At 62.8% G+C, this 56,374-nt stretch carries 52 protein-coding genes (2 of these 52 running past the window's edge); 26 read left to right on the top strand and 26 right to left on the bottom strand.

Annotation, left to right across the window (positions count from 1 at the left end; genetic code table 11):
- Positions 1-39 carry the end of a GntR family transcriptional regulator gene (locus tag ACQ3C8_RS07295; RefSeq protein ID WP_428852988.1) on the top strand. Its footprint begins 744 nt before the window's first position, so only the last 39 of its 783 coding nucleotides appear in the window; its start codon lies beyond the left edge, outside the window; it ends in the stop codon at positions 37-39.
- A gap of 37 nt (positions 40-76) precedes the next feature.
- On the opposite strand, the gene ACQ3C8_RS07290 is transcribed toward ACQ3C8_RS07295, so the two are convergent.
- A complete protein-coding gene (locus tag ACQ3C8_RS07290; protein ID WP_428852987.1) occupies positions 77-2,212 on the bottom strand; it encodes a hypothetical protein in 2,136 nt (711 codons plus the stop codon).
- 519 nt (positions 2,213-2,731) lie between these two features.
- On the opposite strand from ACQ3C8_RS07290, the gene ACQ3C8_RS07285 reads away from it, so the two are divergent.
- On the top strand, positions 2,732-3,226 hold the full coding sequence (locus tag ACQ3C8_RS07285) for a disulfide bond formation protein B (RefSeq protein WP_009522696.1): 495 nt from the start codon (positions 2,732-2,734) through the stop codon (positions 3,224-3,226).
- Between the two features lie 28 nt (positions 3,227-3,254).
- Here ACQ3C8_RS07285 and ACQ3C8_RS07280 read toward each other — a convergent pair whose 3' ends face one another.
- The 8 genes from ACQ3C8_RS07280 to dapC all read right to left on the bottom strand — a co-directional run bounded on the left by ACQ3C8_RS07280 (position 3,255) and on the right by dapC (position 10,886).
- Positions 3,255-3,494, bottom strand: coding sequence for a hypothetical protein (locus tag ACQ3C8_RS07280; RefSeq protein WP_428852986.1), 240 nt, complete (start codon positions 3,492-3,494; stop codon positions 3,255-3,257).
- 14 nt (positions 3,495-3,508) lie between these two features.
- Positions 3,509-5,446 (bottom strand): ATP-binding cassette domain-containing protein, encoded by a 1,938-nt coding sequence (locus ACQ3C8_RS07275; RefSeq protein ID WP_428852985.1) that lies wholly within the window; start codon positions 5,444-5,446, stop codon positions 3,509-3,511.
- Positions 5,447-5,702: 256 nt separating this feature from the next.
- A complete protein-coding gene (prmB, locus tag ACQ3C8_RS07270) occupies positions 5,703-6,626 on the bottom strand; it encodes a 50S ribosomal protein L3 N(5)-glutamine methyltransferase (RefSeq protein WP_428852984.1) in 924 nt (307 codons plus the stop codon).
- The gene (gene dapE / locus ACQ3C8_RS07265) at positions 6,623-7,774 is read right to left on the bottom strand and encodes a succinyl-diaminopimelate desuccinylase (RefSeq protein WP_009522692.1); all 1,152 of its coding nucleotides are present in this window, start codon (positions 7,772-7,774) and stop codon (positions 6,623-6,625) included. Before dapE ends, prmB begins: the two co-directional genes overlap by 4 nt.
- Positions 7,775-7,860: 86 nt before the next feature.
- The gene (locus ACQ3C8_RS07260) at positions 7,861-8,217 is read right to left on the bottom strand and encodes an arsenate reductase (RefSeq protein ID WP_009522691.1); all 357 of its coding nucleotides are present in this window, start codon (positions 8,215-8,217) and stop codon (positions 7,861-7,863) included.
- A 78-nt stretch (positions 8,218-8,295) separates the two neighbouring features.
- Positions 8,296-8,646, bottom strand: coding sequence for a membrane protein (locus ACQ3C8_RS07255; protein WP_009522690.1), 351 nt, complete (start codon positions 8,644-8,646; stop codon positions 8,296-8,298).
- 92 nt (positions 8,647-8,738) lie between these two features.
- Positions 8,739-9,566, bottom strand: a complete 828-nt coding sequence (gene dapD, locus ACQ3C8_RS07250; RefSeq protein ID WP_428852983.1) for a 2,3,4,5-tetrahydropyridine-2,6-dicarboxylate N-succinyltransferase — start codon at positions 9,564-9,566, stop codon at positions 8,739-8,741.
- A gap of 72 nt (positions 9,567-9,638) precedes the next feature.
- Positions 9,639-10,886: a succinyldiaminopimelate transaminase gene (dapC, locus tag ACQ3C8_RS07245; RefSeq protein WP_428852982.1), complete on the bottom strand. Its 1,248-nt coding sequence runs from the start codon at positions 10,884-10,886 to the stop codon at positions 9,639-9,641.
- Between the two features lie 128 nt (positions 10,887-11,014).
- Here dapC and ACQ3C8_RS07240 point away from each other — a divergent pair, with 128 nt between their 5' ends.
- The 9 genes from ACQ3C8_RS07240 (at position 11,015) to ACQ3C8_RS07200 (ending at position 27,386) form a co-directional block, all read left to right on the top strand.
- On the top strand, positions 11,015-11,971 hold the full coding sequence (locus tag ACQ3C8_RS07240) for a DMT family transporter (RefSeq protein WP_428852981.1): 957 nt from the start codon (positions 11,015-11,017) through the stop codon (positions 11,969-11,971).
- Positions 11,972-12,312: 341 nt separating this feature from the next.
- On the top strand, positions 12,313-15,828 hold the full coding sequence (smc, locus tag ACQ3C8_RS07235) for a chromosome segregation protein SMC (RefSeq protein ID WP_428852980.1): 3,516 nt from the start codon (positions 12,313-12,315) through the stop codon (positions 15,826-15,828).
- The gene (locus ACQ3C8_RS07230; protein WP_428852979.1) at positions 15,828-17,147 is read left to right on the top strand and encodes a cell division protein ZipA C-terminal FtsZ-binding domain-containing protein; all 1,320 of its coding nucleotides are present in this window, start codon (positions 15,828-15,830) and stop codon (positions 17,145-17,147) included. The genes smc and ACQ3C8_RS07230 overlap by 1 nt, the downstream gene beginning before the upstream one ends.
- A 222-nt stretch (positions 17,148-17,369) precedes the next feature.
- On the top strand, positions 17,370-19,511 hold the full coding sequence (gene ligA, locus ACQ3C8_RS07225; protein WP_428852978.1) for an NAD-dependent DNA ligase LigA: 2,142 nt from the start codon (positions 17,370-17,372) through the stop codon (positions 19,509-19,511).
- A gap of 20 nt (positions 19,512-19,531) precedes the next feature.
- Complete coding sequence (def, locus tag ACQ3C8_RS07220) at positions 19,532-20,062, top strand: peptide deformylase (protein ID WP_428852977.1); 531 nt, start codon at positions 19,532-19,534, stop codon at positions 20,060-20,062.
- Between the two features lie 228 nt (positions 20,063-20,290).
- The gene (locus tag ACQ3C8_RS07215) at positions 20,291-23,626 is read left to right on the top strand and encodes a hypothetical protein (protein WP_428852976.1); all 3,336 of its coding nucleotides are present in this window, start codon (positions 20,291-20,293) and stop codon (positions 23,624-23,626) included.
- A 201-nt stretch (positions 23,627-23,827) separates the two neighbouring features.
- Positions 23,828-25,213: a 30S ribosomal protein S12 methylthiotransferase RimO gene (gene rimO / locus ACQ3C8_RS07210; protein WP_428852975.1), complete on the top strand. Its 1,386-nt coding sequence runs from the start codon at positions 23,828-23,830 to the stop codon at positions 25,211-25,213.
- Positions 25,214-25,464: 251 nt separating this feature from the next.
- The gene (locus ACQ3C8_RS07205) at positions 25,465-26,148 is read left to right on the top strand and encodes a hypothetical protein (RefSeq protein WP_428852974.1); all 684 of its coding nucleotides are present in this window, start codon (positions 25,465-25,467) and stop codon (positions 26,146-26,148) included.
- A 23-nt stretch (positions 26,149-26,171) separates the two neighbouring features.
- Positions 26,172-27,386: a cystathionine beta-lyase gene (locus ACQ3C8_RS07200; protein ID WP_428852973.1), complete on the top strand. Its 1,215-nt coding sequence runs from the start codon at positions 26,172-26,174 to the stop codon at positions 27,384-27,386.
- 149 nt (positions 27,387-27,535) lie between these two features.
- Here ACQ3C8_RS07200 and serB read toward each other — a convergent pair whose 3' ends face one another.
- The 6 genes from serB to ACQ3C8_RS07170 all read right to left on the bottom strand — a co-directional run bounded on the left by serB (position 27,536) and on the right by ACQ3C8_RS07170 (position 32,235).
- Entirely contained in the window at positions 27,536-28,399 is an 864-nt protein-coding gene (gene serB, locus ACQ3C8_RS07195) for a phosphoserine phosphatase SerB (protein ID WP_428852972.1), read from the bottom strand.
- 90 nt (positions 28,400-28,489) lie between these two features.
- Entirely contained in the window at positions 28,490-29,281 is a 792-nt protein-coding gene (locus ACQ3C8_RS07190; protein WP_428852971.1) for a peptidylprolyl isomerase, read from the bottom strand.
- The gene (locus ACQ3C8_RS07185) at positions 29,278-29,574 is read right to left on the bottom strand and encodes a BolA family protein (protein WP_009522676.1); all 297 of its coding nucleotides are present in this window, start codon (positions 29,572-29,574) and stop codon (positions 29,278-29,280) included. Before ACQ3C8_RS07185 ends, ACQ3C8_RS07190 begins: the two co-directional genes overlap by 4 nt.
- On the bottom strand, positions 29,574-30,128 hold the full coding sequence (locus tag ACQ3C8_RS07180) for a septation protein A (protein WP_428852970.1): 555 nt from the start codon (positions 30,126-30,128) through the stop codon (positions 29,574-29,576). The genes ACQ3C8_RS07185 and ACQ3C8_RS07180 overlap by 1 nt, the downstream gene beginning before the upstream one ends.
- 41 nt (positions 30,129-30,169) lie before the next feature.
- Positions 30,170-30,604: a peptide-methionine (R)-S-oxide reductase MsrB gene (gene msrB / locus ACQ3C8_RS07175; protein ID WP_428852969.1), complete on the bottom strand. Its 435-nt coding sequence runs from the start codon at positions 30,602-30,604 to the stop codon at positions 30,170-30,172.
- Between the two features lie 59 nt (positions 30,605-30,663).
- Positions 30,664-32,235, bottom strand: a complete 1,572-nt coding sequence (locus ACQ3C8_RS07170; RefSeq protein WP_428852968.1) for a protein adenylyltransferase SelO — start codon at positions 32,233-32,235, stop codon at positions 30,664-30,666.
- Between the two features lie 471 nt (positions 32,236-32,706).
- On the opposite strand from ACQ3C8_RS07170, the gene ACQ3C8_RS07165 reads away from it, so the two are divergent.
- The 5 genes from ACQ3C8_RS07165 to ACQ3C8_RS07145 all read left to right on the top strand — a co-directional run bounded on the left by ACQ3C8_RS07165 (position 32,707) and on the right by ACQ3C8_RS07145 (position 37,408).
- Positions 32,707-34,803, top strand: coding sequence for a 3-hydroxyacyl-CoA dehydrogenase NAD-binding domain-containing protein (locus ACQ3C8_RS07165; protein WP_428852967.1), 2,097 nt, complete (start codon positions 32,707-32,709; stop codon positions 34,801-34,803).
- Positions 34,804-34,868: 65 nt separating this feature from the next.
- On the top strand, positions 34,869-35,306 hold the full coding sequence (locus ACQ3C8_RS07160; protein WP_428852966.1) for a PaaI family thioesterase: 438 nt from the start codon (positions 34,869-34,871) through the stop codon (positions 35,304-35,306).
- A gap of 165 nt (positions 35,307-35,471) precedes the next feature.
- The gene (locus tag ACQ3C8_RS07155; protein WP_428852965.1) at positions 35,472-36,515 is read left to right on the top strand and encodes an alpha/beta hydrolase; all 1,044 of its coding nucleotides are present in this window, start codon (positions 35,472-35,474) and stop codon (positions 36,513-36,515) included.
- A complete protein-coding gene (locus tag ACQ3C8_RS07150; protein WP_009522669.1) occupies positions 36,502-36,981 on the top strand; it encodes an acyl-CoA thioesterase in 480 nt (159 codons plus the stop codon). Before ACQ3C8_RS07155 ends, ACQ3C8_RS07150 begins: the two co-directional genes overlap by 14 nt.
- Complete coding sequence (locus tag ACQ3C8_RS07145; protein ID WP_428852964.1) at positions 36,974-37,408, top strand: GNAT family N-acetyltransferase; 435 nt, start codon at positions 36,974-36,976, stop codon at positions 37,406-37,408. Before ACQ3C8_RS07150 ends, ACQ3C8_RS07145 begins: the two co-directional genes overlap by 8 nt.
- 6 nt (positions 37,409-37,414) lie before the next feature.
- Here the strand turns inward: ACQ3C8_RS07145 and ACQ3C8_RS07140 are convergent, their stop codons facing one another.
- From ACQ3C8_RS07140 to ACQ3C8_RS07130, 3 genes are read right to left on the bottom strand one after another with little or no spacing between them, the layout of a single operon-like run.
- Positions 37,415-38,224 (bottom strand): NRDE family protein, encoded by an 810-nt coding sequence (locus tag ACQ3C8_RS07140; protein WP_428852963.1) that lies wholly within the window; start codon positions 38,222-38,224, stop codon positions 37,415-37,417.
- A 3-nt stretch (positions 38,225-38,227) separates the two neighbouring features.
- Positions 38,228-38,533: a DUF4936 family protein gene (locus ACQ3C8_RS07135; RefSeq protein ID WP_009522666.1), complete on the bottom strand. Its 306-nt coding sequence runs from the start codon at positions 38,531-38,533 to the stop codon at positions 38,228-38,230.
- A gap of 30 nt (positions 38,534-38,563) precedes the next feature.
- Positions 38,564-39,565, bottom strand: a complete 1,002-nt coding sequence (locus tag ACQ3C8_RS07130) for a YgfZ/GcvT domain-containing protein (RefSeq protein WP_009522665.1) — start codon at positions 39,563-39,565, stop codon at positions 38,564-38,566.
- 234 nt (positions 39,566-39,799) lie between these two features.
- On the opposite strand from ACQ3C8_RS07130, the gene mltG reads away from it, so the two are divergent.
- The 6 genes from mltG to ACQ3C8_RS07100 all read left to right on the top strand — a co-directional run bounded on the left by mltG (position 39,800) and on the right by ACQ3C8_RS07100 (position 44,649).
- On the top strand, positions 39,800-40,795 hold the full coding sequence (mltG, locus tag ACQ3C8_RS07125; RefSeq protein WP_428852962.1) for an endolytic transglycosylase MltG: 996 nt from the start codon (positions 39,800-39,802) through the stop codon (positions 40,793-40,795).
- Between the two features lies 1 nt (position 40,796).
- Positions 40,797-41,435: a dTMP kinase gene (gene tmk, locus ACQ3C8_RS07120; RefSeq protein WP_428852961.1), complete on the top strand. Its 639-nt coding sequence runs from the start codon at positions 40,797-40,799 to the stop codon at positions 41,433-41,435.
- 72 nt (positions 41,436-41,507) lie between these two features.
- Positions 41,508-42,551: a DNA polymerase III subunit delta' gene (locus ACQ3C8_RS07115; protein ID WP_428852960.1), complete on the top strand. Its 1,044-nt coding sequence runs from the start codon at positions 41,508-41,510 to the stop codon at positions 42,549-42,551.
- Positions 42,548-42,964, top strand: coding sequence for a PilZ domain-containing protein (locus tag ACQ3C8_RS07110; RefSeq protein ID WP_009522660.1), 417 nt, complete (start codon positions 42,548-42,550; stop codon positions 42,962-42,964). The genes ACQ3C8_RS07115 and ACQ3C8_RS07110 overlap by 4 nt, the downstream gene beginning before the upstream one ends.
- A 217-nt stretch (positions 42,965-43,181) precedes the next feature.
- Positions 43,182-43,964 carry a TatD family hydrolase gene (locus ACQ3C8_RS07105; protein ID WP_428852959.1) on the top strand — a complete coding sequence of 261 codons (783 nt, stop codon included), beginning with the start codon at positions 43,182-43,184 and terminating at the stop codon, positions 43,962-43,964.
- 4 nt (positions 43,965-43,968) lie between these two features.
- The gene (locus ACQ3C8_RS07100; protein WP_428852958.1) at positions 43,969-44,649 is read left to right on the top strand and encodes an ankyrin repeat domain-containing protein; all 681 of its coding nucleotides are present in this window, start codon (positions 43,969-43,971) and stop codon (positions 44,647-44,649) included.
- Between the two features lie 39 nt (positions 44,650-44,688).
- On the opposite strand, the gene ACQ3C8_RS07095 is transcribed toward ACQ3C8_RS07100, so the two are convergent.
- From ACQ3C8_RS07095 to egtB, 3 genes are all read right to left on the bottom strand, one after another.
- Complete coding sequence (locus ACQ3C8_RS07095) at positions 44,689-44,970, bottom strand: helix-turn-helix domain-containing protein (RefSeq protein ID WP_428852957.1); 282 nt, start codon at positions 44,968-44,970, stop codon at positions 44,689-44,691.
- Positions 44,967-45,305 carry a type II toxin-antitoxin system RelE/ParE family toxin gene (locus ACQ3C8_RS07090; RefSeq protein WP_428852956.1) on the bottom strand — a complete coding sequence of 113 codons (339 nt, stop codon included), beginning with the start codon at positions 45,303-45,305 and terminating at the stop codon, positions 44,967-44,969. Before ACQ3C8_RS07090 ends, ACQ3C8_RS07095 begins: the two co-directional genes overlap by 4 nt.
- Before the next feature lie 92 nt (positions 45,306-45,397).
- Positions 45,398-46,687 (bottom strand): ergothioneine biosynthesis protein EgtB, encoded by a 1,290-nt coding sequence (egtB, locus tag ACQ3C8_RS07085; RefSeq protein ID WP_428852955.1) that lies wholly within the window; start codon positions 46,685-46,687, stop codon positions 45,398-45,400.
- Between the two features lie 375 nt (positions 46,688-47,062).
- Here egtB and ACQ3C8_RS07080 point away from each other — a divergent pair, with 375 nt between their 5' ends.
- Positions 47,063-47,584, top strand: coding sequence for an MgtC/SapB family protein (locus ACQ3C8_RS07080; protein ID WP_009522656.1), 522 nt, complete (start codon positions 47,063-47,065; stop codon positions 47,582-47,584).
- Positions 47,585-47,623: 39 nt separating this feature from the next.
- Entirely contained in the window at positions 47,624-48,736 is a 1,113-nt protein-coding gene (locus ACQ3C8_RS07075; protein ID WP_428852954.1) for a mechanosensitive ion channel family protein, read from the top strand.
- Positions 48,737-48,751: 15 nt separating this feature from the next.
- On the opposite strand, the gene ACQ3C8_RS07070 is transcribed toward ACQ3C8_RS07075, so the two are convergent.
- On the bottom strand, positions 48,752-50,017 hold the full coding sequence (locus ACQ3C8_RS07070) for a hypothetical protein (protein ID WP_428852953.1): 1,266 nt from the start codon (positions 50,015-50,017) through the stop codon (positions 48,752-48,754).
- Between the two features lie 975 nt (positions 50,018-50,992).
- Between ACQ3C8_RS07070 and ACQ3C8_RS07065 the strand changes: the two genes are divergently transcribed.
- Positions 50,993-52,156 carry a diguanylate cyclase gene (locus ACQ3C8_RS07065; RefSeq protein ID WP_428852952.1) on the top strand — a complete coding sequence of 388 codons (1,164 nt, stop codon included), beginning with the start codon at positions 50,993-50,995 and terminating at the stop codon, positions 52,154-52,156.
- Between the two features lie 89 nt (positions 52,157-52,245).
- On the opposite strand, the gene ACQ3C8_RS07060 is transcribed toward ACQ3C8_RS07065, so the two are convergent.
- From ACQ3C8_RS07060 to ACQ3C8_RS07050, 3 genes are read right to left on the bottom strand one after another with little or no spacing between them, the layout of a single operon-like run.
- A complete protein-coding gene (locus ACQ3C8_RS07060; protein ID WP_428852951.1) occupies positions 52,246-52,761 on the bottom strand; it encodes an OmpA family protein in 516 nt (171 codons plus the stop codon).
- A 10-nt stretch (positions 52,762-52,771) separates the two neighbouring features.
- A complete protein-coding gene (locus tag ACQ3C8_RS07055) occupies positions 52,772-54,004 on the bottom strand; it encodes a diguanylate cyclase domain-containing protein (RefSeq protein ID WP_428852950.1) in 1,233 nt (410 codons plus the stop codon).
- A gap of 59 nt (positions 54,005-54,063) precedes the next feature.
- The gene (locus tag ACQ3C8_RS07050; protein WP_428852949.1) at positions 54,064-54,615 is read right to left on the bottom strand and encodes a YfiR family protein; all 552 of its coding nucleotides are present in this window, start codon (positions 54,613-54,615) and stop codon (positions 54,064-54,066) included.
- 305 nt (positions 54,616-54,920) lie between these two features.
- On the opposite strand from ACQ3C8_RS07050, the gene ACQ3C8_RS07045 reads away from it, so the two are divergent.
- Positions 54,921-55,136: a DUF1289 domain-containing protein gene (locus ACQ3C8_RS07045; RefSeq protein WP_009522643.1), complete on the top strand. Its 216-nt coding sequence runs from the start codon at positions 54,921-54,923 to the stop codon at positions 55,134-55,136.
- A gap of 66 nt (positions 55,137-55,202) precedes the next feature.
- Here the strand turns inward: ACQ3C8_RS07045 and ACQ3C8_RS07040 are convergent, their stop codons facing one another.
- Positions 55,203-56,374 carry the 3' portion of an ABC-F family ATPase gene (locus ACQ3C8_RS07040; protein WP_009522642.1) on the bottom strand. Its footprint extends 439 nt past the window's final position, so 1,172 of the gene's 1,611 nt are visible here — the last part of the coding sequence; its start codon lies beyond the right edge, outside the window; its stop codon occupies positions 55,203-55,205.

Here is a 56,374-nt window from a genome sequence, read left to right as displayed (position 1 = left end):
AACTATCACTACCGGCTGGAGGAGGGCGACCAGGTCTGACTCGCCGGCTACACGACGATCAGTCCTTTGGCTGCAATCATGTTCGATCTCTGGTGTTGATCAGTTCATAGCCGAGGCTCAGGATCGTTTCTGCGGACCAATGGTCCGTCAGTGGCGATTTCTTCAGAATGGCGAGGGCATCCGCATTCAGTTTGCTGTCCTTGAGCAAGATGGACAAGGCGCCGATTTTGCCCGCCACCGGCATGACTTCTTCCAGCGAAGTCCGCGCACATCGCCTCAGGCGCTTCAGCAGGCCCGGCGCATCGATGTGCCCGCCCTTCTGGCGCAGCAGCCGGGCGATGCGGTCGGATTTCCACGCTCCTTTGATCTGGAGAATCCGTGCTGCAAACGGTGTACGTCCCAGTGCGTCGCGACCATTGATGCCGGCGCCCCGTTGGAGCATGATTTCGATGAGCGCGCACTGCTGCTTCCGGACTGCCTGTGGCTCACCATCGTGCAAGGACAGCGTCACGACTTCATGCAATACGGAGGGTTGACCTTCGTCGTATCCCCCAAGATTGGCGCCGTGCTCGACGAGTTGCTTCGCCATTTGCAGCATGGCAAGCCGCGTCGGATCCGGCTTGCCCCGCGGACGCACCCAGTCGGCGTGCAAGCTATCTTCCAGCATGGCGTGCAAGGCTTGAGTCAAACCGGTGACTGTATGGCGATCGCGCCCGAGAAGAAACGCCAAGCATTCTGGCTTGCGGGCGCGGGCGACATCGACCAGCAGGTTGCTCAGATCCCTGGTGGCACTCATGGCCTGCAATTCACCCAGTGCTTGGGTATCGGAACAGTAACGCAACATGAATGCGATACGCTGAGGTGATCCGGCAGGGTAACGGTCCAGGCCGGCGGCCCCTGCGGCGGCGGGCATCACCAAGCCTGCCGCTTCGCTGGTATGCAGCCGGTGATGCTCGAAATTCTCGCGGGCGTCCGCATCGGCCGATTGAGACAGCTGCCAGAGCGCTTCATGCCATGCTGCGAAGTCAGCGTCGCGGCGTTGTGCAACTTGCGGAGCGATTGATGGCGGGAGCTCGCACAGCGCCCGCAGGACAAGATATACGTCTGCATACTGTACGGCATACTCCGGGCCATTCTTCACGGGGCGCCATGCTTTGCCGGTATTCATGTAAGCCAGCAGCGTCTGGATATCCGGGAGCAGGCCGCATGTGTAGAAATCGGCGGTGACCGTTATCTTGGTAGCCCATGGAAGATCACGCCTCTTGGCGATCTCCAGCCAGTGTTCAAATTGCACAGGCATGTATTCGGCGAGCTTGCCGAACAAGACCAGATTGTCGTTATCGCTCCTGGCAAGGGTGAGCGCCAGCGCGCTGGGTGTGAGCTGGTAATAGGTGCGATTCTCGCGGGCATGGGGCTGGCTGAAACTGGGCGTGCCAGCGGCGCCGAAGCCGGTTCTGGCGCGGTGGATGTCTTCAAATTTCCGGCTATGGATGCGAGCAATCGGGATCAATTGCTTGTTTTTTAACCAATTGGCTGTCAGCGTAATGTAGTCCCGGCTGTTTGCAGCCGCCGGCAAGAGTGTCTGTGGGAGCGCTCCCAGCACATGCGGATTCGCGACCAGTGCTGTGTGAGTCCCGCGCGTGAGAAGAAAGAACGACTTGACCGCCTCCAACGCTTCGCGATGCTGCAGTGCTGCAAGTGCGCGTGTGAGTTGCCGGACAGCGTGCTGATCGTTCACTTTGTGAAAGTGTTCGAGGTCGTAGAAGGTTTCGAGAATTTCTGGAGCGCCTGGCGCAATTCTCGCAAGGTTGTGGCGATAGGCTTTAACGGCCTTGTGCAAGGCTTGGGCTTCGTTCAGCTCAGTGCCCATGCCGGACGGCTGCTCCTGGCCAAGACTGGCGCTCAGCTGCTTCAGCAAATTCGCCATCAGGTCGCGGTTGACGAATGGCGCATGTCGGACTGCGACGTTACTGAGCATGTTGGCCGATTCGTTCCCCTGGCTGCAGAAGGTCACCCCTTCACGGCTACGGTACGGAAGCGTCGCAAGATACGCCGAGGGCATTCCGGCATTTTTCGCCAGTATCTTCATGTCACGGTAGCGCGCCTCATACCGTTCGGCACCCGGGTCCTCACTTTGCGATATGGGATCGGGAGAGGCGCCGTTCACATCGATTGGCGTGGATGCGCGCAAGTTGCGCAGGGTCTTGAGCATGAACATATCGAGGGCCCTCAGTGGTCAATGACGGCATGGTATCGGCGTGCACCACCATCGGCATGTAAATAACCGTGAAGCCTCGAATGTTTTGAAATCATTTACAAATAATCCGGAACCGTAAAGCAGGCATGACTGCATGGACGCGCTGCCTTCGCCGTCATGCTGCTGGAGGTTGGCGCCGATTATTCAAAGTAAGATAGGCCGGACCAGTCTGCATGGCATGCGGCCGGGCATGCTGCGCATGTGGAAGTTGTGCTGGCACTGATCGCCAACAGTATTCCTGCGGAGGATGAGAGCAGTATGAAGTGGCTATCGCGCTCGAGGCTGCTGCCATATCTCGCGAAGGCAGCAGCATGGTGCCGCCAGCAGCGGAACAATGCGGGGATGGCTTGGCTCGCCCTCAAGCCGCCGCTGGCACGCGGCGCAGTACGGTGAACTGGCGGAAAACGCGTGACGGCTCAGGGCGGGCGGACGATGCGGTAATATGTGCTCCCAGACCTTATCCTGCCGCTTTCCATGACCGTGCAACCAACCTCCATGCCTTCGCGCCCGTTCTTCCTGCTGATTGCCATCGCCAGCTTCGGCCTGCTGGGCTACGCGCTGTATCTGCAGCATGTGGAAATGCTCAAGCCATGTCCGCTGTGTATCCTGCAGCGCTACGCCTTCCTCGGCATCGGCCTGTTCGCCTTGCTGGCCTCGCTGGGCCGCGCCACGCGCGGCCTCTGGCACGGACTGGCGATGCTGTCGGGCATCGGCGGCATTGCGGTGGCGGGTTATCACGTGTGGACGCTGTTGCATCCCACGGAATCGTGCGGCATCGACCCGATGCAGAACTGGATCAACGCGTTGCCCAGCGCGCGGGTGCTGCCAGAGGTATTCCGTTCCAGTGGCCTGTGCAGCCTGCCGCTGCCGCCGATCTTTGGTATCTCCATTCCGGTATGGTCGCTGATCTGGCTGATTGTCCTGACCCTGCTGCTGATCGGGGCGATGGTGCGGCGTGAGCGGCGTTGATCCATCGACCCCGAATGACGCGCTTTGATCAGATATGCGGGACGACGGAGGTGCGCTCCGTTTCCTGCAGCTGGATCAGTGCCTGCATCAGCAGATGATGGCTCTCGGCAACCTCCGAGGGGGCGACCTGATTCTGCGACAACGTTTCCATCACGATTTCCAGCTGCCGAATGCCTTCATCAAGCGTAGCGCCACATGCGCGAAGGGTGTTGTAGACAGGATCAGCGAGCGCTGGCGATTGCGCCTCCACCAGGCGCGCTACGCGCAAGGCAGCTGGCTGGTCTAGCCGATTTGCTCCAGTTGCTCCTGCAACTCGAGCCAACGCATTTCCAGCGCATCCAGCGCTTCCGTGACCTCGGCCTGGCGCCTGAGCATCTCCAGCAGGTGGGCTTTGTTGGCCTCGGCGTAGCTGCTTTCGTCAGCCATGAAGGCATCGATTTTCGCCTTGTCGGCCTGCAGCGCGGCCATATTCTTCTCGACGGTAGCCAGATCCTTTTCGAGCGGCTTGCGCAGCTGGGCAAGCCGCTGACGCTCCTCGGCTTCGGCGCGGCGCGCTTCCTTGCGGCTCGGGCCGGCGTCGGTGGCAGGGCTTGTGCTGTCCGGGGTGCGCAACCCTGCGAGCGCCGCACGCTTGGCCGCGGCTTGCTGCAGCAGGTAGTCGCGATAGTCGTCGAGGTCGCCGTCGAACGCTTGCAGCTTGCCGTCACCCACCAGCAGGAACTGGTCGGTGGTGGCACGCAGCAAGTGGCGATCGTGCGAGACCAGCATCAACGTGCCATCGAACTGCGCGAGCGCCATGGTAAGTGCTTCACGCGTGTCGAGATCGAGGTGGTTAGTCGGTTCGTCGAGCAACAGCAGGTTAGGCTTTTGCCAGACGATCAACGCCAGCGCCAGGCGTGCTTTCTCCCCGCCGGAGAATGGACGGATCGGCGCGGTGGCCATGTCCCCGCGAAAGTTGAAGCTGCCGAGGAAGTCGCGCAGTTCCTGCTCGCGTGTATCCGGGGCGAGGCGGGCCAGATGCTGCAGTGGTGTGTCGTCCTCGCGCAGCGTCTCGAGCTGGTGCTGCGCGAAGTAGCCGATCTGCAGGCCTTTGCCGTGCCGCACGGTGCCTGCCAGCGGCGCGAGCGTACCGGCAAGGGTCTTGATGAAGGTGGACTTGCCCTGACCATTGGCACCGAGCAGGCCGATACGCTGGCCGTTCTGTAGCGATAGGGTTACATGTGGCAGGATCGGCAGCGGACCGGCATCGGTGGCATAACCGCATGCCACACCGTCCAGCACCATCATGGGATTGGGCGCAGCATCCGCTTCGCGGAACTCGAAGGAAAAGCCGGCGGCGGCATGCACGGGCGCGAGCCGTTCCATCTTCTCGAGTGCCTTGACACGGCTTTGTGCCTGGCGGGCTTTGGTGGCCTTGGCCTTGAAGCGCGTGATGAACGATTCGAGATGCGCGATCTGCTTCTGCTGGCGTGTAAACGCGGCCTGCTGCTGCTCCATCTGCAGCAGCCGTTGCGTCTCGAAGAACGTGTAGTTTCCACCATAGCGTTTGATCTGCTGATGTTCGATATGTAGCGTGACCGTGCACGTGGCATCGAGAAACTCGCGGTCGTGCGAAATCATCACCAGGGTGCCGGGGTAGCGCGCCAGCCAGTCTTCAAGCCAGACGATGGCGTCGAGGTCGAGATGGTTGGTTGGTTCATCGAGCAGCAGCAGATCGGACGGACACATCAGCGCCTGCGCCAGGTTCAGGCGCATGCGCCAACCGCCCGAGAAGCTGTTGACCGGTGCGCCAGTCTGCGCGGCCGTAAAGCCGAGTCCAAGCAGCAGCGTCTCGGCGCGGGCCGGTGCGGTGTAGCCATCGGCATCGGCAAACGCGGCATGCGCCTCGGCTTCGGCATGGCCGTCGCCGGCGGCGCTGGCGGCAGCCATGCGCGCTTCAATGGCACGCAGGCGGCGGTCGCCATCGAGCACGTAGTCGAGCGCTGTGCGGTCGACGGCCGGCGTGTGTTGCGCGACGTGCGCGGTTTCCCACGTGGGCGGAAAGGCAATGTCGCCGCCATCAGGGCTCAATTCACCCAGCAGCAGGGCAAACAGCGAAGTCTTGCCGCTGCCATTGACACCGACCAGCCCGACGCGTTCGCCTGGATTGAGCGTGGCGGAGGCATGGTCGAACAGCACCTTGGTGCCGCGTTGCAGGGTGAGGTTGTCGATGCGGATCACAGCGTGAGAGTCGAAATCAGGATGAACGAGGTGCAGGCTGGCTTGCCAGGGCGAGTCATGTAGCAGTTATCAATGTGGCCGTCGGTGTGTCGCAGAGGCGCTTGCACATGCGGCTGGTACGGTCGGCGAGGCAGTGACCAGGCAACGCCAGGCCCACGTAGCAATGCGCGAAGCCGGCGCCGCTTGCCTGCCGTCCACGGCATGGTCAGTGCCGGCTCAGGCCATAGCGACGGCGATCCGGGCGCATCGCGTTATTTTACGCGGGCAGGGCATCATACTCGATCAGGAACACCTGATCGTCGCCGGCGCTGGTCGGCAGCCAGACGATATCAAGATCGGCAAAGGCCGCTTCGACATTGGCGCGCTCGTTGCCGATTTCCACGATCAGCACGCCGCCGGGATTGAGATGCGCGCGCGCATCGGCGATGATGCGCCGTACGACATCCATGCCGTCGTCACCCCCGGCCAGCGCCATGCGCGGCTCGGCGAGATACTCGGGCGGCAGCGCCTGCATCGATGCCTCGTTGACATACGGCGGATTGGTGAAGATGGCGTCGTAGCGCTGTCCGGCCGGAAGCGCGGCATACAGGTCGCCTTCATGCAGGGCGATACGGTCCGCCAGCCCATGCTCGGTGACATTACGGCGAGCGACTTCGAGTGCGTCGTGCGACAGGTCCACGGCATCGATCCGGGCGTTGGGATAGGCGTGGGCCATTAGCACCGCCAGGCAGCCGGAGCCGGTGCACAACTCCAGCAGGTTGGCCGTGCCTTCAGGGTCGGGCAGCCAGGGCTCCAGTCCTTCCTGCAGCAGTTCGCCGATGAAGCTGCGCGGCACGATGGTGCGCTGGTCGACGTAGAAGCGCAGGCCATGCATCCAGGCTTCGTTGGTCAGGTAGGCCACCGGCACGCGCTCGCGTACGCGACGTTCGATCATGTGCAGCACAGCCTCGGTCTCGGCGGGCAGCAGGCGCGCATCGAGAAAGGGCTCCAGCAGGTCGAGCGGCAGGTGCAGGCCGTGTAGTACCAGGTACACCGCTTCGTCATAAGCGTTATCGCTGCCGTGGCCGAACACCAGGTGGTTGGCATTGAAGCGTGATACCGCATAGCGCACAAGGTCGCGCACCGTCAGGAACGGATGGCCGCGCAGCTCGGGCGGCAGGGTCAGCACGGTACCGCTCATGCCACCAGCCTTTCAAGCACGCCACGATAGATGTTCTTGAGCGGCTCGATGTCGGCGATCGCGATATGTTCGTCGATCTTGTGGATGCTGGCGTTGGGCGGGCCGCACTCGATCACTTGTGGGCAGATCCTGGCGATGAAACGGCCGTCCGAGGTGCCGCCAGTGGTCGATAGTTCCGTATCCAGCCCGGTTTCGGCGGCAATCGCGGCACTCAATGCTTCCGACAGCTCGCCGCGCGGCGTAAGGAACGGCTGGCCGCTGATCGTCCAGTCGAGCGTGTAGTCCAGCTGATGTGCGTCGAGAAGTGCGTGGACGCGCTGCTGAAGGCCATCGGACGTGCTGGCGGTGGAAAAGCGGAAATTGAAATCGATTACCACTTCGCCGGGAATGATGTTGGTTGCGCCGGTGCCGCCGTGGATGTTGGATACCTGCCAGGTGGTTGGCGGGAAGTATTCATTGCCTTCGTCCCAGCGCACGGCCACGAGCTCGGCGAGTGCTGGCGCCACGAGGTGAATCGGGTTCTTTGCCAGATGCGGGTAGGCAATATGGCCTTGCACGCCGCGCACGGTAAGGCGGCCCGACATCGAGCCACGCCGGCCATTCTTGACCATGTCGCCTACCTGCGTCACGGAAGTTGGCTCGCCGATCAAGCAATAGTCGAGTCGTTCGCCACGCGCGCTCAGCAGCTCGCAGACCTTGACGGTGCCATCGTGCGCCGGGCCTTCCTCGTCGCTGGTGATCAGAAAGGCAATCGACCCCGCATGATCGGGATGCGCGGCGATGAACTCCTCGCAGGCGACCACGAAGCCAGCAATGGAGGTTTTCATGTCTGCCGCGCCGCGCCCATACAGCTTGCCATCACGATACGACGGCTCGAACGGATCGGACGACCATTGCTCGAGCGGGCCGGTTGGGACCACATCGGTATGCCCGGCGAACGCCAGCAGCTTGCCATCCGTGCCGGCCCGGCCACGGCGCACTGCCCACAGGTTGGTCACGCGGAAGTCGTCCGGGCCGCTCTCGATGGTTTCACAGGCAAAGCCGAGCGCGGTCAGGCGTCGCGTCAGGATGGCCTGGCAGCCTTCGTCAGCAGGCGTGACGGAGCGGCGGCGGATCAGGTCTTCGGTCAGGGCGAGGGTGGCGGACATGGTCAAAAACAGAATGGGTGGAGCGGGCGGTGGGGTGGCCGGTGGGGCGCGGGATGACAGCCGCCGCTAAAGTCATCAAGAGTACATCAGGCCGTCAGCGCGGCATAGGTATCGGCGGAAAACCCCGCATGCACGGTGTTGCCGCGCTCGAACACCGGGCGCTTGATCAGGGAGGTGTTCTCGCGCATCAGCGCAATGGCGCCATCGGTCTGTTCGGCCCGGGCCTTGTCGGCGTCGGTCAGTTTGCGCCAGGTCGTGCCCTTGCGGTTCAGCAGGGTCTCGAGCGGCACATGCTTCAGCCAGCGGCGCAGGTCGTCTTCGCTGACGCCCTGTTTCTTGAAATCATGGAAGACGTAACCGATCTGCTGTTCATCGAGCCAGGTGCGCGCTTTTTTGACGGTGTCGCAGTTCGGGATGCCATACAGGGTGATGGACTTGGACATGACGGATTCCTTGAATGCAGGATGGAGGCAGCGGTGATGACCGCACGTCGCGCGGATCGCGGGGGCAGTCGCGGGTATTCAGCGCAAGAGGTTGAACACGACGATCAGGCTGCTTGCCGCCAGCACGCCGGCGCCGATGGCCAGCCCGACGGCAATCTTCAGATGCTTGCGCAACTGCCGCGATTCGGCCTGGATGGCCGCAATGGTTTCGGCGTGCTGCTCAGCCAGCAGCTTGAGGCTTTGCGCCTGCTGCATCACCGTGGTTTCCAGTTCAGCGAGGCGCGCCTCAGGCGTCGTGCCGCTACCAGCGTCCCCGCCAGCCTCCTTGCGGCGGCTGGCCTTGTACTTTTCGATGGTCTTGTTGGCCTGCTCGAAAATCGTCGGCAGGACGGACAGCACCGTACTGACAGTCGCGGGATCAATGGCCATGAGACGTTTCTTTCCGGATTTCAACCAGCTCATTGCAGTGGGACCGTCGAAGCGGCGCGCGGTTCAGCGCGCCGCCTCAACAGATACCCGGTTCAGTCGCCGCGCAGCAGGTCGTTCAGGCTGGTCTTGGCGCGCGTCTGCGCATCGACCTTCTTGACGATCACGGCGCAGTACAGGCTGTGCGAGCCATCCTTGGCCGGCAGGTTGCCCGACACGACCACCGAGCCGGCCGGAATGCGACCATAGCTGACTTCGCCTGTGGCGCGGTCGTAGATCTTGGTCGACTGGCCGATATATACGCCCATCGAGATCACCGAGTTTTCCTCGACGATCACGCCTTCCACGATTTCCGAGCGCGCACCGATGAAGCAGTTGTCCTCGATGATCACCGGGTTGGCCTGCAGCGGCTCCAGCACGCCACCGATGCCGACGCCGCCCGAGAGGTGCACGTTTTTGCCGATCTGCGCGCACGAACCGACGGTAGCCCAGGTATCGACCATCGTGCCTTCATCCACATAGGCGCCGATATTCACGTACGACGGCATCAGCACGGCATTCTTGGCAATAAACGAACCACGGCGCGCCACGGCCGGCGGCACCACGCGGAAGCCGCCCTTGGCGAAGTCTTCGGCGGTGTAGTTGGCGAACTTGCTCGGCACTTTGTCGTAGAACTGGGTAAAGCCGCCAGCTGCCATCGGTTGGTTGTCTTCGAGACGGAACGACAGCAGCACGGCCTTTTTCACCCACTGGTTGACGATCCAGTCGCCATCGCGCTTTTCAGCGACGCGCAGCGTGCCGGCATCGAGCTGCGACAGCACCGCAGCCACGGCGTCGCGGATATCGGCGGGAGCGGCCTTGGGGGAGAGGCTGGCACGGTCTTCCCATGCCTGGTCGATCAGGGATTGCAATTCTTGCGACATAGCGTCCATCGTGAAGTTAGGGGTAAATCTGTTGAATCCGGCAAGCGCCGGATCCGCTCGGGGCGCCAGGCGTTATTTCCGCCGGCGGCAAAATTCCACAATGCGGCGTGCACCTTCCAGGCATTCTTCCACATTCGCCACCAGGGCGATACGCACATAGTTGCGGCCCGGGTTAACGACCGTGCCATTGACCTCGACATCGCGCGCGACATAGCTGCCGGGCAGCATGGCCACGTTCTGCTCGGCGAGCAGTTCGCGTGTGAAGGTGGCGTCGTCCAGCCCCGTGCGCGCCACATTGGCCCACAGGTAGAAGCCGGCATCCGGCAACGCCACGTCGATTACCTCGGCCAGCATCGGCGTGACCTGGGCGAACTTGGTGCGGTACAGCGCGCGGTTTTCCAGCACGTGGGTTTCGTCGTTCCACGCCGCGATGCTGGCGCCCTGCACCACGGGGCTCATCGCGCTGCCGTGATAGGTACGGTACAGCAGAAAGGTCTTGAGTAGTTCCGCATCGCCGGCCACAAAGCCAGAGCGCATGCCCGGCACGTTGGAGCGTTTGGACAGGCTGGAGAACATCACCAGCCGCTCGAATCCGCGTCCGAGACGGTGCGCTGCTTCCAGTCCGCCCAGGGGCGGGCGGGCTTCGTCGAAATAGATCTCGGAGTAGCACTCGTCGGAGGCGATGACGAAACCGTAACGGTCTGACAGCTCGAACAACTTCTGCCAGTCCTCGAGCGTCAGTACCGATCCGGACGGATTGCCCGGTGTGCACAGGTAGACGAGCTGCACGCGCGCCCAAACGTCATCGGGCACGCTGTCGAAATCGGGAGCGAAGTTGCGGGCTGGATCGCTGTTGGCGAAATAGGGCCGGGCGCCGCCGAGCAGAGCCGCGCCTTCATAGATCTGATAGAACGGGTTGGGGCACAGCACCAGCGGATCGGGCCGGGTGCTGTCGATTACCACCTGGCCAAAGGCGAACAGCGCCTCACGCGTGCCGGTCACCGGCAGCACCTCAGTGGCCGGATCGATCTTCGGCAGGCCGTAGCGGCGCTGGATCCACTCCGCGATGCTGGTGCGCAGCGCCAGCGAACCGGCGGTTGTGGGATAATTCGCCAGACCCGCGAGGGCATCCGCCATGGCGCGCTGGATCAGCGCAGGCGTGGCATGCTTGGGCTCGCCAATGCCGAAACTGATGGGCGCAAGCGCCGGGTTCGGCGTGACATCCTTGACCAGCTCTTTCAGTTTTTCGAACGGATAGGGCTGCAGTGAGGCGAGACGCGGGTTCACGAAGTTTTTCCAGGCCGGTTTAAAACGAAGCATTATAGAGGAAGCATTCTGAACTGTCGGCGTTGCTAGGGATTTGCACAGGTCCCTGCAAAGTGGGTAGATAGGGCTTCCATGCGGCTCCCGGTATCGTCAAATTGATTTGCTGATAGATTCCTGCCGCCATGTCGAGTGCTGTTAACGCCACATCAACCACCCATTCCCATTCGCTTGCTCCCGTCCTCGCCATTCTCGTTGGCGCCTCCGTCTGGGGCTTTGCGTGGTACCCGTACCGGCTGATGGCCGGGCTCGGTCTTGGCGGACTGCTGGCCGCCGCGTCGACCGGGACTATCGCCATGCTGATCGGCATTGTCGCCCTGCGGCGCAGCCTGCATACCTTCCGCTGGTCGTGGATCATCATCGGCATTGGCCTGGCCTCGGGGGTGACCAATACCGGCTTTGTCTGGGGCTCGGTCAACGGCCATGTGATGCGCGTGCTGCTGCTGTTCTACCTGACCCCCGTGTGGACGGCCCTGATTGCCCGCTGGATCCTCGGCGAAAAGCTCGACTGGGCCGGTATCGGCCTGATCGTCCTGGCGCTGTTCGGTGCAGGCCTGATGCTGTGGACGCCCGAAGCCGGCATTCCGCTGCCCGCCACGGCGGCCGAGTGGTCAGGCCTTGCCGGCGGCATCGGTTTTGCCTTCAACAACGTGCTGTCGCGCCTCGCCGCGCACCGCCATCCGGAAATGCGCGCCGAGTTGCGGGTGATTGTCGTATTCGCCGGTTGTGCTGCCGTGGCCGCCTTGACAGCCCTCGTCACGCAGCCACGCCTGCCGGAAGTTGCGCCGGGCGATCTGTGGCCGCTCCTGGCACTGGTGTTGGGGCTTGCGACGATCCTTGTCAGCTGCAATGCCGTCACCCAATACGGCCTGCAACGCCTGCCGGCCAACCGCGTATCGCTGCTGATGCTGTTCGAGATCGTGGTCGCGGCCGTGTCCTCCTGGTGGCTGGCGACGGAAACCCTGACGCTGAAGGAAACTGCGGGTGGCCTGTGCATCATTGCCGCCGGGGCGCTGTCAGGGATTGTGCACCGGCCGCGGCCAGCAGCTGCAGTCGGATCGGAGGCGGCGGCCCAGACGTAACGTGGCATCGGGGCGGGTAGCCGGGTTCCCTTAGTCGGGGTGGTTCCCGCAAGCCCTTCGGGGAACCGAGCCGCCTGCCGCTCGAAAATGCGGAAAAGGGGAAAGCGGCGATGGTATGATTGCCGACAATTGTGCGGGGACAGTCGAATCCAGCGCAGATAGTGCCGTTGCCTGCACGGGGCGGCATCTTTTGACTGAGAAACGCCATCGGAATGATTCTGGCGCAGTTGCACGGCGTCGCTGTACGGTGTGGATGGCCCGGAATGACCGGGCGGCCCACCGGGCCAGAACAGGATGCTCATTCCGATGGTGTTTCTTGAAGACGAGAAGACGACACCAACGTGCGCCTGACCCAACTCAAACTTGCAGGTTTCAAGTCCTTTGTCGACCCGACCACCTTCCAGGTGCCGGGACAGCTGGTGGGCATCGTTGGCCCCAACGGCTGTGGCAAATCCAACATCATCGACGCCGTACGCTGGGTGCTCGGCGAATCCCGCGCCTCCGAGCTGCGCGGCGAGTCGATGCAGGACGTCATTTTCAACGGTTCCACGGCCCGCAAGCAGGCCGGCCGCGCGAGCGTCGAACTGGTGTTCGACAATAGCGAAGGCCGTGCCGCCGGACAGTGGAGCCAGTACGCCGAAATCGCCGTCAAGCGCACGCTGACGCGCGACGGTACATCTTCCTACTACATCAACAACCAGCCGGTGCGCCGGCGCGACATCCAGGACATCTTTCTCGGTACTGGCCTGGGGCCGCGCGCCTACGCCATCATCGGGCAGGGCATGATCTCGCGCATCATCGAGGCCAAGCCGGATGACATGCGCATCTTCCTGGAAGAAGCGGCTGGCGTGTCGCGCTACAAGGAGCGGCGCCGCGAGACCGAGAATCGGCTCTCGGATACGCGCGAGAACCTGACCCGCGTCGAAGATATCCTGCGCGAACTCGGCACCAATCTCGAGAAACTCGAGGGGCAGGCCGAAGTCGCCAAACGCTACCAGGAGCTGCAGGCCGAAGGCGTGGAGAAGCAGCATCTGCTGTGGCTGCTGCGCAAGCGCGAGGCGCTGGCCGAGCAGGAGCGTCATGCGCGCGCCATCGAACAGGCACAGATCGACCTGGAAGCGCAGACCGCACAGTTGCGCCATGTCGAGGCCGAACTCGAAACCATGCGCGCGGCGCACTACACCGCCTCTGATGCCATGCATGTGGCACAGGGCGCGCTGTACGAAGCCAATACCGAAGTCAGCAAGCTGGAAGCCGAAATCCGCTACGTGGTGGAGTCGCGCAACCGCATCCAGGCGCAGATCGCCGCCCTGACTGCGCAAGCCGAACAGTGGCGTGCGCAAGGCCAACAGGCGAATGACGACCTGGCCCGCGCCGAGGAAGAACTGGCGATGGCCGAGGAACGAACCGTCGCCGCCCAGGAAGCCGTCGCCACGCAGCATGAAGCGCTGCCGGGGCTCGAAGCCCAGTGGCGCGATGCCCAGGCGAGCCTGACCGAGCAGCGCTCGGCCATTATGCAAGCCGAGCAAGGCCTCAAGCTGGAAGCCGCACAGCAACGCAATGCCGACCAGCTGTTGCAGCAGCTCGAGCAGCGCCGCGAGCGCCTGTCGTCGGAAGAGCAGGGGCTCGACCGCCCCGACGAAGTCCTGCTGGAATCGCAGCGCGCCGAACTGGCTGAGCAGGAAGAAATCCTCGCCGAGGCGCAGGCTGTACTGGAGGACGCGCAAGAAGCCGTGCCGCGTCTCGATGAAGCGCGCCGCGCCGCACAGGAGCGCGTGCAGACCGAAGCCGCCGCCATCGCCTCCCTGGAAGCGCGCCTCACCGCGCTGCGCCAACTACAGGAAAGCGTGCAGACCGATGGCAAGATCCAGCCCTGGCTCGACAAGCATGGCCTGGGCGAACTGCCGCGGCTGTGGAAGAAACTGCAGATCGAAGCGGGCTGGGAAAGCGCGCTCGAGGCCGTGCTGCGCGAACGTCTGGCTGCGCTCGAAGTCTCGAATCTCGACTGGATCAAGGCGTTTGCCGCCGATGCGCCACCAGCCAAGCTAGCGTTCTACTCGCCGCCGCCGGCCGCGCGCCAGAGCGATGCGCCAGCCGGATTGCGCCCGCTGCTGTCGCTGGTGCAGATCTCCGACCCGGGCCTGCGCGCATTGCTGCAGGACTGGCTGGCGAACGTCTTTATCGCCAACGATATGCCGAGCGCCCTGAGCGCGCGCAGCAACCTGCCGGAAGGCGGCATGTTCGTGGTGGCGCAGGGTCACCTCATCGGCCGCGCCTCGGTGCAGCTGTACGCAGCCGATTCCGAGCAGGCTGGCATGCTCGCCCGCGCCCAGGAAATCGATAACCTGCAGAAGCAGGTGCGCGCCCAGTTGCTGCTGTCCGACGAAGCCAAGGCTGCCGCAGTACGCGCTGAAGCTGCCTATACCCAGGCCAGCCAGTCGCTCAGCGAGGCGCGGGTGCGCGCCGAGCAAGCCACGCGCCGCGTACATGCGCTGCAGATGGAGGTGCTCAAGCTGTCGCAGGCCATGGAGCGCTATGCCGCACGCAGCGGCCAGATCCGTGGCGAACTCGAGGAAATTGCCTTCCAGATCGAAGAGCAGCGCGCCATCCGCGCCGAATCGGAGGCCAGCTTCGAGCAGCATGATGCGGCGCTGGCTGAAAAGCAGGCCGTGTTCGAAGACCAGCAATTGGCCTTCGAAGCGCTCGACAGCGAACTGAACGGCGCGCGCAACCGCTTGCGTGAACTGGAGCGTACCGCACAGGAAGCGCTGTTTGCCGAGCGCAACCTGCAGAGCCGCATCGACGAATTCCGCCGTACCATCCAGACCGCTGCCGATCAGGCCGAGCGCGTGCAGGGCACGCTTGAGGAATCGCGCATCGAGCTGGAGACCATCAACGAGCAGACCGCGCATACCGGCCTGCAGGAAGCCCTCGAACGGCGCGCCGAGAAAGAAGAGAAACTTGCCGCGGCGCGCATCGAACTCGATACGCTCTCAGCCCAGCTGCGCCAGTTCGACGAACAGCGGCTTGTGGCCGAACGCAGCCTGCAGCCTATCCGCGATCGCATGTCGGAACTGCAGCTCAAGGAGCAGGCCGCACGCCTCAACCAGGAACAGTACGCCACGCAGCTGACCGAAGCCGAAGTCGATGAAGCCGCACTGGCCGAGAAACTGACTGGCGACCTGAAGCCATCGTACCTGCAAGGCGAGGTCACGCGCCTCAACAACGCCATCAATGCGCTGGGACCGGTCAACATGGCCGCGCTCGACGAACTGAGCGCGGCACGCGAACGCAAGACCTTCCTCGATGCGCAGTCAGCCGACCTGAATGATGCGATCAATACCCTGGAAGACGCCATCAACAAGATCGACCAGGAAACCCGGGCCTTGCTGCAGGGTACCTTCGACAAGGTCAACCAGCATTTTGGCGAACTGTTCCCGATGCTGTTCGGCGGTGGACAGGCCAAGCTCATCATGACGGGCGAGGAAATCCTCGATGCCGGCGTGCAGGTCATGGCACAGCCGCCCGGCAAGAAGAACTCTACGATCCATCTGCTGTCTGGTGGAGAGAAAGCGCTCACGGCCATTGCGCTGGTGTTCGCCATGTTCCAGCTCAATCCCGCGCCGTTCTGCCTGCTGGACGAGGTCGACGCGCCGCTGGACGACGCCAATACCGAGCGCTATGCCAATATGGTGAAGCGCATGTCCGACAACACCCAGTTCGTGTTTATTTCACATAACAAGATCGCGATGGAAATGGCTCAACAATTGATTGGCGTAACGATGCAGGAGCAGGGCGTGTCGCGGATCGTGGCAGTGGACATGGATGTCGCCGTCAATATGGCGGAGGCCGCCTGATGCAGCAGAATTCCCTGGTTCCGTTCCTCACCGATCTGCAGCTCGGCCTGATCGCCATTGGCGCCCTCGTGGTCGTTGGCGTGATCCTGTACAACCAGTGGCAGGCGCACAAGGCACGCAGGCCGCGCGCCATGCAACCGGGCGATGACCTGTCCACTGGACCGGACGACCTGCCGGACGACAGCGCGGATGTGTTTCCGTCGGTGTCAAAGCCGATCTCCCAGCCTTCCCAGACTGCACCGGTGTCGCCTCACACCTCAGCCCATTCGGCCGCATCACCTGTCGCGGCACGACGCGAGCCGTCCTTTTCATTCCCCGGTGATGCGCCGGCCTCCGAAGGGCACACCTTGTCCGACACGGAACTGGATGACAGCGGTGAAGCCGCAGTCGTGCAAGCGGGCGACGTCCACGAGAGCGCCCAGGCCGATGCAACGGCTGCTACGGCCACGGCAGCCGGCATGGTCCAGTGGAGCGATGCGCATCCCAAGCCTGGCGTGATCGACCCGCTCATCGACTGCATCGTGCCGATCCGGCTCGATGGTGAAGTCTCCGGCGACCGCGTGTTGCCGCTGCTCAACCGCCTGCGCCGCGCGGGCACCAAGCAGGTTCACGTGGAAGGGCTGCGCAGCGATACGCCAGCCTGGGAACTGGTGCGCGGCGGTCACCGCTATCGCGAGCTGCAGGTGGCCGTGCAGTTGGCCAATCGCACCGGTCCGCTCAATGCGCTCGAGTTCTCGGAATTCATAAGCGCCGTACAAGCCTTCTGCGAACAGCTCGATGCCTCGGCGGACCTGCCCGAAATGTCCGAGGCCGTGGCCAATGCACGCGAGCTCGATGCCTTCTCGGCTGCCTGCGATATCCAGCTCGGCGTGAATGTGCTCTCTGACGGGGCGCCCTGGTCAGCAGCCTATGTGCAGAACATCGCCACGCAAGATGGCCTCGTCCTGTCGCGCGACGGTACCCGGTTCACGCGCTTCCATCCGGGTAGCGACGGCGTGCAGCGCGCACTGCTGACGCTGCACTTCGGCGATACCAATTTTCTGCGCGACGACCTGACCGCCAAGGCCGGTCACCAGATCACGCTGCTGCTCGACGTGCCGACCTCGGACGCCCAACTCAAGCCATTCAAGCTCATCTGCGAGTACGCCTACAGCCTCTCGCAGCGCATGGGTGCACGTGTGGTTGATGACAACCTGCAGCCGCTGACCGAGTCATCCTTTGTCGCCATCCAGAAAAAGCTCGACGGCCTGTACGAAGCGCTCGACAATCGCGGCATTCCGGCCGGCTCGTCGGCGGCGGTGCGGCTGTTCAGCCACTGAGCGCGGTTGAGCGCGGCTTGATGAACAACGGGTATCGCTGCTGACTGGTCGAGTATGGGCTGGCCAGCATTGCCAACCGCTTCGGTCGCATGGATTTGTAGGCACCCACATGGAGCCACCCATGCCGCTACGCGTTTGCGTTGACGCTCGGTTACGCTGCGCGCATGGCGGTGCAGGCCTTTGCAGCGGCTCGCCCGGTATCTCTTCCAAGGAATTTCCAGCATGACAGGCGATCCACTTCCGTCCGCTCCAGCGGAGCAACCGGAGGCAGGCAATCCCGCGGCGCGCGTGGACTGGCTGCGCCAGACCCTCGAGCACCATAACTACCAGTATTACGTCCTCGACGCGCCGAGCATTCCCGACGTCGAGTACGACGCCCTGTTTCGCGAGTTGCAGGCGCTCGAGGCCGAGCATCCCGAACTACAGTCCCCGGAATCGCCGACCCAGCGTGTCGGCGGGGCGGCGCTGTCGGTGTTCTCGCAGGTCACGCATCGCATCCCGATGCTGTCGCTCAACAATGCGTTTGATGCCGAAGATGTGGTCGCCTTCGATCGCCGTTGCGCGGAAGGCCTGGGCAAGCTGGCCAAGGGCAAGGCAGCCCGCGACGCGCAAGCAGCGTCACCCATGGATGATCTGTTCGCGGAACCGTCGACCAGTGCTGCGCCAAGCGAGTCCTCTGGTGTTGAGTACGCCGCCGAGCTGAAATTCGACGGCCTGGCGATCTCGCTACGCTATGAGCAGGGCCGGCTGGTACAGGCCGCGACGCGGGGCGACGGCACGACCGGCGAGGATGTTACCGCCAATGTACGCACGATCCGTTCGTTGCCGCTCAAGCTGCATGGCAAGGCGCCAGCCGTGCTCGAGGTGCGCGGCGAAGTCTTCATGCTGCACAAGGATTTCGAGGCGCTCAATGCGCGCCAGCGCGACGCTGGTGAAAAAACCTTCGTCAACCCGCGCAACGCGGCTGCCGGCAGCCTGCGTCAGCTCGATCCCAAGATTACGGCGAAGCGGCCGTTGTCCTTTTTTTCGTACGGCATCGGTGAGCTCGAAGGCGCGGCGCGTCCGGCTTCGCATGCCGCCATGCTCGACTGGTTCGCCACGCTGGGCCTGCCAGTCTGCGCGGAACGGCAGGTGGTGCAGGGCGCAACTGGCCTACTGGCGTTCTACGACGATGTTGGCGCACGGCGTGCCAGCTTGCCGTACGACATCGACGGCGTTGTGTACAAGGTCAATGCCTTCACCGAGCAGGAGACGCTGGGTTTCGTCTCGCGTGCCCCGCGCTTTGCCATCGCCCATAAATTCCCGGCGCAGGAGATGACGACCACGCTGCTCGACATCGAGGTCCAGGTCGGACGTACCGGTGCGATCACGCCCGTAGCCCGGCTCGAACCGGTGTTCGTGGGCGGCGTGACGGTCACCAACGCCACGCTGCACAACGAAGACGAAATCGCCCGCAAGGACGTGCGCATCGGCGATACCGTGATCGTGCGGCGTGCCGGCGACGTCATTCCCGAGATCGTCGGTGTCGTGGCCGAGCGCCGTCCGGCCGATGCGCGGACGTTCGTCATGCCCACCACCTGCCCGGTGTGCGGCTCGCATATCGAACGCCCCGAGGACGAAGCCATTGCACGTTGCACCGGCGGCCTGTTCTGCGGCGCACAGCGCAAGCAGGCACTGTGGCACTTCGCCAGCCGCCGTGCCATGGATATCGACGGCATGGGCGACAAGATCGTCGAGCAACTGGTCGACCAACAGATCGTCCGCACGCCGGCCGATCTCTACAAGCTCGGCGTTGCCAAGCTTGCCGCGCTCGACCGCATGGCCGACAAGTCCGCCAGCAACCTGGTCGCCGCCATCGATAAATCACGCGCCACGACGCTCGCCCGCTTTATCTATGCCCTCGGCATCCGCCATGTCGGCGAAGCCACAGCCAAGGACCTCGCGCGCCATTTCGGCAATCTTGATGCGCTGCTTGCCGCCAGCGAGGCCGAACTGCTGCAGGTACGCGACGTCGGCCCCGTGGTGGCCCAGTCGATTGCCAACTTCCTGGCCGAGCCGCACAATGTGGAAGTGATCGAGCAGTTGCGCGCCGCCGGCGTACACTGGGACGAGCAGGAGGCAGCCCTCGGCCCGCAGCCGCTGGCCGGCAAGACCATCGTCCTGACCGGCACGCTGCCGAACCTCGCGCGCGACGCCGCCAAGGAAATGCTCGAGGCCGCGGGCGCCAAGGTCGCGGGCTCGGTCTCGAAGAAAACCGACTACGTTGTCGCCGGCGCGGAAGCCGGGAGCAAGCTGGCCAAGGCCGAGGAGCTCGGTATTCCGGTGCTTGACGAAGAGGGCATGCTACGTTTGCTGCAAGGCTGACACAGCAAGGGAGGGGCCGAATGATCCATGAAATCCTGCGCATGGGCGATCCACGCCTGCTGCAACCCGCCAAGCCGGTCGAGCGCTTCAACACGCCCGAACTGCACGCGCTCGTCGAAGACATGTTCGATACCATGGAAGCAGCCAAAGGCGCGGGGCTCGCCGCCCCGCAGATCGGCGTCGACCTGCAGGTGGTGATCTTCGGCTTCGATCGCAACCCGCGCTACCCGGAGGCACCGGCCGTGCCCAAGACGGTGCTGATCAACCCCTCACTCACCGCCATCAACGACGAAATCGAAGACGGCTGGGAAGGCTGCCTCAGCGTCCCCGGCATGCGCGGCGTGGTGCCGCGCTACGTGCACCTGCATTACTCCGGCTTCGACCAGTATGGCCATCCCATCGACCGCATCGCAGAAGGGTTTCATGCGCGCGTGGTGCAGCATGAATGCGATCACCTGCAAGGGATTCTGTATCCGATGCGGGTGCGGGATTTTGCACGATTTGGGTTTAGTGACGTGCTGTTTCCCAATCTGGAACTGACATCAGACTGATGTCTTGATAGCTCGGGCAAACCATTCGCGTTTGCCCGTTCACCTTTTTCCATCTCGATCTGCGCCTATCTTGCTTCGGTGGGGTGGCACGCTGCTTCGCATCGCTCTAGCGTTTTTCAATATTTCCCCTGGTATTGCACTTGTTTGCAGAAGTGCAGAAGGTGCTATGGCACATTCCGCTGTCGGCTCGCCCGCACAGAGGCGAGACGCGTTCTCGTGGAAAGCCATATGCCAGTCACTGCCGCAAACCGCCCTTCGAAAACCTCTCTATCCGTACCCAAACCACCTCCTCAAAACACAGACATTGATAAAGCTCTGAGGGAAATCGGGCGGGCAAACAGGCGAAAAGATATCGATGGGCGTGTGACTTCATTGGTACGAGCCCACGCAGAGCACGTTCTCATTCGCGCAGCCACACTCAATCAATCGCGAGAAAATCACGCTGCTCGCAATATGATCCGGTTTGATCTCTTGCCGAAGAATTGCGATGTCGCCAAGCTGAAGGAGTTGGTGAAAAACAATGAGGAGTTGACCCGATACGTCAGCGCGCTTGACGAGCGCATGAACCTATCGGTGGACAGATTGGATGCTGAAGAAATCCTGCGGCTTGACTCCAATTTGTTTACACGGCGACTTCTCAAAACGCAGGGCAAACTCGATGCGCTGGAAAAGCGCCTCGCCGAACCCGCCACCCAGCACGTAAAGAAAGAAAAGCCGACTGCTGAGGCGCGTTCCCGGTATGCGACATGGCGTCAGGCAGGTTCCCCGGCGAATCGGAACATGCAGCAGGATGACGGGGCGGCCCAGCCGGCCGCCACCGCGTACGGCAAACAGGACGCAAGCGCTGTCGCGGTGATGGCGATCGCAGCGGAGGCGTGCGGCTCTCTGGACGCTCCATCGACGCCCGTGCTTTCAATCCAGGATGCTACGCCATCCCGCACTGCCAATGACCACGCTGGCACGGCACTAAAGCAGGGGGCTTCCGTCATCCCCAATTTCATGCCATCCCACTATCCACCGGGTAAAGAGCCTGTATCAGCGCGGGCTGCTGCAGTGGAGATGGCGGGCAGGGCCGATACCAAGTCTGCGGCTTCGTTGGCAGGGGGCGTGACCGTAGCGTTGGACGTCTATGGCTGCCCAGCCGATCCTGAGCCGCCGTTCGCGCCGCATATCGATTGGAAATCATCTACGCCGACCATCGACGCCGATTACAAGAACAAGGGATGGTTTTTCCAGCATCTGGGAAAGCGGAATACTTCGCTCCGATCCGAAGAGAGACGCTTCGAGCAGGCACTCGAGGCGTTCATCAAACTGTTGGATGTACGACTGGAGGGCGGGCAAACAAAGCTCTTCAAGCATATGCCAGATCTGGTTCATCGGCTGTTTACCACGCCTGGTCATCGCGAGGATGACGCGGAAAAATTACTTGAACAGATGCGCGAGGGATTGCGCGGTGGTGGCAATCGGCTGACCCCAACCGCACAGAAGTTACTGGCCTGGCTGGCCATCGTATGGGATGACAGTTGCCTCAAGCTAGATGACCCCGCCAAGGTCCAGATGCGCGAGCGTGACGGGCAGTTCGAAGTGCTGGAGCGCGATGCCAATGGCCACGAAAACTGGCGCGCTGCCCGGACGGGCACGCTTGATCTTGCCTATACCACCAGCCTGATCGGCAGCTGGTTCAAGCATCCGAAAGCCCTTCGCTTCGACAAGGCGGCCTTGCAGCACATTGGCGTGCGCGGGCCATTGTATCGGTCTCGTGATGGACGGGTCGAGTTTGCGCCTGGTGCAACCCTGAGCATGGGCAAGAAACGGCTGCGGTCGCTGGATGTTGACAATCTTCTGCACCTGAGTGCACTGGATAGTTTGCGTGGTGTCGTCCACGGGCAGCGCACGATGGAACCCATCACGCTCGCCATCGATCTCGACACACTGTCGCCGGCACCGCTTGGCCTGGGAAACCTGACCGAGTTTGTCTGGGGTGAAACCCATGGCAACACAGCCTTGGAATTGTATGCATTGCATGCGGTCGGAATGATCCGGATCAAGTCATCACAAGGCTGGCAAGCCATCCGCAATGCGATTGCCACTGCCGACTATCGCAACCTGGATACCTTGCTGGCCACGCATATCGAGCATGGGCCTCACGCCACAGGCCGTACCTTTGTGTTGCAGGGGAATACGCTGGCAGGAACAATGGGAAATGACCTGATCGAACTGCAGGTCCGTGCATTCTTGCGCGATGACATGAAGATCGATATGCCCGAATTGCAATCTGCGCACAACGCCTATTTCGATGCGTACTGGAAGCTCAATCAGGATAAGGGTTTGACGAAACCATTCGAATTTCCCGCCAATCCAGCACTACAGCAAACAACGGAGCGAGCGGACCGATTGACGTCGCTACAGCAAATGCATCGAATGATGAACAGCGAAGACGAGCAGGTTCGCCGAGAGGTTCGATTGCTTCTAAAAAAGTATACCGCGTCGTACTACAAGGATGACCGGCTGCAGTTGTGCCGGGTTGCCGAAGACGGGCGCACCTTGCTGACAGGCGGGCGGGTCAACCAGGAAACATCGCGCGCGCTCGCGGCACAGATCAATGCAGATGGATTTCGGGTACGCACGAATCTCTCCGCCAAAGCACAAGCGAATGACAGCAATGCCTGGTTCCGCAATGCGGTATTGACCCTTGACGTCGATGCCTACCTCGCCGCCACGCAGTGTGTGGCGAGGAACGAACGAGGTGGTGCCGGTGCTGTTGGCAATCCACTTGCCGCGTACCTCGGACGATACGATGCCAGTCCGTTTTTCCCCGGCACGATATTGGATCGCGGTATCGATCGCAATGTTTCCGGACAATCGAACCGTATCGATGCCTGTTGGCAACTGCATGGCAAATTCCAGCCTACCTTGATGAAATGGCTGTTCGAGCCATTCGAGGACCATGTGGATGCAGTCAAGCCTGACGTCAGCATTGCGCCGACGTATGCCAGTGCTACCGGTACCCGTCTGTTTTGGCGCAATGGGTTGGTGGAGCATGACATCGAGATATTCGACAAGCTCATCGCCAACTGTATGTACGAAGTTCCCCACGACGCCAGCCCGGAGACTCTGGAGCGGTTTGCCACATACATTCTTGCTCTTCCACATGCGAAGCTCATGGAACGGCTGGGGAGTGTCGACAGTCCGCAGCGTACTTTGCTGGCATCATTGAAGGAGAATATCGTTGAGTCACTGAAAGGCATACGCGAACCGTTGCGCGCCTGGGATCGGACGCATAGTGTCAAGAGCATGACTACTCAACAACTCGCGGATGAGGCCCTGGCGCAATTGGATGCCTTGCCCACAACCCCGGAAGAAATCGATGCACTGTCGCGCGAGGATCTGGTCGAGCTACTCTTTTCTGGAGCGACCGCCCGGCTGTTCAACTATGCTCGAATGACGGTCGATCTGACCCAGTCTTCGCAGCGCAACTATGCGCAGACCCGAATCGCGCTCAATGGCCATGGCGGTTCCGAGCCGCAGCATCGGCAGTTCACCCGCACGTTCTTCGGTTTCTAGCCGTGCGCTGGCGGCACTGGCCGGGCCGCCATGACGGTGCACGATGGTAGGGTGGGGCCGCCTTGGGCTGGCTGGCCCCGCGGCACCATGAAAAGCAGGTAAAATCGGGCCCGTCCCCGAGCCAATCGCTTGCCGTGCCCGTACGTGGCGCTATCTGCCTATACGTGCGCACTGCGCCACCTTCTCCGAATAGTCGTCGCCATGTCCAACTCCCCGTCCAACACCCCAAAAATCGGCTTCGTCAGCCTCGGCTGTCCCAAGGCCCTGGTCGATTCCGAGCAGATCCTGACGCAGCTGCGCGCCGAGGGGTATGACATTGCCTCGACGTATAACGGCGCGGATCTCGTTGTGGTGAACACCTGCGGCTTTATCGATGAAGCCGTGCAGGAGAGTCTCGACGCGATTGGTGAGGCGCTGAACGAGAATGGCAAGGTGATCGTCACCGGTTGCCTGGGTGCGAAAAAGAATGCGGCGGGCGAGGACATCATCACCAGCGTGCATCCGAGCGTGCTGGCGGTGACCGGGCCGCATGCCCTGGGCGAGGTGATGCAGGCGGTGCACACGCATCTGCCGAAGCCGCACGATCCCTTCCTCGATCTGGTGCCGGCGCAAGGTATCAAGCTGACGCCGAAGCACTATGCCTATCTGAAGATTTCCGAGGGCTGCAACCATCGCTGCACCTTCTGCATCATTCCGTCGATGCGCGGCGACCTGGTATCGCGTCCGGTGGCGGAGGTGATGCTGGAGGCGGAGAACCTGTTCAAATCGGGTGTGAAGGAACTGCTGGTGATTTCGCAGGACACGAGCGCCTACGGCGTGGATGTGAAGTACCGCACCGGCTTCTGGAACGGCCGCCCGCTCAAGACGCGCATGACGGAGCTGGTCGCCGCGCTGGGCGAACTGGCGGCGCAGTATGGCGCATGGGTGCGGTTGCACTATGTGTATCCGTACCCGCACGTGGACGAGATCATTCCGCTGATGGCCGAGGGCAAGATCCTGCCGTATCTGGACGTGCCGCTGCAGCACGCGCACCCCGAGGTGCTCAAGCGCATGAAGCGGCCGGCCAATGCGGAAAAGACCATGGAGCGGATCCGCGCGTGGCGCGCCATCTGCCCGGACCTGACGATCCGCAGCACGTTCATTGCAGGTTTCCCCGGCGAGACGGAGGAAGAGTTCCAGACGCTGCTCGATTTCATCGCTGAAGCGGAGCTCGATCGCGTCGGCTGCTTTGCCTATTCGCCGGTGGAAGGCGCGACGGCCAACGACTTGCCCGATGCCGTGCCGGACGAGGTGCGCGAGGAGCGCCGTGCGCGCTTCATGGAGGTGGCCGAGGCCGTGTCGGCAAAGCGGCTGCAGCGCCGCGTGGGCACGACGATGCGTGTGCTGATCGACGAGGTCAACCAGGATGGCGGCATTGCGCGTTCCGTGGCCGATGCGCCGGAGATCGACGGGCAGGTGTTTATCGCCCCGCCGCGCGCCTCCGTCAGCCAGCGCGCGGCATATCGCCAGAAGGTCAAGGTCGGTGAGTTCGTGCGCGTACGCATCACCGGTGCCGACGGCCACGACCTGTGGGGCGAGCTGGTCTGAGGTCTTGCCGGCTTGTCGGGTTGATGCGTGGCCACCTGTGTCGGGCGCATCGACCACACTGACCGCAAGCACACACTCCTGCCTTGGCTGCAGGCCGCCCAGCTCAATCGTCACGAATGCTTGAGAAACCGCTTGGTCAAAGCACCGGGCAGGCGGCGTTCGCTATACTTTCAGGCAAACGACACGGCGTCGCCGCCGCGAGGACATTGCATGACCTTTTTCAGTTTCCAGCCCAGGACAGGCGGTGCCGCATGAGTGTGCCGCGCACATCGCTTGCCGCCATGGCGCTCGGCTGTGCCATCTGCTTCGCGGGCGCGGCCGCGTGGGCACAGCCAGCGGGCGAACAGGTGCTGTCCACGCAGGATCTGACGGTAACAGAGGGCGCCTTCGGGCTGAACGACGCGATCCAGGCGGGCGAGATGCGCCGCCGCACTGCGGCAGGGCCACAAGCCAGCGCGCCGCAGCCCCTGGCACCCGAGCCAGCCTACGCCAGGTATCCGCAGTACAGGGGCACGATTGGCGACGTGCCCATCCGCATGCGGCTCGGACCCAAACCCGATGAGCGGGACAGCGTGCACGGTGAATACCATTACGGCACCTCGCGCGCGGTGCAGCGTGTGGCCGGCGAGTATGCCGACGGCACGTTCCTCATGGAGGAGTCGGATGACGGCACCACGGTGACGGGCATGTGGGAAGGGCAGATCGATGCGCTCGGCGTGGTGCGCGGCCAGTGGACCGATGCCTTCGATCGCCGCCGCATACTCCCGTTTGTGCTGGTGCCGGTCACTGTGACGGTGATTCCGCCATACCGGTCCGATGATCCTGCCTACAGCAACGCTGCACCGATTGCCGCCCCGGCCCCCATGCCGGCGCCACGCGCGCCGGCGCTCCCCGCTACACCTGGTCCGGCCCGTTCCAGCATCATCGGCTGGTGACCCATCATCCAAGAGGTAACGAGTTGAGCGCTTCTGACTTCGATCCCCCCAGTTCGCCGCCATATCCCCAGACAGCTGCCGTGCAGCCCGCGCTAGATATTCCGCCGGGCTTCCGCGCCTTTCCGCAGGCCACGCATCGCGGTTCAACGGTGCTGTTCAACAATCTGCACGAGTTGCGGGCATATGGCCGGGCCGATAGCCCGTACTGGCGTTATGGCCTGCATGGCACGCCCACGAGCGAGGCGCTGTGCCAGCAACTGGCGCAGATCGAGGGCGGCAGCCATGCCTTGCTGCTGCCTTCCGGGCTGGCCGCAATCTCGCTGGTGTATTTCGCCTTCCTGAAGGCCGGCGACGATGTGCTGGTGCCGGATAACGCCTACGGCCCCACATGCGACCACGGGGCGTGGCTGGCGCGCGACTTCGGTATCACGATGCGGCGCTACGATCCGATGATCGGCGCCGGCATTGCCGACTTGATTCGCCCCGAAACGCGCCTGATCTGGATCGAGGCGCCGGGTTCAGTGACGATGGAAGTACCGGATGTGCCTGGCATCGTCGCGGCCGCGCGCGCACGCGGCGTACGCACAGCCATCGACAATACCTGGGCGGCCGGGCTCGTCTTCAAGCCGTTTACGCACGGCGTAGATATCTCCGTGCAGGCGCTGACCAAATACCAGTCAGGTGGCAGCGACGTGCTGATGGGCGCGACCATCGTCAACGACGCAGCCCTGCAGGACCGGCTGGTGCTTACGCGCATGCGCATGGGGTGGGGCGTGTCGTCGGACGATTGCTATCTCGTGCTGCGCGGCCTGCAAACCATGCCTGTGCGCATTGCCGCGCATGACCGCGCGGCGCGGGAGCTGGCCGAATGGCTCGGCCAGCGGCCTGAAATCGCTCGCGTGCTGCATCCCGCGTTGCCCGATTGCCCAGGGCATGAGATCTGGAAACGCGATTTCACCGGCGCGACCGGCCTGTTCTCGGTGCTGTTCCAGCCGCAATACACCCAGGCGCAGATCGATGCCTTCATCGAAGGGCTGCGTCATTTCGCCATCGGCTTTTCATGGGGCGGGGCGCACAGCCTGGCCTTGCCGTACGATGTGCTGTCGATGCGCACAGCCAGCGCCTGGCCGCCAGAAGGCAAGCCGGCCGGCGGACTGGTGCGGTTCTATGTGGGTCTGGAAGATCCACGCGATCTGATCGCGGATGTGAGACAAAGCCTGGAAGCGCATCTGCGCTAGGCGGCGCGCTCAAGACGATTTCGACGCCGGTTCGGCTTGACCTGTCACGCGCGTCGGGGCGTTGACGTGCTGCTTGCCCCGGCGGTGCCCCGTCCTCCGTCTCCAGACGAGACGGAGATTCACGACATGGAAATGCCCATGGAGATGCGTCAGGCAGCGCTGCCGGGAAACAGTCCAAGCAAGCCGTCGAGACCGACGAAGTTGAAGGCGACGGAGGCCTTGGCGCGTACCACCGGTTTGGCGCGAAAGGCAACCGAGAGACCGGCCAGCGCCATCATCTTCAGGTCGTTCGAGCCGTCGCCCATGACGATGGCCTGGTCCGTGCGAATTCCCAGCGCAGCGCAGGTTTCCTGCACGATGCGCGCCTTGACGTCGGCATTGACGATTTCACCGAGCACCTTGCCGGTCAGCTTGCCGTCGACGATTTCCAGTTCGTTGGCACGGGTGAAGTCGAGGCCAAGGCGTGGCTTGAGGCGTTCCGTCATGGCCGTGAAGCCGCCCGAGACCAGCAGCGTCTTCATGCCGGCGGCACGCACGCCGGCGAGCATGGTTTCCGCGCCCGGCGACAGCTTGAGGCGTTCGTTGTAGACATGTTCGAGCACGCTGGCATCAAGACCGGCCAGCAGGGCCAGTCGGCGGCGCAGGCTTTCGTTGAAGTCAGGAATCTCGCCGCGCATCGCGGCTTCGGTAATGGCTGCGACTTCAGCCTTCTTGCCGCAGAAATCCGCGATCTCATCGATGCACTCGATGGTGATCAGGGTGGAGTCCATGTCCATCACCACCAGCTTGAAATCGCCCAGGCGCTTGCCTGCCGGCACCACCGCCCAGTCGATGCCACGCGCGTAGCAGATCTCGTCGAGCTGGGCGCGCAGGGCTTCATCCGCCGTGTCGATATCCGCCAGTTCGGCAAGATGCGGCGAATGCAGGTGGCAGGCGCTTGCACCAGCCGCGACGCGTACGGCGTCGAGGTTGTCTGCGGCGAGGGGCGTGGGGCTTTGAACGATCAATGGCATGGGTCTGAAATCATCCTGATACAAAAGTCATTCTAACGACTACCAAGAAAAACGGCGCCGCGGCGCCGTTTCTTCCGGGGGGTGGGGTGCTTACTGGATCTTGGCGCGGTCACGCAGCGATTTCAGCATGGACTGGAACTTCTCGCGCTGCCAGTTCTGGTCTTGCGCCATCATCTGCATCAGCTGCGGCTTGAGCTCTTCGAAGGACGGAATCTTGGCGTCGCGCACATCTTCGAGCTTGATGATATGCCAGCCGAATTGCGTCTTGACCGGGGTTTCGGTCATCTTGCCTTTGGTCAGGCCGGTCATGGCAGCCGAGAACTCCGGTACGAAGCCATTCGGGTTGGCCCAGTCCAGGTCGCCGCCATTCGGGCCCGACCCCGGATCCTTGGAGGATTTCTTGGCCAGTTCCTCGAACGAGGCGCCGCCCTTGATCTGGGCGATCAGCGCCTTGGCGTCGGCTTCCTTCTCCACCAGGATATGGCGGGCGCGGTATTCCTTGCCATTGCCGAACTGCGCCTTGATCTTCTCGTACTGGGCGCGCAGGTCGGCCTCGTTGTTGGCATCGTTCTTCACATAATCTTCGAACAGCGCTGCGACGATCACATTCAGGCGGGCCTGCTCGACCTGTTCCTGCACGTCCGGGCGTTGCGTCACGCCGCGCTTGTTGGCCTCCTGGACCAGCAGCTCGCGGTCGATCAGCATGTCGCGCGCGCGGTTGCGCAGTTCGGGATTGTCAGGCTGGCCGGCGCTCTTCACCAGCGCATCGAGCTTCGCCTTGGGGATGGCCTTGCCGTTCACGACGGCGGCGTTCTGTGCGGCAGCAAACGGGGAAACAGCCAGGGCAGCCAGGAGGCTCAGCGTAAGGACGGTTTTCTTCATGAATGCGAAGTCGAGGTTGTGTGGGTCGGTTCTTCCGGCGTGGTCGCCGCAATGGCGAGCGCGTGAATCTGGTCGGGCAAAAATGCCTGCAGCGCATCATACACCATGCGGTGACGCGCCACGCGTGACTTGCCGGCAAAGGCGGCGCTGACAATGATCACGCGGTAGTGTCCGCCGCCCGAAGCCGCGCCTGCATGGCCGGCATGCAGGGCGCTTTCGTCCTCGACCGTCAGGGTGGTGGGCGCGAATACTTCGCGCAGGCGCGCCTCGAGCGCGCGCGGGTCTGCAGCCATCAGCGTTCTCCTCCGGCATCGTGGTTGTCGGGTTCGCGCATGTGGCGCGACAGCCAGAGGCTCTGGATGACGATGAAGACCAGCATCAGGCCCATCCCGCCGAACAGCTTGAAGTTGACCCATATATCGGTCGAGAAGTTGTAGGCCACGAGCAGGTTGAGCACACCCATGACGATGAAGAATCCGGCCCAGGCCAGGTTGAGCGTGCCCCATACGGCATCGGGCAAGGCGATCTGCTTTTCCATCATCTTGCGGATCAGGTTGCGGCGGAAAGCGAGGCTGCCGAGCAGCACGGCGCCGAACAGCCAGTAGAGCACGGTCGGCTTCCACTTGATGAAGGTCTCGTTGTGCAGGGCGAGCGTGGCCCCGCCGAATACGGCGATGATGGCAAGGCTGATCCATTGCATGGGCTCCACCTTGCGGTGGCGCAGCCAGACCCAGGCGATCTGCGCCACGGTCGCGACGATGGCGACGGCGGTGGCGACGTAGATATCGGCCAGTTTGAATGCGGCGAAAAACAGCAGCACCGGGAACAGGTCGAACAGGAATTTCATGAGGGGCGGGTTCCTATCGGGATGAAAGTCTGGAGTGAATGTCAGGCCGCATCGCCAGATGTTCCTGGCGGCGTGGAGTCATCACTGGCATCGTCGCGGAAATTCAGCGACGCCGAGTTGATGCAGTAGCGCAGACCGGTGGGTGCCGGGCCGTCCTCGAACACGTGGCCGAGGTGCGCGTCGCACTTGCTGCAGCGGACCTCGGTGCGCACCATGCCGTGCGAACGGTCGACATGCTCGTCGATGGCCTCGGCTTCCAGCGGCTGGAAGTAGCTCGGCCAGCCACAGCCTGCGTCGAACTTGGTGCCGGAGGCGAACAGCGGCGTGCCGCAGCACACGCAGGTATACGTGCCCTGTGCCCAGTGGTCCCAGTACTTGCCGGTGAACGGGCGCTCGGTGGCGGCCTCGCGGGTGACGCGATATTCGATGTCGGAGAGCGTGGCGCGGTATTCCGCGTCGGTCTTGCGTGCGCTCATGGGGGACTCCTGTAATGGGTTTCGGCGAGAGGTGGCTTCCAAATGAACGGGATCGCCTCTCACGAGGAACAACTGACTTCAAGGCCCGAGGCCCAGTCCGGCGGCAGGGCCGCATAGTGTGCCATGTCCGGCTGTTCGTCAAATGGCCGCGACAGCAGCTGGCGCAGCCGCGCCACTTCGGAAAAATCGTTCTCGCGCGCCCGGCGGATGGCGATTTCCGCGAGGTGGTTGCGCAGGATGTATTTGGGGTTGACCGCCCGCATGGCCGTGCTGCGGGCCTCATCGACCGAGTGCTCGAGCTGTAGCCGCTGCCGATACGATGCCGCCCAGGCTTGCCAGGCGCTGCGGTCCAGGAATAGGTCGCGTACCGGCGCATCCTCGCTGTCGTCCGTACTGGAGATGGCGGCCAGGTTGCGGAAAAACAAGGTGTAGTCGATGCGCTGGGCATGCAGCATACCGAACATTTCGGCAAGCAGTTGCTCGTCGTTGTCCTGCGTCGTCGCCAGCCCCAGCTTGGCGCGATAGCGCGCGAGGAAAGCCGCTGCGTAGCGCTCGCGGAACGCGCCGAGCGACTCGTGGGCCAGCGCGATAGCGGCCTCCTGCCTACTTTCGTCGTCGCTTTCCGCGGCAGTGCCGTGCGGATCGAGCAGCAGTGGCAGCATGGCCTGCGCCAGGCAGTGCAGGTTCCAGAAACCGATTTGTGGCTGCTGCTGGTAAGCGTAACGGCCCTGCGTGTCGGAATGGTTGCAGATGTGGTTGGCGTTGAAGCCGTCGAGAAAGCCGAACGGGCCGTAGTCGATGGTCAGGCCCAGGATCGACATGTTGTCGGTATTCATCACGCCATGGCAAAAGCCGACGGCCTGCCAGTCCGCCATCAGGTCAGCCGTGCGCACCGTGACCTCGCGCAGCAGCGCCGCATAAGGCTGCGCTGCGGCTCGGCACTGAGGGTAGAAACGGTCGATGACAAAATCGGCCAGCTGGCGCAGCGCAGCGATATCGTCGCGCGCGCCGAAATGTTCGAAGTGGCCAAAGCGGATGAAGGAGGGCGCCAGGCGCGTAACCACGGCAGCGGTTTCGATCTCCTCGCGCCGCACGGGTGCATTGGAACCGGTGATACAGAGTGCGCGCGAAGTGGGGATGCCAAGCCCAGCCATGGCTTCGGAGCACAGAAACTCGCGGATCGACGAGCGCAGCACGGCACGGCCATCGGCCATGCGGGAATAGGGGGTGCGTCCGGCCCCCTTGAGCTGGACTTCCAGCGGGCCGTCTGCCGTAGCCACTTCAGCCAGGCGCAACGCACGCCCATCACCAAGCTGACCGGCCCAGACGCCGAACTGGTGGCCCGAATACACGGTCGCCAGCGGATCGGCCCATGACGGTATGCGGTTGCCGGTGAACACTTCGACGAAATCCTGCGCCTGCGCGGCCTGCCGATCCAGCCCCAGCATGGTGCCGGCTTCCTCGGAAAAATCGATCAGGACGGGATCCGGCAACGGCGCTGGCGGCAGGCGCGTGAAGAAGCGCTCGCCAAGCGTGGCGAAACCGGGTTGCGGTACTAGCCCAGCATCCCAGCCGGAATGGGAAACATCGGGTGAGGCCGGGGAGGCGGCCGTGGTAGAAGCGTGGGGCATGAACAGATCGGTTGTCGTCTATCGGCGGCCAGGAGACCAGTGCACGTAGCCGTTGCAGGCCATGTGCAACATCAGACCGCGTGCAGCGCGAAGCGTTGCAATGGGCATCGCCTATTGTACGTGGCAATCGCTGCTTGGACTGGATCGGGGCCGGATTGCGCCCAGATCAGGGCGGGATCGGCGCCGGTATGAACCAGATAGGGCAGCCACAGGCACTTTGCGCATCGCAACAATTTTGCCCAGCTATAAATTGAACGACCGTTCTTTTACAGGTATGCTTGCCTGGCAACACGGATATTGCGCTGCAAAATCGCTTCCTGCCCGGCCCGCTTGGGCCCAAGGCACGACGGGAAAGCGGGCGGCGAATATGAATGCGCGTCCGCGGGATGCCCGGCCATCCCTGCGCGGATCCGCCCGGCCTCCACCTGCGGTGACTGCGGCGCCGGCCGTCTAACAGCACAAGGAATCAGCATGACAGCGGAGTATCAAGTCCAGGATGGCGTCGCCATCATCACCCTTGCCAACCCGCCAGTGAATGGGCTGGGCCTGGCGACGCGCCAGGGCATCATCGAGGGGCTGCAGCGCGCCGCCGCCGATGCCAGCGTCCGGGCCATTGTGCTGACGGGGGCGGGCAAGGCGTTTTCCGGCGGGGCTGATATCCGTGAATTCGGTACTTCCAAGGCGCTGGAGGAACCGATCCTGGTATCGGTCATTGCCGCTATCGAGCACAGTCCGAAGCCGGTCGTGGCCGCTGTGCACAGCGTCGCCATGGGTGGCGGGCTGGAGCTGGCACTGGGTTGCCATTACCGGCTGGCCGCGCCGGGTGCGCAGATCGCGCTGCCCGAGGTCAAGCTCGGCATCATGCCGGGTGCAGGCGGCACACAGCGCCTGCCGCGCGTGACCGGCCTGGAAACTGCGCTGGACATGATCACTACTGGCGCGGTCGTGCGCTCCGAGCAACTGGCCGGTACGCGTACCTTCGATCGTATCGTGGAGAGCAGCCAGCCGGCGGACCTCCTCGCCGAGGCCGTGGCATTCGCACGCGAGGTCGGCACGCGCCCCGGACCGCATCCGCTGGTGCGCGATCTGAACATCGAGGACCCCGATGCTGAAGGTCGGCTCACTACCGCGCGGGCAGCAATCGCTGCCCGCTCCGCACACTTTCCCGCACCGCTCAAATGCATCGAGGCCCTGGAGGCCGCCGTGCGGCTGCCGTTCGAAGCGGGCCTGAAGGTTGAGCGCGAGGCTTTCCTGTTTCTGCTGACGACTCCGGAATCGCGGGCCTTGCGCCATGCCTTCTTCGGCGAGCGCGCCGCCGGCAAAATTGCCGATGTACCGTCGGACACCCCGGTCCGCGACATCCACAAGGTCGCCGTGATCGGCGCCGGCACCATGGGCGCAGGTATTGCCATGACCTTCCTCAGCGCGGGCCTGCCCGTGACTCTGCTGGAAGCACGGCAGGAAGCGCTGGAGCGCGGTGTGGCAACCATCCGCAAGAACTACGACAGCACTGTCAAGAAGGGCAAGCTGAGCGCGGAGAAGGCGGAGCGCGCGATGGCGCTGCTACAGACCACGCTCGACTATGCGGCCATCGCCGATGCTGACCTTGTCATTGAAGCCGTCTTCGAGGACATGGGCGTGAAGGAAACCGTCTTCCGCCAGCTCGATGCCGTGATGAAGCCGGGAGCGATTCTCGCCTCCAACACATCCACGCTCGACCTCAACGCCATTGCCGGATTCACCACCCGTCCGCAGGACGTGGTGGGCCTGCATTTTTTCAGCCCGGCTAATGTGATGAAACTGCTGGAAGTCGTGCGCGGCGCGCAGACCGGCAAGGATGTGCTGGCCACCGTGATGAAGCTGGCCAAAACCCTGCGCAAGACAGCAGTGGTTTCGGGTGTGTGCGACGGCTTCATTGGCAACCGTATGGTCGAACAGTACGTTCGCCAGGCCGGGTTCCTGCTGGACGAAGGCTGTACGCCGCAGCAGATCGACAGCGCCATCGAGCGCTTTGGCTTTGCCATGGGGCCGTTCCGCATGTGCGACCTGGCCGGCAACGATATCTGGCAGGCAATCCGCACGCGCAAGCTGCAGGAACATCCCGATCTGGCCTATTCGACTACGGCAGACCAGCTGTGCGCGCTGGGCCGTTTCGGGCAGAAGACCGGCGCGGGCTGGTACGACTATGTGCCGGGCGACCGCACTGCGCATCCGTCGCCGGTCGTGGCCGGGCTGCTGGCGAAGCATGTCGCGGCATCCGGCGTCCCGCAGCGGCAAGTCAGCGACGAAGAAATCGTCGAGCGCCTCGTCTATGCCCTCGTCAACGAGGGTGCTGCGATCCTGGAAGAGGGCATTGCCGCCAAGGCGTCGGATATCGACATGGTGTATCTCACCGGCTATGGTTTTCCGCTGCATCGCGGCGGGCCCATGCTGTATGCCGACATGGTCGGGCTCGACAAGGTACTGGCGCGCATGCAGTCGTTCAGCACCGGCTACCATGGCGAGCTGTGGAAGCCCGCGCCGCTGCTCGTGCGCCTTGCCGCTGCTGGCAAGGGGTTGACCGGCTGAACACCAAGACGATTCGCTTGATCGCCCCGCGCGGGGCGTTCGCTTCATCCCACACATCACTCACCATGGCAGAACACAACGGCTTTCGCAAACGCATCCCTTTCGTTGAATTTGTGGGGGCGCAGCTGCTACATCTCGATGCCGGCAAGGCGGAGGTCGAGCTGGTGCTTGAGCCGCACCACTGCAACAGCTTTGGCATCGCGCACGGCGGTGTCATCATGACCCTGCTCGACGTCACCATGGCCGTGGCCGGACGTGGTGCCGACCCGCTGGATCGCGGCCTGGTCACCATCGAAATGAAGAGTTCCTTCATGCAGCCCGGGCGCAGCACCCTCCGCGCGACCGCACGCTGCGTGCACCGCTCGACCACCATGGCCTTTTGCGAGGCGGAGATCACCGACATCTCCGGCGCGATCGTGGCGCGCGGATCCGGCACGTTCAAGTATGTGAAGAGCATGCCGACGCCGCGTGGCAAGGCCATCGAAGGGGGTGGGGACGGCTGAGCGCCCGGGTCTGTCAGCCTGTCATTCCGGCTGGGCGGATGTGCGGATATTTGCCGCCATGCCGGCAAGGCCGGTGATGGGCCGCCGGTCGCGTACGCCGACCGGCGCGTGTACCATGCCGAGCTGAGACTTTTCCTGTCGGACGCTCTCCAGTCCGTTTCCGCTGTGCCACACACACCTGATCCCTCCGCCTCCGCCGCGCGCTTCGACCGCGCTGGCCTCGATCCCCAACTGGCCCATCTGCTGGAGCTGATCGAGAAAGCCAAACGGCCCGCCTTGAACCAGATGGACGTGGCCGATGCCAAGATCGCCTACGCCAAGAGCGCACCGATTCTTGACCTGATGCCCGCAGACATGGCCGTGGTGGAAGATTTCACCATCCCCGCGCGTGACGGCCATCCCATCTCCATGCGCCTGGTGGCGCCGCGCGAGCCGTCGTGGGTCGATCCGATGCCAGTGCTGCTGTACTACCACGGTGGCGGGTTCACGGTCGGCGGCATCGGCACACACGATGCGCTGTGCCGGCGGCTGGCGGAGCTGGGCGACTGCATGGTGCTGTCGGTCGATTACCGGTTGGGACCGGAGTGGCGTTTTCCCACGGCGGCGCACGATGCCTTCGATGCCATGCAGTGGACCTTCGACAATGCCGAGCGCCTTGGCGCAGACCCGGCACGCATCGCACTCGGCGGCGACAGCGCGGGTGGTACGCTGGCCACGGTAGCGGCCATCGAGGCGCGCAACCTGGGCCTGTCGCCGGTCCTGCAGCTGCTGATCTATCCCGGCACATGTGGCTGGCAGGACACGCCATCGCACCTCGCGCTGACCGAGGGCTACATGCTGACGCGCGAGATGATCCTGTGGTTCTTCTCCCACTACCTGCGCAGCGATGCAGACCGCGATGACTGGCGCTTCGCCCCGCTCGATGCGGGTGGAGATGGGGCGGATGTAACGGGCTGCTGTCCGGCGTGGATCGCCGTGGCGCAATTCGACCCACTGGTCGACGAAGGCATCGCCTATGCCCGCAAGCTGCAGGCGGCAGGCGTGGCCGCGGAACTGGTGCATTACGATGGCATGATCCACGATTTTTTCAAGATGGCGCGTTTCGTGCCAGCCGTGGCCAAGGCCCATGCGGACGCAGGCCATGCCCTGCGGCGCGCATTTGGCCTTGAGCGCGGACGTGCAGGAGAACAGCAACATGGCACGAACTGATTTCCGGCACAAGGTGCCGCTGCGCGTACGCTGGGCGGAGGTCGACTCCCAGAGCGTGGTGTTCAACGGGCACTACCTGCTGTATGCGGACGTGTGCGTCACCGAATACTGGCGCACCATCGGCCTGCGCTATCCGGACCGCCTCGAAGGCGGCGTGGACCTGTACGTGGTCAAGTCCACGGTCGAGTACCACATGTCGGCGCGCTACGATGACGAGCTCGAGTTGTGCGGGCGCATCGCCCGCATCGGCCGCACCAGCCTGCAGTTCCTGATCGAGATGCATCGCGGCGCTGACCACGTCGCCAGCGCCGAACTGATCTACGTGAGCACCGACATGGGCACGCGACAGCCAGTCCCGGTGCCGGCCGTGATGCGTGACCGTATCGCGGCGTACGAGATACTGCCGCCCGTGGCTGCGTCATCGTCGCACGCCGCTTCATCGAACACCGGAGGGCCACATGCCTGAACAGCATATTCACCTGGGACGCTGGGATGAGGTCGGGACAGTGGCGGGCGCCATCCGCACGCGCGTGTTCGTCGAAGAGCAAGGCGTGCCTGCCGAACTCGAATGGGATGCCGCTGACGCGGACTGCTGGCACGCCATCGCCACCGATGCGCAAGGCATGCCGGTCGGCACCGGCCGCCTGCTGCCGGATGGCCATATCGGGCGCATGGCGGTACTTGCCGAGGCACGCGGCTCAGGCGTCGGCATGGCCATCCTGCAAGCGCTGATCGCACAGGCGCGCATACTCGGTTACGCGGAGGTCGTACTGCATGCGCAGACGCATGCCGAGGCGTTCTACCGGCGCGCCGGCTTTGTGCGTGAAGGCGAGATTTTTATGGAAGCCGGTATCGAGCACATCACCATGCGGCTGGCACTGGACGGGCGCTGAGCGGCGTCAGGCCGTTTCCGACGAGTGCCGCAGCACGCCGCTTTCGTGTCGTTCGCCGATACAGCCGCTGGCGTCGAAGCTGCGTTCCAGCATGTCGAAACTGCCGTCATGGCGTACACGCAGGACCGTGCTGGCACGCGTGCCGTAGCGTGGCGAACGGATAAAGGCCGACGACAGCACGCGTTCCCATTCCAGGCTCACGCCAGTTTCGGGCAAGGCGTCGTCGGTCGGCTGGCGGGTGTCGGCCAGCAAAGCGAGATAGGGTGACAGGCTGGCGCCACGTCGCCCGGTATCGGCCGCCAGGGCCTCCGCGAACGCCGCCACGCGGCTGCGCACCTTGGGCCAGGGCGTGTCGAGCAGCGCATTCGACAGACCATAGACGCCCGCCTGCAGACGCTGCGGCAGTCCGGTGGCGGCGCGGTTGCTGTACCACCACAGGCTCTGCAGATCGGACGCCAGCAGATTGAAACCGTTGTAAACACCCTGGCGCGGCCGCAGGTCGTGCAGGAAAGTGGCGGGCTGTTCGCTGCCGGCGAGGAAGCCGCGCACCAGTTCGCCCCGCGAGCGGGCATCGGTACGTTTCTCGGACGGCGCCCGGTAGTTGGTCAGGGCCGCAAAGCGGCCACCCTGGGCCAGGCCCAGCCACGTGCCGCTGGCGCCGTTGACGGCAGCGCGGTCGCGGCCGGCGAGGATATCCGGCGCATCGTCCCACCAGCCCAGCGCATCGGCCGGGCGTTCGTAGAATTCGTCGCGATTGGCGGCAACCACCAAGGCATAGTCAGGGTGCGCATGCCAGGCGGTCAAGATCAGGCACATCGTTCAGCGCTCCATGTCCGGCCGTTCCTGGTCGGCGAACAGTTCGGTGTGGCGTGGGCCGGACAGAAACGGCTGCAGGCCCCGGTCTGACCACAGGCGATCGAGCGTCTCGGCAAAGGCCTCGGGAATGTCCTGGTAGGCCTCCATCCAGGTCTGCAGTCCATCGCTGCCCACGCCTGGCCGGCGCAACAGCGAGCCCGCTACGCCGGTGGCATCCTCGACCGTGTCGAGCCAGTGCCACCAGCGCGGCAGCAGGTCGGCGGCGGCCGTCTGGGGCACCTTGAAATAGACGTAGAGGTGGAGGCTCATGGCGGGGTCTTTTCCAATGGATGCGGCGGCTCAGCTCTCTGCAACTGGCAGCGCATAGGGCTGCGCCACCAGCGTGAGCGTCGGGCCTGTTGCGGAACCGACGTGGACGAGCGTATCCACGGTGTCCAGCTTCAGTTCCGCCAGCACATGGCTGCCGCCGTCGGGAGCGCCGGCCGCGTTCACTACCATGCCGCACGGCTGACCAGCATCGGCCTCGCTGAACAGCTCGGTGCCTGGCGCCGGCACGTCGAGGCCTTCCAGGGCGACATGGCCGAGGAACATGCGGCGCTTGAGCGTGCCACGGTACTGGCTGCGCGCGACGACTTCCTGGCCGGGATAACACCCCTTGCGGAAATTGACGCCGCCCACGACCTCGAAATTGATCATCTGCGGCACGAACTGCTCTTGCGTGGCCGTAACGATGCGCGGGATGCCCGACTGCACGTGCAGCCAGTTCCACACCTCGGTGTCCACCGGCAGCAGGGTGGCGGACAGGACCTTCCATGCATCGCTCGCCTGTTCGTGCGCGAGGATGACCTGATAGCGCTCGCGGTCTGCCGCATCCGGCAGGCGAATCACCGTGCCGTTCGGCTGATGCGTCACGCCCCACACGCTAGCGGGCAGTTCGAGCCCGAAAGCGGCCAGGCTCTTGGAGGCATCGGGCCCGGCCGTGCCGAATACGCGCAGCACCTCATCGGCACTGGACAGCATCACCTTGGCGCGCAGCTTGAACATCGTCAGGCGCTTTTGCAGCCCCGGCGCGATGTCGGCCGGGACTTGCAGCAGTAGCCCCTCGTTGTCGCGCCACATCATCATGGTGGCCTGCAGGCGCCCCTTGGGCGAGCACATCCCGGCGAGCCGGGCTTCGCCCAGGCCGAGGTCTTCCACGGCATTGGTCAACAGGCTGTGCAGGAAGGTCGCCGCATCATCGCCAGTCACGCGGATCAGGCTGATGTCGTTGGGAGCGCAGACCACCGAGCCGCCGCTCACGGCGGCAAATTGTTCGCTTATGCTGAATTGGGTCGTAAACATGGTTGGCATGTTGGGACAAACCGTCCGGAATTAAAGAGTCGGGCGCATGGGCGCACGGGCGGATGTGCCGCTGGCAACCGCAACGTGGCGCCGCGAAGTCGTGTTTCGCATGATCCACCGTGCTTGCCGGTTTATCATACGGGTCCGCAGCATGCCGCACTATGCAAACGCGGCATGCCGCCATACCCCAAACGATACCACCGTCGCGGTTTGCACGGCGACGCACGACCATTCATGAGACGATTCCTCACCCGGCTGATGCTGTTTGTCCTGTTGCTGGCTATGCTGGCAGGAGGGCTGTTCACCTATTGGGCGCAACGCCCCGTCACGCTGCGCACGTCGCCGGTGGAAGTGATCATCAAGCCCGGTTCTTCCGTGCCGAGCGTAGCGCGCCAGCTGGAACGCGGCGGCGTGGCCATGCCGGAGTTGCTGTTCGTACTGCTGGCACGCGTGAGCGGCAATGGCGCCAACCTCAAGGCTGGGGGCTACGAGCTGGAGCAGGGCGCCACGCCGTGGTCGATCCTCGGCAAGCTCGCGCGCGGCGAGGTGACGCACCATGTGGTGACGGTCATCGAAGGCTGGGAATTCCGGCGCATGCGCGCAGCAATCGACGCGCATCCGGCATTGCGCCACGAGACGCGCGGCATGTCCGACGCCGCCTTGCTCGAGCGGCTGGGCATCCAGGAACGTCATCCGGAAGGGCTGTTCTTTCCCGATACCTACCTGTTCGCCCGTGGCAGCAGCGATCTCGACCTGTACCGCCGCGCACACGACGCCATGCGCAAGCGGCTCGATGACGCATGGGCTGCGCGTGCGCCGAACCTGCCATACAAGAACCCCTACGAGGTGCTGATCATTGCCTCCATCGTCGAGAAGGAAACCGGGCAGGCCAGCGAGCGGCCGATGATTGCCTCGGTGTTCATCAATCGCCTGCGCAAGGGCATGCTGCTGCAGACCGACCCTACGGTGATCTACGGCATGGGCGAACGCTTTGACGGCAACATCCGCAAGCGCGACTTGCAGACTGACACTCCGTACAATACCTACACCCGCGTGGGTTTGCCGCCCACGCCCATCGCGCTGCCGGGCGCGGCATCCCTGATGGCCGCGGTAGCCCCGGCGCCCAGCGATGCACTCTATTTCGTGGCGCGCGGAGATGGCACCAGCCATTTTTCCGCCACGCTGCCCGAGCACAACCGGGCAGTTAACCAGTATCAACGCGGTAAATGACATGCGCGGAAAATTCATCACGTTCGAAGGCATCGACGGTGCCGGCAAGAGCACCCACCTCGAATGGTTCGCCGACCTGTTACGGCAGCGGCTGGGAGCCCAGGGCCACGGGCAGGCAAGCCCCGCGCGCAAGGTCGTGACCACGCGCGAGCCGGGCGGTACCGCCCTTGGCGAGCAACTGCGTGAACTGCTCCTGCATCGCAAGATGCATCTGGAAACCGAGGCGCTGCTGATGTTTGCCGCGCGCCGCGAGCATATCGCCGAGATCATCGAGCCGGCGCTGGCGCGTGGTGACTGGGTGATTTCCGACCGCTTCACCGACGCTACCTTTGCCTACCAGGGCGGTGGGCGCGGGCTGGCGCGCGAGAAGCTGGAGGCCCTGGAGCACTGGGTGCAGGAAGATCTGCGGCCCGACCTGACATTGCTCTTCGACGTCCCCGTAGAGACCGCCAGTGCACGACTGGCGCAAACCCGCGCGCCCGACAAGTTCGAGGCGGAGACCCGCGCCTTTTTCGAGCGGACGCGGGCGGAATACCTGCGGCGCGTGGCAGAGGCACCGGCACGCTACGTCGTGATCGACGCAACGGAACCCATTGATGCCATTCGCGTTAAACTTGAAGAATTGATCACAAGAATTTGATTTCGAAGGAATTTTTCCACAGCGAAAGTCTTCACGTCATTTCTTGAAATAATCCATAACCTATTGAAATTCATGATTTTTCCGTGGCAAGCTGAGGACTGGCAAGCACTGAACGCACTGCGTCCGCAGATGCCCCATGCTGTACTGCTCCATGGTCAGGCCGGCATTGGCAAACGCGCACTGGCCATGGCCTTTGGCCAGGCCCTGTTGTGCAGCACGCCGGCTGCCGACGGCCAGGCCTGCGGACAGTGTGAGTCCTGCCACTGGTTCGGGCAGGGGAATCACCCTGATTTTCATCTGGTCCGGCCGGAAGCCCTCGATGACGAATCCGAAGGCAGCGAAAGCGGCGAGGGTGGCAAGGAAAGCAAGGAAGGCAGCAAGAAGAAGGCTCCCAGCAAGATCATCCGTATCGAGCAAGTGCGCCGCTTGATCGATGCCGTTGGCGTCGGCACACACCGCGGCGGCTGGCGCGTGGTGGTGATGTATCCACTGGAAATGCTGCCAGTGGAGGCAGCCAACGCCCTGCTGAAAACACTTGAAGAACCGCCATCCAGTACCTTGTTTTTATTGATTACTGACCGGATTGACCGACTGCTGCCGACGATTCTGTCGCGCTGCCGCCAGTATGCTGTGCAGCCGCCGCGCCACGAGGCCGCGCTCGCCTGGCTCAAGACGCAAGGCGTACCGGATGCCGCCGCCTTGCTGGCGGAATCGGGCAATGCGCCACTAGCCGCGCTGGAAGCCGCCGGCGCCGATGAGCGCCCACAACTGGCCGCGCTGGTCGCGCAGTTGGCGCGCGCCGGTAAGTTCGAGCCCTTGGCGGCTGCCGAACTGTTGCAGAAAACACCACTGCCATTGGTATTCGGGACCCTGCAGCGCTGGCTGTTCGACCTGATTTCGCTGAGAATGGCAGGGCGTCCCCGCTATTTTCCGGCCCATGCCGAAGCGGCCGCCGCGTGCGCCGCCCAGGTTGAGCCGCTGGCATTGCAGACCATGCTGCGTGCCGTGCAGGAACGGCGGCGGCATGAGCATCATCCGCTTGCAGCCCGCCTGGTGCTGGAAAGCGTGTTTCTGGAGTATCGCCGCATGTTTGTCACGGAGAATGCCCGCCCATGAGCGCCGACTCGCGCGATCCACTTGTGACCCGTCCGATTTCCGATGCCGCACCAAGAACGCTAGGTGGTTCAGGCATGCCGCGCCCTGGCGTGGTATCGCTGGCCATCAAGGACCAGGCGGGTTTGTATGCCGCCTATATGCCTTTCCTCAAAAACGGCGGCATCTTCGTTCCAAGCAACCGGCCTTACCGGCTGGGTGAAGAAGTTTTCCTGGTGCTTTCGCTGTTTGACCGACCCAACAAGTATCAGGTAGCCGGGCGCGTGGCGTGGATCACGCCGGTCGGCCTGGCCAACAAGACGCCGGGTATCGGCGTGCAGTTGGGTGATGATGACCAGGGGCGCGCACTGCGCCGAACGGTCGAGGAACTGCTTGGCAAGACCCTGGCTTCGCAACGGCCGACACAGACGCTGTAAGAGGGCACGGCAGCGGCGCAGCTTAGGAGCGCAGCAGACTGCAGCACCGCGCGTCGGCTGACCGCAGACTGGCGCGACGGCACGCCGTCTTTTGCGTGCATCCACGCGATGCAGCCGGCCTGAAGGCTGAGCACCCATGCATTGCAATGCCGTATCAGATGGCTTGCGTGACTTTAAGTCACTTCTCTGAATTCATACATAAGCAATTGATTTAAAAATGTTTGTTGACTCACATTGCCACCTGGATTTTCCAGATTTCGCGAGCCGCATGCCCGAACTGCTGGCCAATATGCGGGACAATCAGGTGACGCACGCGCTGTGCATTTCCGTCACGCTCGAAGCGTTTCCCAATGTGCTCGCGTTGGCCGAAACCCATCCGAACCTGTATGCCACGGTGGGCGTGCACCCCGACACCGAGGACGTCAGCGAACCCAGCGTGGAACAGCTTGTGGCGCTTGCCGACAATCCGCGTGTAGTCGGCATCGGCGAAACCGGGCTCGATTACTACCGCCTGAACGGCCGCAGCATCGCCGACATGGAGTGGCAGCGCGAACGCTTCCGCGTCCATATCGCCGCGGCACGGCAAACCGGGAAACCGCTGGTGATCCACACCCGCGCCTCGGCCGAGGATACGCTGCGGCTGATGGCCGAGGAGCAGGCAGGCGAGGCCGGTGGCGTGATGCATTGCTTCACGGAGACATGGGACGTCGCAAAGCGTGCTCTCGACCTGGGATTCCACATTTCCTTCTCCGGTATCGTGACCTTCAAGAGTGCGGCCGACCTGCAGGAGACTGCGAAAAAAGTCCCGCTGGACCGCATGCTGATTGAAACCGATTCACCGTATCTCGCGCCTGTGCCGTATCGTGGCAAGACCAACCAGCCGGCCTGGGTGCGCCATGTCGGCGAGTGTATTGCAACGCTGCGCGGGCTTCCGCTGGAACAGGTCGCTGAACAGACGACGGATAATTTTTTCCGCCTATTCAACAAGATAGAACGATAATTTCATGTCATTAGTGAGAATTTTCCAGGCCCTACCGGCTTTCCTGGCCATTCTGCTGTGCGTGCACGGGGCCGCCTGGGCAGGGCCGGCTGAAGATCTGCGCAAGGCCGTGGAGCTGGATAACGCCTGGGGCATCAGGCAGTTGCTGGCCAAGGGCGCTGATCCCAACGGTACCGATGCCAAGGGCACGCCGCTGCTGATCAGCGCAATCCAGGAGAATGCGCTCGAAGCGGCCAGGGAATTGCTCAAATCGCCCAAGCTTGACCCGGACGCCGAGAACCGCAGCAGCGAAAACGCCCTGATGCTGGCCGCGCTACGTGGGCATTTCGATATCGTCAAGATCCTGGTGGAGAAGCACGATGCCGAAGTCAACAAGAAAGGCTGGGCGCCGCTGCACTACGCTGCAGCCGGCGGGCATCTGGAGATCGCCCGCTATCTGCTCGACCACGCCGCCTACGTCGATGCCGAAAGCCCGAATCTCACCACACCGCTGATGATGGCCGCGCGCAGCGGCAACATCCACCTGGTCAAACTGCTGCTCGATGAAGGCGCGGTGGTAACGCTCAAGAACCAGCGCAACATGACCGCCGTCGACTTTGCCCGGCAGGCCGACCACACCGAAATCGCCGACGGCCTGGCCTCGCGCCTGCGCAAGCTGCAGCCGGGAACGCGTAGCGGCTGGTAGGCGACCGGCAGACAGGTCGGGTAGCGAATGCCGCGCAATTCAGGCGGCTTCGAGCACCCGCATTTCGATATGAAGCCCGGCAGCCGTGGTCATATTGACCAGGGCATCGAGACCAAAGAGGTTGATCTTGCCCCGCATCAGATCGGAAACGCGGGGCTGGGTCACGCCCAGGACTTCGGCAGCCTGGGCCTGGCTCATCCCGGTGCGGGTAATGTGGTTGGCGAGTGCCATCATCAGGATGGAGCGCAACTTCATGTTTTCCGCCGCTTCGGGAGTGTCCTCGATGGCATCCCACACGCTGGCAAATCGCTGCTTGCTCATGGGTTCACCTCCTTCAGCAAATCGCGGTAACGCTTGGCTGCCAAGTCCAGATCGGTTTTGCTGGTCTTTTCCGTTTTCTTCTGAAAACAGTGAAGCACGTGCACAGCATCGGCGAACTTGGCGACATATATGACTCTAAATGCTCCGGCAGCATCGCGGATCCGGATTTCCTTTACCCCTTGGCCCACGCTATGCATGGGTTTCCAGTCATCCGGCTCATAACCGTTCTGCACCCGATCGAGCTGATGGCCTGCATCGCGCCGGGCCGCCAAAGGAAACGCGCGAAGCGCCTCCAGGGCATTGCCCAGGAATTCGACAGGTTTTGGATCGATCATGACCAACTATACAAAATTTTGTATAAGTCAGCAATGCCTGTGGTGCGATACGTGCTTCATGTTTTCCGGTTGACTGCCGGCATGCACCGCGCTCAACGATCATCGGCCAGCCGCAGCCCCGTGAACTGCCAGCGCTGGTGCGGATAGAAGAAATTGCGGTAGGTCGGCCGGATGTGCCCGGCGGGCGTCACGCATGAGCCGCCGCGCAACACCATCTGGCCGCACATGAACTTGCCGTTGTATTCGCCGATCGCGCCCGGCGAGGGCTGAAAACCCGGGTAGGGCAGGAAGGGGCTCGCGGTCCATTCCCACACATCGCCGAACATCTGCCGTAGCACGCCGACATTCGGCTGCCGATCGGCCATCGGCGCCAGGCGACCGCTGTCGGCAAAATTGCCGTCCAGGGCCAGCCCAGCGGAGGCGGCTTCCCATTCGAACTCGGTCGGCAGGCGCTTGCCGCACCAGCGTGCGAAGGCATCGGCTTCATAGAAGCTGACATGCGTCACCGGGGCATCGAGATCGAGTGGCTGCAATCCGTGCAGCGTCATATGCCACCAGGTGCCGTCGCGCGACTCCCAATACAGCGGGGCTTCGATGCCTTCGCGGTTCACCCATGCCCAACCGTCCGACAGCCAGTTGGCAGCGGTCTGGTAGCCATCGTCATCGATGAACTCGCACCACTGCCGATTGCTGACCGGATGCGACGACAAGGCATATGGCTGCAGCAGGGCTGCGTGGCGAGGGCCTTCGCAATCGAAGGAAAACGGGGCATCGATGGCCGAACCGACCTCCACGATACCGCCGTCGAAGGTAATCCACTCCGGTGGATGCGGGGTATCCGTCACCGCCACGGGCACGGGGCGCAACGCATATGCCGGGCGTAGCGGGTTTTGCGCGAACAGGTGCAGGATATCGGTGAGCAGCAATTCCTGATGCTGCTGTTCGTGATGCAGGCCCAGTACGATGACTCCGAGTTCCGCTTCGGTATGCGGGCTTTCCAGCACTGTTTCCATGGCCTCGTCCACTGTCTCGCGATAGGCCAGCACTTCGTCGAGCGTCGGCCGCGTGAGCAGGCCGCGCCTGGGTCGCGGATGGCGCGCGCCAACGGCTTCATAGTAGGAGTTGAACAGATAGCGGAATGGCTCGCTGAAGGGCGTGTAGTGCGGCATTCGCTGACCCAGCACAAACTCCTCGAAAAACCAGGTCGTGTGGGCCAGATGCCATTTTGCCGGGCTCGCATCCTCCATCGACTGGACGGTCGCATCGGCATCCGACAGATCTGCCACCAGGGTCTCCGACGTGCGCCGCACGGTGCGGAAGTGTTCGAGCAAGGGCAGGTGGATGGCGGGTGATGACGGTCCCAGTGGCAAGGGTGAGGTCATGACGGACTCCGGTGGCAATGGCAGAACACCGGCGGGAGGCAAGATGCGCGCCACCCGCTGCGGCACCAGGCAGGTCGAGTTTGCACAATAACAGCTTTCGCGCTGAATGCCGAGGCGCTTCTTCCCTGACCTGTCACGAACGGACGCAAGTGTTTCAAGGGGCGAGCAGGGCATGCAACTTGCTCGACAGCAGACGGTCGGATGACAAATCGCCTCTGGCCTGCGCCATGCCTGAGCGCGCTGGAATCGCGTTGCAGCGCACGTGCAATGCATCGTTACCACGCCCTGGCTGAAAAAAATACATATGTAATGCGTAATCCATGCGTGACGCGGAACGCAGATGCTGCAGGTGAATACATTTGACAGGAGCCAGCGATGCAAGACCATCTTTCGCCTGATCTCTGGACCGAGATCACCAGTGCGTTGCTCTCGGAATTCGCCGACATGCCCGATGCCGCGGAGTTCGTGCGGGTAACACTGCGGCTGCTGGCCGCGATGCTGCTTGGCGGCCTGCTCGGCTACGACCGCGAACGGCGCGGCAGTTCAGCCGGCCTGCGCACGCACATGCTGGTAGCACTCGGTGCGGCACTGTTCGTGCTTGTACCGCTGCAGGCCGGCATGGAAATCGCCGACCTCAGCCGTGTCCTGCAGGGCGTGGTTGCCGGCGTGGGATTTCTCGGCGCAGGGGCGATCATCAAGCTCAATGACAGTCAGGAGATTATCGGCCTGACGACGGCCGCCAGCATCTGGCTCACCGCAGCCATCGGTGCCACTGCCGGCATGGGCAAGCTGGCAACCGCCGTGCTATGCGCGCTGCTGGCGCTGGTGGTGCTGTCAGCCTTGCGGCGGGTGTCTCAGCGAGTCAGCAATCAGGCGGAGGCTGAGCGACAGCAATAACCCGCCATCTACCAACCATCTCGTGAGGAGGGCAATTGCATGACGTGGTTCGAAACGGAGCTCCTGGGCAACTCGGTGCTGCGCTGGTTGAGCGCAGGTGCGGCGGGGCTCGCGATCTATCTGGTCTTGCGCATCGTCTTTCGCTTCGCGGGCGAGCGCAGCGCCAGGGCAGCCCGGCAAACTGCCACGAACTTCGATGACCTGCTCGGTCAGATGCTCACCAGCACGCGCCAGTGGGCGCTACTGGCGGTTGCGTTCCTCCTTGCCAGCCGTATGCTCGACCTACCCGAGCGGTGGCATACACGCATCGACTACTTATGGTTTCTTGTCGTTGGGTTGCAGATCGGTCTGTGGCTCAACCAGGGCATCAGCTACTGGGTGAAGCACCGTCTCGACCAGCGGCAAGGAAACACCGGCAACCCCGTCATCACCACCATCATCTCCTGGATTCTGCGGCTGTTCGTCTGGGCCCTCGTCGTGCTCGCCGTACTGGCCAACATGGGCATCAACATCACCGCCATGGTCGCCAGCCTGGGCATCGGTGGCGTGGCCGTGGCGCTGGCCGTGCAGAACATCCTCGGCGACCTGTTCGCCTCGGCCGCCATCGGCCTCGACAAACCGTTTGAGATCGGCGATTTCATCGTGTTTGGCGACATTGCCGGCAGCGTCGAGCATGTCGGCCTCAAAACCACCCGCATCCGCGCGCTCAGCGGCGAACAGATCGTCTGCTCCAACACGCAACTGCTCACCAATACCATCCACAACTACAAGCGCATGGCCGAACGTCGCATCCAGTTTGCCTTCGGCATTGCCCAAACGACGCCCGCCGCCCAGCTGGAACAGATCCCCCGCATCGTGCGCGAGGCCATCGAAGCGGCGGGCAACGCGCGCTTCGACCGCGCGCACTTCAAGGAATTCGGCGAAAGCGCGTTGAACTTTGAAGTGGTGTACTTCGTTACCAGCCCGGATTACAACCTGTACATGGACGCGCAGCAGTCAGTCAATCTGGCCCTGAAGAAGCGCCTCGATACGCTCGGCATCGACTTTGCATTGCCGGCGCGACGGCTGGCGGCACCTGGTATTGAAAATTTATTGCGGGAACGGGCGGACAAATATGAAGGCCGGGAAACCACTCTTGGCCATGCGCGGTGAGCCTTTTCTGCGGTATCACAATGAAGCGATATCGATAGTGCGCAGGTTCTCGCCGCCTTCGTCGTGGCTCAACAGCTTGACGAGCGTGCGCTCCATCATGAAGCCGATGCGCTTGGTGTAGCCAATGCCGTCGCCTGACATGGTGATATCGCTGCCGATGGTTTCGTCGGGAGCAGCCAGGGTGGCGCTGACACCGCGTGTGGTGCTTTCGGTGACGGTGTTCATGAGGTACTCGAAATTGATGGCACCCTGTACATCGCGCCGATGATTGACCTGGTGGGCATGGGTATGGCTGATTGCCGTGGCCTTAAGTTCGGCGGGAACGATGCCGTTGAGGTTTCCCTTGAACTTGGCATTGAGGGCGACGTTCACCTTGTCTGTGACGGTGTTCTGTTCGGTTTCCGTGACGCGGACGATGTGGTCGTCATGACGCAAGGTCATGAAGAAGCGCGAGAAATAGTCATATCCGGACATTTCATCGATCAGGCGTTTGCTGTCCGGATGGCGCATGGCTTTGCGCTGTTCCTCGGTAAGGTGGACGCCATCGAGAGGGCGGATTCTTCTGGCAGCTTCCGGGAGGTCGACATTGGGGCGGCCCTTTTCGGGATACCGCAGGGCGACGAGTTGCTCAGGCGTGAGATTGGTAGGGTTGTTCGCCATAAGTGCGTGCAGCTCGTGGATGTTGATTTCCACGGCGCGGAATTCGCCGAGTGCGCCCAGGTGCTCGACGTTGCGCTTGGCGAGTTCGTGTTTGCCGGGCGTGAGGGTGCCAGCTGCCGCGTCGGTATTGCCTGCTTGGGCGGGATTATCGTAGTCGTTGATCGCATCACGCAGGATCGAGATGGTGCAGCCGGAGAGTTTGGTTGTTTCGTTGCCGATCGACATTTCGCCGCCCGCTGTTACTGTGGCGGCGCCAACATCCTGGCTGAGGCCGAGACCGGCGTTGAACACTTTGTTCAGACCGGTTTCCCGCCCAAACATGATCTGGGTGGCATGGTTTTCGTTGGCGATGAAGAGGACATGGCCATCGCTGCCGGTCAGCTGGGCGGCGATGGTGAGCTTGAAGTTGCCGTCCGGGGTGAGCGGAATATCGACGCCTACGCGGGACAGACCGCCGCTAACGCCGTCGACGATCTTCTGGGAATTGTCTTGCCGGCGGGCAGCGCTGATCTGCAGGGCTTTGCAGATGTCCTCGGTATAGCCCGGGCCCCGCATGACGTTGTGTGAATAGGCTATCTCTGACCCAGAGCGGTACAGGCCGGCGTCCGCTTTGCCAATCACGTAGAGTTCTGTCGCAGCGTCGCAACATGCGGCACAAATATTTTCGCGGAATGCCTGAGGTGAGATGCTCGAATTCGGCCGCATTCATCCAGTGCCGGCTGGGGTCCTTCATGTCACGATCCTTGACAAAAAAAAGAGCCAGACCGTATGCGCCTGGCTCTTGATTCGCTATCCCGTAATCGGGTGGTGGTGATCGACTGATAGCGGGAATTTGGCATTGTCTAGACTTGACGATATTTCGCATAATGTATGTTATGTTAAATAATGAATTGACTGCCATGGCAATTAGCCAGTCTCTATCAAGACGGCGGTCACCGCGAGCTTGCACCTCGCCACGCTGCTCGGAGTCGGCACCGATGGCCTCTGCGTGTCGTTGATTGGAACGCGCTGCGCCAGCCTGTGCGGCCGGCCGGCACAAACGCCCTGATGCCTCTCTGCTTCAATTTCTGGCGTCTTGATAGCTGGGCGAATCTACTGTCCAGGGTCGCACCCATGCCGGTTCGGCGCATGAAGATAGCATGTGACATGCATATGCCGGAATCAGCAGAACTCAGGTCGGATTATGAAATGTGAATCGCCTGTCAGCACATCGCCCGCAAATATTGGCGTATCTGTTTTCCGCGTTCATGCGGTTAGCATTTTCTGCCGGTCTCGTTGTCGGGCACGTGGTCTGGATTATGCGCAATCCTTGCCGATTGGCTCCTGCAACCGTTATCCGGCAAAAAATATGATGCAGATCTCACCTGTGCATGGCGCAATTTGATATTCTGTCCAGCACATTGGTTTACTTTGCTGGTGCATGATCTGGCAGCAGGTCGCTTCACGCTGTCCAGGCACTAGTCCGAGCCTGCATGGGTGCGACGTGCAGGCTATGGCCGAATGCAATGCGGATTCCTGGTCTGTTCAGGAACGGATTCGAACCGTTTTGTATTCCGGCAGACTATCGCACGCAGATCAACAGGTCACTTATCGCTCATGCCCCGCCCCGCCCCGACATTCACCCCGCCCACCTGGCGCTTGACGCGCTGGCTGACCGCCGTGGGGGAGGATGTTCCACAGGAGATTCGGGGGGCGTTGCTGGCCAGCCTGTTCGGTACGATTCCCATTTTTCTGGGCGGCGTGGTCAATACCATCATGATCGCGGGGATCATTGCGTGGCTGAAACCAGAGCCGGTTTACACGTATTGGCTCATCTTTGAAACGGCGCTTGCCCTGCTGCGCGCCTATGTCCTGTGGGCATCGCTCAGGGCGGCGCGCACCGGCCGCAGGACGCTAACGGATGCCTATATCATCCTGGCGCTCGCATGGGCCGCGAGTGTGGGATACGGCGTGTTCATTACGTTCATGCATGGCGACTGGCTGCCGGCAACACTCGCTGGCGTGTCGTGTGGCGCCATGGCGGGTGGCATCTGCTTCCGTAACTACGGCGCGCCGCGGCTGGTATGCGCGATGATCCTGCTAACGCTCGGCCCGATGTGCCTTGGCGCGATGTTTTCGCCAGAGCCCTCCACGCTGATTGCTTTTATCCAGGTGCCCTTCTACTTTGTGGCGATGGGGCTCGCTGCCGTCAAGTTGAACAAGATCCTGGTCTCGACAATGCTGGCGGAGCGCGCCAACGAACTACGCGCCAAGCAGGACCCCCTGACCGGGCTGGCCAACCGGACAGGAATCCTCGATGCCGTCGATGCGCTCTGTCGGCCCGGCGCACCGCAGGCGCACAACGCCGCCCTCCTCTACATGGACCTGGATGGCTTCAAGACGATCAATGATGCCCATGGCCACACAGCGGGAGACCGGCTGTTGACCATCATCGCGCATCGCATCCAGGACAGCCTGCGTCCCGAGGATCTTGCTGCGCGTATTGGCGGAGACGAGTTTGTGGTGCTGGCTCGGGACATGGACCAGGTGACAGCGCGCGCCCTTGCCGACCGCGTGATCCGGAATGTCACCGCTCCCGTGACCTTGCCGGGTATTACGGAAGATATCCGCATTGGCGTGTCGATCGGTATTGCCATGGTCGATGGCGAACATCCCGACACGGATGCACTGTTCGATGCAGCTGACCAGGCGCTGTACCGCGCCAAGCGCGCCGGCGGTGGCCGGACCGAGATGGAGTCCACAACACTACAAACTGCCTGAACAACAGGATTAAAGCGTTATTGCCCCGAGTTCGGATTCAGCGAAGGTGTTGACGCCAATCAGGCGCATGTCCGCAGGTAGGTCGTCTCTTACTCCACCGGTACGATGATCGTCACGCGCCGATTTTCCAGGCGTCCCACGGCAGTCTGGTTATCCGCCACTGGCTTGGACATGCCCATGCCCATGGCACGGACATTGGCTTTCGGCATGCCGGCCTCGATGAATACCTGGGCAACAGCCTCGGCGCGGCGTACCGACAAGCGCTGGTTGTAGTCTGCAGCACCTTGCGAATCGGTATGCCCCTCCAGCCGCACACTATCGATCCCGGCATCGAGCAAGGCGCGGGAGATTCGGAAAATCACGGGACGGCTCTCATCGCTGATCTTGTCCTCATCGTTGCCGAACAGTATCTTGCTCGACATGCCGAAAGCCCAGCCATCCTCCGTTAGCTTGAATCCCTGCTCCTTCAGCACCGCAATCTGCCGCTCGCTGAGCCCCTCCTTGCGCGGGTTGGATGCACATGCGGCAAGTACCGCCGCACCCAGCAGCATCGCGAGGAACAACCGCGCTGCGCGCAGCATGTGAGGAAGGTGGATAAAACGCATATTGAAATCCTCAGTTGGTAGTCATGCGCTCTGACAGCAACAGACCTGATCCGGTATCCGCCAGCCAGCGACTGCCAGGTCCCAGGCGCTTGGCGCGATACATCGCCTCGTCAGCCGCGTGCAACAGGTCGTGGGAAGTTTCGCCGTGCCGGGGATAGAGGGCAACTCCGATGCTGAGCGAGGCGATGATCTCACCGCCATCGGGGAGATGGATCGGCGCCCGCATACTTGAGAGGATGGCGTCGGCAAGTTCCAGTGCCCGGGCGCTGTCTTCCATGGGGGCCAGCATGATGGCAAACTCGTCGCCTCCAAGCCGCACGACCACATCATCCTTTCGGACGCGTGCGCGGATGCGTTCCGCGATGGCAATCAGCACTGCGTCCCCCGCAGCATGGCCGCGCTCGTCATTGATCGACTTGAACGAATCCCCATCGATGAACAGCACCGCGACTTCCCTTCCGGTCTCTCGAGCGTGCATCATCGCCGCATTGAGGCGCTCCACAAACAATGCGCGATTCTGTAATCCTGTGAGGCTGTCATGAAACGCCTGGTGCGTCAGCGAAGCTTTTTCGCTCTCATTGCGCGTATTCCAGTCCTCCAGCTCGTCAAGCAAGGCATTGAAGTCACCACCAAGCGCATGCAGCTCGTGAATCTGTGAATCCGGAACACGACGATTGAAGGCACGGTCCGTGCGCACCGCATGTGCAACCTCGGCCAGCTGGTTGAGAGGCTTGAGAATCCGGCTGACCAGACGGCGGGAAAGCATGCCGGCTACTGCGACCGTCAAGGCCAGGCAGGCGATGATGCCAAGGACGCCCGCTATCAGGAATTGCAGCAGCGTCTGGTTAAGCCCTTGCACATGAATCTCGCCGATGGTCCGTCCCTGGTACAGCAAGTGCTGGCGGGCCGGCGGCACGCGAATCCAGTCCGGGACGTAGCGCGCCGCTTTGTCCAATACGTCCGGGGAAGGTTGCTCCCAATGAGCGAATTGCTGGCCATGGTTGTCGAACACCGTAGCTTCGGTCACGTCTTCCGTCAGGCCGATGTGCCGCAAGGTGTCCTCCGCAGCCTGCGCATCCGCGAACACGACGGCGGCTTCCACGGTGTAGGCCATGGAGCGGGCGATCAGGTTGAGGTTATTGCTGGCATATGCCCGCAGGTTCAGGACGCCAAGCGGGATAATCAGCAGGCCAATCAGGCACACTGCCAGCGTGGCTATCCAGAGGTTTCCGCGGTACAGCATCTGCCGTAATCCGGTGGACTTGCCGGGAAGTGAACCGATGTCACGCCGTAGAGTGCGTCTCATGGGCGCACCTGCGGACGGGCCAGCTTGAGCACGCTGGGATGGATGCGAATGCCACTGCGGGCAACTGCGTCCAGGTTGATTTCGAATGTGACGCGCCGGTCGACAGCCGTCAGGCAGAACATGCTTGCAACGCTACAGCTTTCGCCCCGCTCGCTGATGACGAGAACCGGCTTGCCAACGACATTGCGGACCATCGTGTCACGTTCCGCGTTGTCGAGCGCGCCGGTATACAAGGCATTGCACGTGCCGGGCAGATCGGCAGGCGTCTTGCGCTCCACGACGATGCGCCGGCCGTCGATGATGGCGCTGTGATATCCGAGGAATTCGGCATGCCTGGGGGAGCCGATCAGGCATAAGCGGAGCGTATCCCCCTCCAGCGTTCCGGCAGGCCATCGTGCGTAGCTGAGAATGCCATTGAGAATCTGGCTCACAGCCATATCCTGCGAGGCATCCAATGTCTCGCTTGGTGCTGCACGCAAGAATGTCACCGGCGCAAGAAGCAGGATCGCGAACAGGAGCGGAAGGGAAAGCCAGGCCCGCCCGGCCAAGCGGAAATTCATGCGCGGTATCGCATTATTGTGGTGTTGGGCAATTGAAGCGCATTCTACCGCACAGGAACGCGAAAATATTGACGTATCAACGCATTCCGGCTCTGAAACCGTGGGAATGTAGTATGTTGCCGACGTTTTCCGATAGCCGGAGCAAGGAGGCGAAATCCGGGCCTAGCGTTGCGTGTTGGCATCGGCCCGTCGCAACCTGCATCTGCCCCCAACGCAGGCACGGACATGGCATTTGCCATGCCCCAGTCGTGGTAGTCTGCCAGACTTACCCCTTGCCCCATTTAACCCCGAGTATGTCCGACCAGCTTCACGACCGCCCCGACAGCCCCTGCATTGGCATCTGCTCCACCCTGTTCGACGAGGTCTGCCAGGGATGCGGGCGAACCGCCATGGAGGTGGCGAACTGGGTGTTTTTCGATGAGGCGGAAAAGCGCGTCATCTGGGAACGGATCACGCGTGAAGGGACGGCCCAACGTTTTCAGCCGGCATACCTGAATCGCCAGAAGTAGCGGCAGGCGCCGCGCGCGCCGCTGCCGCCGACGACGAGCCGGCGGATGCACGGGAACGGCAGGAATTCAGCCAGCGATACCCTGGCTCTCGAGGTACTCGTCGTAGGTGCCGAGATAGTCGGTGACGGTGCCGTCGTTGCGTACCTCGACGATGCGGGTGGCCAGCGCGCTGACGATCTCGCGGTCATGCGAGACGAAAATCAGTGTGCCGGTGAACTTCTCCAGCGCGATCTGCAGCGATTCGATGGACTCCATGTCCATGTGGTTGGTCGGCTCGTCCAGCGCCAGTACGTTGTGCTTGCCAAGCATCAGCTTGCCCCAGATCATGCGGCCCTTTTCGCCGCCCGACAGCACCTGCACCGATTTGCGGATATCGTCTGCGTTGAACAGCAGCCGCCCCAGGGTACCGCGGATCACCTGCTCGTCATCGCCCGGTTGGGCCCAGCGCGTCATCCAGTCGAATACGATCTCGTCGTTGGGGAACTCTTCCATCGTGTCCTGCGGCATGTAGCCGACGTTGGCATTCTCGGCCCAGCGCACCTCACCGCGGTCCGGCGTCAGGGCGTTTGGCACCGCGCCATGCAGCAGCGTGCGCAGCAGCGTGGTCTTGCCCGCGCCGTTCTCGCCGATGATGGCGATCTTTTCACCGGCGCGCACGGAGAAATCCAGATTGCTGATGATCGGGCGATCGTAAGCCTTCGAGAGGCCGGTTGCCTCGACCGCCAGGTTATGCAGTTTCTTCTCGAACTCGTATCGGATGAACGGGTTCTGGCGCGACGACGGCTTGACGTCGTCCACCTGGATCTTCTCGATCTGCTTGGCGCGGCTGGTGGCCTGGCGGGCCTTGGATTTGTTGGCCGAAAAACGGCGCACGAAGTCTTGCAGTTCGGCGATGCGTTCCTTGGCCTTGGCGTTGGCGGCCAGCACGCGGGCACGCGCCTGCATGGAGGCTTCCATGTAGTCGTCGTAATTGCCCGGATAGACCTTCAGCGTACCGTAGTCCATATCCGCCATGTGCGTGCAGACCATGTTCAGGAAGTGGCGGTCGTGCGAGATGATGATCATCGTGCAGTTGCGCTGGTTCAGCACGCCTTCCAGCCAGCGGATGGTGTTGATGTCCAGGTTGTTGGTCGGTTCGTCTAGCAGCAGCACGTCCGGATCGGAGAATAGCGCCTGCGCCAGCAGCACGCGCAGCTTCCAGCCGGGCGCGACGTTGCTCATCAGACCGTCGTGCTGGG

Origin of the sequence: Imbroritus primus (assembly GCF_964332355.1) — a bacterium.
GTDB classification, from domain to species: Bacteria; Pseudomonadota; Gammaproteobacteria; order Burkholderiales; family Burkholderiaceae; genus Imbroritus; species Imbroritus primus.
This window is presented reverse-complemented; position numbering and strand designations above follow the sequence as displayed.

What these genes read in the sequence shown, in the direction of transcription:
- ACQ3C8_RS07290 (WP_428852987.1), bottom strand. Translation starts at nt 2,212, where the DNA reads ATGCTCAAGACCCTGCGCAACTTGCGCGCATCCACGCCAATCGATGTG.
- ACQ3C8_RS07075 (WP_428852954.1), top strand. Translation starts at nt 47,624, where the DNA reads ATGACGTGGTTCGAAACGGAGCTCCTGGGCAACTCGGTGCTGCGCTGG.
- dapE (WP_009522692.1), bottom strand. Translation starts at nt 7,774, where the DNA reads ATGTCCGCCACCCTCGCCCTGACCGAAGACCTGATCCGCCGCCGCTCC.
- ACQ3C8_RS07135 (WP_009522666.1), bottom strand. Translation starts at nt 38,533, where the DNA reads ATGAGCCTCCACCTCTACGTCTATTTCAAGGTGCCCCAGACGGCCGCC.
- ACQ3C8_RS07185 (WP_009522676.1), bottom strand. Translation starts at nt 29,574, where the DNA reads ATGGCTGCAGACCCGCGCGCGCTCGAGGCGCGCCTGCGCGAAGTATTC.
- ACQ3C8_RS07150 (WP_009522669.1), top strand. Translation starts at nt 36,502, where the DNA reads ATGGCACGAACTGATTTCCGGCACAAGGTGCCGCTGCGCGTACGCTGG.
- ACQ3C8_RS07130 (WP_009522665.1), bottom strand. Translation starts at nt 39,565, where the DNA reads ATGTTTACGACCCAATTCAGCATAAGCGAACAATTTGCCGCCGTGAGC.
- ACQ3C8_RS07215 (WP_428852976.1), top strand. Translation starts at nt 20,291, where the DNA reads ATGCCAGTCACTGCCGCAAACCGCCCTTCGAAAACCTCTCTATCCGTA.
- msrB (WP_428852969.1), bottom strand. Translation starts at nt 30,604, where the DNA reads ATGAGCGCACGCAAGACCGACGCGGAATACCGCGCCACGCTCTCCGAC.
- ACQ3C8_RS07170 (WP_428852968.1), bottom strand. Translation starts at nt 32,235, where the DNA reads ATGCCCCACGCTTCTACCACGGCCGCCTCCCCGGCCTCACCCGATGTT.
- ACQ3C8_RS07240 (WP_428852981.1), top strand. Translation starts at nt 11,015, where the DNA reads ATGTCGAGTGCTGTTAACGCCACATCAACCACCCATTCCCATTCGCTT.
- ACQ3C8_RS07065 (WP_428852952.1), top strand. Translation starts at nt 50,993, where the DNA reads ATGCCCCGCCCCGCCCCGACATTCACCCCGCCCACCTGGCGCTTGACG.
- egtB (WP_428852955.1), bottom strand. Translation starts at nt 46,687, where the DNA reads ATGACCTCACCCTTGCCACTGGGACCGTCATCACCCGCCATCCACCTG.
- ACQ3C8_RS07255 (WP_009522690.1), bottom strand. Translation starts at nt 8,646, where the DNA reads ATGGCCATTGATCCCGCGACTGTCAGTACGGTGCTGTCCGTCCTGCCG.
- ACQ3C8_RS07145 (WP_428852964.1), top strand. Translation starts at nt 36,974, where the DNA reads ATGCCTGAACAGCATATTCACCTGGGACGCTGGGATGAGGTCGGGACA.
- ACQ3C8_RS07180 (WP_428852970.1), bottom strand. Translation starts at nt 30,128, where the DNA reads ATGAAATTCCTGTTCGACCTGTTCCCGGTGCTGCTGTTTTTCGCCGCA.
- ACQ3C8_RS07165 (WP_428852967.1), top strand. Translation starts at nt 32,707, where the DNA reads ATGACAGCGGAGTATCAAGTCCAGGATGGCGTCGCCATCATCACCCTT.
- ACQ3C8_RS07230 (WP_428852979.1), top strand. Translation starts at nt 15,828, where the DNA reads ATGCAGCAGAATTCCCTGGTTCCGTTCCTCACCGATCTGCAGCTCGGC.
- ACQ3C8_RS07190 (WP_428852971.1), bottom strand. Translation starts at nt 29,281, where the DNA reads ATGAAGAAAACCGTCCTTACGCTGAGCCTCCTGGCTGCCCTGGCTGTT.
- rimO (WP_428852975.1), top strand. Translation starts at nt 23,828, where the DNA reads ATGTCCAACTCCCCGTCCAACACCCCAAAAATCGGCTTCGTCAGCCTC.
- dapC (WP_428852982.1), bottom strand. Translation starts at nt 10,886, where the DNA reads ATGCTTCGTTTTAAACCGGCCTGGAAAAACTTCGTGAACCCGCGTCTC.
- ACQ3C8_RS07205 (WP_428852974.1), top strand. Translation starts at nt 25,465, where the DNA reads ATGAGTGTGCCGCGCACATCGCTTGCCGCCATGGCGCTCGGCTGTGCC.
- ACQ3C8_RS07100 (WP_428852958.1), top strand. Translation starts at nt 43,969, where the DNA reads ATGTCATTAGTGAGAATTTTCCAGGCCCTACCGGCTTTCCTGGCCATT.
- ACQ3C8_RS07045 (WP_009522643.1), top strand. Translation starts at nt 54,921, where the DNA reads ATGTCCGACCAGCTTCACGACCGCCCCGACAGCCCCTGCATTGGCATC.
- ACQ3C8_RS07260 (WP_009522691.1), bottom strand. Translation starts at nt 8,217, where the DNA reads ATGTCCAAGTCCATCACCCTGTATGGCATCCCGAACTGCGACACCGTC.
- ACQ3C8_RS07285 (WP_009522696.1), top strand. Translation starts at nt 2,732, where the DNA reads ATGACCGTGCAACCAACCTCCATGCCTTCGCGCCCGTTCTTCCTGCTG.
- prmB (WP_428852984.1), bottom strand. Translation starts at nt 6,626, where the DNA reads ATGAGCGGTACCGTGCTGACCCTGCCGCCCGAGCTGCGCGGCCATCCG.
- ACQ3C8_RS07090 (WP_428852956.1), bottom strand. Translation starts at nt 45,305, where the DNA reads ATGATCGATCCAAAACCTGTCGAATTCCTGGGCAATGCCCTGGAGGCG.
- tmk (WP_428852961.1), top strand. Translation starts at nt 40,797, where the DNA reads ATGCGCGGAAAATTCATCACGTTCGAAGGCATCGACGGTGCCGGCAAG.
- ACQ3C8_RS07060 (WP_428852951.1), bottom strand. Translation starts at nt 52,761, where the DNA reads ATGCGTTTTATCCACCTTCCTCACATGCTGCGCGCAGCGCGGTTGTTC.
- serB (WP_428852972.1), bottom strand. Translation starts at nt 28,399, where the DNA reads ATGCCATTGATCGTTCAAAGCCCCACGCCCCTCGCCGCAGACAACCTC.
- dapD (WP_428852983.1), bottom strand. Translation starts at nt 9,566, where the DNA reads ATGTCGCAAGAATTGCAATCCCTGATCGACCAGGCATGGGAAGACCGT.
- mltG (WP_428852962.1), top strand. Translation starts at nt 39,800, where the DNA reads ATGAGACGATTCCTCACCCGGCTGATGCTGTTTGTCCTGTTGCTGGCT.
- ACQ3C8_RS07110 (WP_009522660.1), top strand. Translation starts at nt 42,548, where the DNA reads ATGAGCGCCGACTCGCGCGATCCACTTGTGACCCGTCCGATTTCCGAT.
- ligA (WP_428852978.1), top strand. Translation starts at nt 17,370, where the DNA reads ATGACAGGCGATCCACTTCCGTCCGCTCCAGCGGAGCAACCGGAGGCA.
- ACQ3C8_RS07095 (WP_428852957.1), bottom strand. Translation starts at nt 44,970, where the DNA reads ATGAGCAAGCAGCGATTTGCCAGCGTGTGGGATGCCATCGAGGACACT.
- ACQ3C8_RS07160 (WP_428852966.1), top strand. Translation starts at nt 34,869, where the DNA reads ATGGCAGAACACAACGGCTTTCGCAAACGCATCCCTTTCGTTGAATTT.
- ACQ3C8_RS07140 (WP_428852963.1), bottom strand. Translation starts at nt 38,224, where the DNA reads ATGTGCCTGATCTTGACCGCCTGGCATGCGCACCCTGACTATGCCTTG.
- ACQ3C8_RS07105 (WP_428852959.1), top strand. Translation starts at nt 43,182, where the DNA reads ATGTTTGTTGACTCACATTGCCACCTGGATTTTCCAGATTTCGCGAGC.
- ACQ3C8_RS07080 (WP_009522656.1), top strand. Translation starts at nt 47,063, where the DNA reads ATGCAAGACCATCTTTCGCCTGATCTCTGGACCGAGATCACCAGTGCG.
- ACQ3C8_RS07115 (WP_428852960.1), top strand. Translation starts at nt 41,508, where the DNA reads ATGATTTTTCCGTGGCAAGCTGAGGACTGGCAAGCACTGAACGCACTG.
- ACQ3C8_RS07055 (WP_428852950.1), bottom strand. Translation starts at nt 54,004, where the DNA reads ATGCTGTACCGCGGAAACCTCTGGATAGCCACGCTGGCAGTGTGCCTG.
- def (WP_428852977.1), top strand. Translation starts at nt 19,532, where the DNA reads ATGATCCATGAAATCCTGCGCATGGGCGATCCACGCCTGCTGCAACCC.